The following is a 56,498-nucleotide window of genomic DNA, read 5'->3' as shown; positions in this document are numbered from 1 at the left end:
GCGCTCCCCTTCTACTGGCTCGATCTCGCCCTCGACAACCTGCTGCGTAACGCCAGCCAGCATGGCCGCGCCCCGGTTCGGATCTTTGCCAGTTGGCAGGCGGGGCGCTTGATCCTCGCGGTCAGCGATGGCGGCGAGCTGCCGAGTTACCGGATCGCCACCCTGCTGCGTCGTGGTGCCCGTGCCGAGGGTTTGGGGCTGGGGCTTGCCATTGTGCGCCATCTGCTGCGCCGTCTTGGCGGACGCCTCGCTCTATCCGGCCCGCCCACTACCTTTACCCTGACGCTGCCCTGCCAACTCTGGAGCGACCCCGAATCATGAAGACCATCCTGCTTGTCGAAGACGAGGCGCTGCTGGCGGAGAACCTGCAACGCTATCTGATCCGCGAGGGGTATCGCTGCCTCTGGTGCGACACCTTAGCCGCGGCGGAGCAGCAGTGGCTGGCTGCGGATCTGGTGCTGCTGGATCGCACCATGCCAGAGGGGGATGCTCTCGACTGGTTGCCCCAGTGGCTGGCGCGCAAGGCACTGCCGGTGATCGTGCTGACCGCAAGGGTGGAGGTGAGCGATCGGGTGGCCGGGCTCGATGCGGGGGCGCGCGATTACCTGACCAAGCCTTTCTCCCACGACGAGCTGCTGGCGCGGATCCGTGCTCAGTTGCGCCAGCTGGGGGATGGCACTCAGGCGATGGGCGGCTTGCAGCTTCATCCCGCCCGGATGCAGGCGAGCTGGCAGGATGCGGAGGTGAGCTTCACCCCCACCGAATTCGCCCTGCTCACCCTGCTGGTGCGGATGGCGGGGCGGGTGCTGAGCCGGGAGGAGATCCTCAACCGGGTGTGGGGCTATCAGGCGTTTCCCTCCACCCGCACGGTCGATACCCATATTCTGCAGCTGCGTCAGAAGCTGCCCGGGCTGACCATCGAAACGGTGCGTGGCATCGGCTACCGGCTGGAGGTGACTGCGTGAAGCGCGCAACGCTGGCTGGGTTGTTGTTGGCTCTAAGCGTCGGCCTTCTGAACCTGGGCCTTCTAAACGTAAGCTGCGTGATGGCAACCGAACGCCTCCAGGAAACCGAACGCCCCAACCCGCTGCAACCGGCCACCCTGGCGCTGTTGCAGGGGGATAACCGGCACGCCTGGCAATCTTTGCTGCAGGCATGGCCTGCCCTCAACAGCGATGCCGAGCGCCGCAGCTGGCAGGGGATGCTGGCTGCGCTAAGTGCCCTGCACTGCGGCAAGGATTTCCCGCTCACTCTGCCTGATGGCGTGAGCGAGCTGCGCCTTGAGCTGATCCAGCGCGATGCGCCGCTGCTGCGGGATTATCGGGTGCAGCTGACCGGGGAGGGACCCATCACAGCCGCTGAACTTATCGATCCCGCTGGCCGCAACCGCTTGGAAGGTGCTCAGTGGGAGGCGGAAGAGAATAAAGGGGTCAGGGTTGTCGGGGCCGATCTGCCGATGCCTTTGCCAGCCGGGCTCTATCAGCTGCGGCTGACGGTGGCGGGCCAGCGCTGGCAGGTGGCGTTGCCGCTGCCTGCGGTGCAGGATCTGGACTGGCTCTCCCGCTCGCCGCAGGCGGTAGCCAATCCTCCCGCCAATCCCGCTTCGTGCACTCCGCTCTGGCTTGAGCAGACTGTGCTGGCCCGCCCGCAATACTCACTGCTCTGGTGGCACCGGATTGCGCCTGATGAGCCGGTGAACTGGCCAACCGCCACGCCCGACAGCTGGCGCACCCTCTCGCTGGTGCAGACCAGCCAGCGTGGCCAGCTGGTGTTGCAGCTGAGTCACAGTCAGGCGGGGCCGGTTGATTAATGCGCATCGTGATAGGCAGTTGCACGCAATCCTGACATTGGCCTGACAATCGCAGGCCGCCGATCTGCTGAAATGGCGATTCCCGTTTTTATCAGGAATCACCGACCATGACTTCTTTCCCCGTGCTGGCGAGCCGGATCCGCCCGCTGCTGCTGTTGGCGCCGCTGTTCTCCCTGCTCTCACTGCCTGTGGAGGCGCTGACCCTTGCCAACGAGCAGTGGCGCATCGAGCTGGATCCCGCCACCCTGGCAGCCGAGGCTGTGCTGCCATCGGGCAAGCACCTTGTCATCTCTGCCCCCGGCCCGCGTCAGCCGGTCACTGCATTGCAGCAGGAGGGGGAGCGTGCCAGCTGGCTGACCCGTGCCGATGGTGAGGTGCGGGCGTTGGCTCGCCTCGAGGGCAATCGCCTGATCCTCACCCTGAGTCGCGCGAGTGCTGGCGAGCTGGTATGGCCGCGAGTGCCGGCAGGGGCACAGGCGCTGATGCTGCCGATCCACGAGGGTTTTCGCATCCCGGTTGAGCATCCCGCGTGGCGCAAGGCGCTGGCGCAGGAGTATCAGGGGATCAACACCACCGAGGATCTTACCCTGCCGCTGGTCGGGCTGGATCACAGCGATCAGCAGTTGGCGATCCTCTTTGCCAATCCCTTCAACAACCGCCTCACCTTTGCCCCGAAGCAAGATGGCATTGCCCTCACCGCGACCCATAGCGTCAATCGTCTCAATCTTACCGCCCCCTATGAGGTGGCGGTGTCGCTGCAACCGGGCAATGACTGGCTGGCGGCGGGCAAGGCCTATCGCAGCTGGTTGCAGGAGCGGGGCGAGCTGGTCTCGCTCGAGAGCAAGCTGGCGGCGGTGCCGGATGGCAAGCGACTGATCGGTGCCTCTCACCTCTATCTCTGGGGCGAGCGACTGTTGGCGCCACAGGATGTGAAGAGTTGGCCCGCGCTGCGCCGCCTGATCCCCGCTGACTGGCTCAAGGGGGAGAGCAAGCGTGCGCTGCAAGCGCCCGACCTTGAGCGCAACCGCTACCTGCAAAATCTGGTGCTGGCCGGTGTGGAGCAGGCGCTGGCGCAGCGCCATCCGGGTCAGCAACCGGCCGATTTAGCTGCCCGGCGTGCGCTGGCGGCCACGCAACTGGGGGCTGCGCTCAACGAGCCGCAGAGTTGGGGTGATGGCAGCTCGACCAAGATGATCGCCGCTCTCAAACAGGCTGGACTACCCAAACTCTGGCTGGGTCTGCCCCAGTGGACCGCCGGTTTTGCTGCGCCAGAGGGGATAGCGCTCGCCAAAGCGGCGGGTTATCTCATCGCTCCTTACGACTCCTACGATACCGCGCTGCCGGAGGGAAATCGGCAGCAGAGCTGGCTCACCGCCCAGATGGGGCAAGATAGCTATCTGCGCTGCGGCATCATGCAGGAGAACGGACGGCGCAAAAGTGGCTTTCAAAGCAGCGGCGTCTACACCAATCAGGCCTGCGTGCGCCCGGTGATGGAGCAGCGCGTGCCCTGGTTGCAGCAGGCGAGCCACTACAACAGCTGGTTCCTCGATGTGGCGGCGACCGGCATGGTGTTTGACGATTTCGACCCGGCCAAGCCAACCACTCAGGCGCAGGATGCGCAAAACCGGATGGCCGGGATGGCGTGGATTGCCAAAAGTCAGGGCATTCTGGTGGGCTCCGAGGAGGGCGGGGCGGTAGCCAACCGCACCGCAGCCTTTGCCCATGGCCCCCAGACCAGCGGCTTTGGCTGGCAGGATACCGATATGCGCCGCAACAAGCGCTCTCCCTACTATCTGGGAGCCTGGTATCCCGAGCATCAGCCTGATTACTTCTTTCGCCAGAGCCACCTCAAGCCCGGGTATCAGGGGCTCTACTTCGATCCGGCGCTGCGGTTGCCGCTGTTCCAGAGCGTCTTTCACGACAGCATAGTGACCACCCACCACTGGACGATGGACAGCCTCAAATTCAGGGAGAGCCGTCAGGTGACCGAACTGTTGCAACAGCTCTACAACGTGCCGCCGCTGCTCAATCTCAGTCTGGATAGTGCCAGCGTGCGCATTCCCTACCTCAAGGGGCTCGATGCCTTCTTCCGCCCGTTGCACGAACGGCTATACAACCAGCCGCTCACCGGTTTTCGCTGGTTGGATAAAAGAGGTGTGGTGCAGCAGAGCGAGTTTGCCGATGGCACTCGACTGATAGCCAACTTCGGCCCGGCCACCGAGCTGGCAGGGATAAAACTGGCCGCTCAAAGCGTGTTGGCGCTGTTGCCCGATGGCAGGAAGTTGCAGTTTTTATCGCAAGCTGATTGATTGGCGGATCACTCATCGGCTCTAGCAGAGACAACAAGGGCCCGCCTGAATTGCTTCAGGCGGGCCCATTTTCATTGCTGTCGGCGGGAATTACTCTCCCAGCAGCTGTTGCCAGACGTTCAGCACATGGCTGCGTTCACTCTGCAGCTGATCGTCGCTCACCTTGCGGGAGATCTCCGAGAGGTTGAGGCGATGGCCGAGGTTGCGGATCTCCAGATAGGCCTGTTTCAGCCCCTCTGCCTGCTCCAGGGTCAGTACCCCTGCCATCACGCACTCATCGAAGATGCGCACGTTATCGGACCAGCGGGTGAGGGCATCGGGTTCGCTACAGGCGTGGGCCAGCACCAGATACTGGGCGATAAACTCGATATCCACCATGCCACCGGGGGACTGCTTGAGGTCGAATTCGCCAGCCCCCGCTTTCAGCAGATGATCCCGCATCTTGTGGCGCATCTCGCGCACCTCGCGGGCCAGAGTCGGCAGCTCCCGCTCCCTGGCCAGCACATCGCGGCGGATACGGGCAAATTCGGCAACGATGGCATCATCGCCATAGATGGGGCGAGCCCGCACCAGCGCCTGATGTTCCCAGGTCCACGCCTCGTTTTGCTGGTATTGCTCGTAGGCCGACAGCGACGAGACCAGCAGGCCGGAGTCGCCGGAGGGGCGCAGTCGCATATCGATCTCGTAGAGAATGCCGGAGGGGGTACGGGTGCTGAACAGGTGCAGGATCCGCTGGGCGAGGCGCAGGTAGAACTGGCGGCTGTCGATGGGCTTGCGCCCGTCGGTGTAGCTGTTGGGGTCGCCGCCGTGCAGGAACACCAGATCGAGATCCGAGCCGTAGCCGAGCTCGATGCCGCCCAGCTTGCCGTAGGCCACCACCGCAAAGCCGCGCTGGCCGCTGGTTGCCACCTCGGGCGGCACCCCGTAGCGCTCGCTCATCTGGGCCCAGGCCTGATTGACCACCTCCTCGGTGATCGCCTCCGCCAGCCAGGTGAGGTGGTCGCTCACCTTCATCAGCGGCAGGGCGCCGGCGATGTCGGCCGCCACGATGCGCAGCAGCTGCACCTGCTTGAACTGGCGCAGCGCCTCCATCTGCTGCTCCACGTCCTCCTCCGGGATGCGCAGCAGGAACTGGCGCAACTGGGGCTTGTACTGATCGAGCGGGGTGGGGTGATAGAGGTGCTGGGGATCGAGCAGTTCGTCCAGCAGGATGGGGTAGCGGGCCAGCTGTTCGCTCACCAGATGGCTGGCGTCGCACAGCCGCACCAGCTGGCGCAGGGCGCCCGGGTTTTCCGCCAGCAGTTGCAGATAGGCGCTGCGGGTGAAGATGCGGGTCAGCAGCTCGCATACCCGCTCGAACAGGCGGGCGGGTTGCTCACTGGCGACCACCAGCCGCAGCAGCTCCGGCATCAGCCAGTCCAGAGCGATGCGCCCCTGCGGCCCCACCTGACGGCGCTTGTACTCCTCCTTGAAGCGCAGCAGGGCAGCGCAGAGCGGAGCGGGCTCGACGACCCCTTGAGCAGTCAGCAATTTTTCCAGCTCGGCGGCGTCGAGCTCGGTGCGCCAGAGATCGAGCCAGAGCTGCTCCAGATGGGCGGGAGCCTCCTTCTCTTCCCCCACCACGGCGGCAAACTCCTGATGGACGGCCGCCATCTCCGCGTCCAGATGAGCCATAAAGGCGTCCCAGTCAGCAAAACCCAGAGCCGCGATCAGCCGCTGGCGATCCCGCTCCTCGGTGGGCAGGGTCTGGGTCTGTTGATCGCCGATCTCCTGCAGAATGTTTTCGACCCGGCGCAGGGAGCGATAGGCCGTCAGCAAGCGGTCGCAATGGGCGGATTCGAGGGCGCCACATTGGGCGATGGCGGCCAGCGCCTGGGGCAGGTGACGCACCCGCAGTGCCGGTTCACGGCCGCCGCGAATAAGCTGCAGCGCCTGGGCGATAAACTCCACTTCACGAATGCCGCCAGCCCCCAGCTTGATGTTGCCCTCCAGTCCCTTGCGGCGCACCTCGGCGGCGATCATCGCCTTCATCTGGCGCAGGCCGTCGATAACGCCAAAGTCAATATAGCGGCGAAACACGAAGGGGCGCAGCATTTCAGCGAGCTCCACTGCGTGCTCGCATTGGGGGCCCAGTACCCGCGCCTTGACCATGGCGTAGCGCTCCCAGTTGCGGCCGTGGTGCTGGTAGTAATCCTCCATGGCGGCGAAGGAGATGGCGAGTGGCCCCGCATCGCCAAAGGGGCGCAGTCGCATATCGACCCGGAACACCTGACCATCCTGGGTGGGCTGGTGGAGGGCGTTGATGATGCGCTGGCCCAGCTTGATGAAGAATTGCTGGTTGGCGAGCTCGCGTCGCCCGCCAACCGTGTAGCCGTTCTCGGGGAAGGTGAAGATAAGGTCGATGTCCGAGGAGAAGTTGAGTTCGTCACCCCCCAGCTTGCCCATACCGAGGATAAGCAGCGGTTGCGGGTTGCCATTGCCGTCCATCGGGGTGCCCAGTTCGCCGCACTGTTTGGTGTAGAGCCAGTCGCGGGCAGAGCAGATCAGGGCATCCGCCAGTTTGGTGAGGTGGATAAAGCTCTCTTCTACTTCAGCGTGGCCCAGCAGCTCGCGCCAGGCGATCACCAGCATGCGGCTGCGGCGGAACTGGCGCAGGATGCGCTTGAGCGCCTCTTCATCGCTCACCTCGGCGAGCAGGGCGGTCAGATCGCGCTGGTAGGCGGGCCAGCGCTCGGCCTGATCCAGTTCTCCGGAGGCGAGCAGTTCGGTCAGCAACTCCGGCTGTTTGAAGAGGGAGTCGGCGACAAAATCGGAGAGGCCAAGCAGGGTCAGCAGGGTCTGGCGAACGGGCTCTGGCTGGTTGCCATAGTCGGGGGCCAGTTCGATCAGCCGTTGCCATTGGCGCTCGGCCTGTTCTTGCAGCAGGGGGGAGAGGGCGGAGAAAGAGGGAGAGTGCTGGGCCACGGTTGCCGTCCTTGTGGTTCACGACAGATGGTTAACGACACGAGGTTAACAACGCTGCCGGTTCAAAATGGTGGCTGCCAATCTAACACTGTCAGGCCCCCGCGTCACAGCGCAGGGGCGAGAAGCATGATCCGGTGGGAATTATTGGCCGCCAGTCAATCAGGTGCGCTGGTAGATGGCAGGGTTGTAGATCTCCATCAGGCTGTCTGGACTTGCTGGGGGCGCAAAGCCAAAACCGGCATAGAGGCCGTGAGCATCAGAGGTGGCGAGAGCGAGACGCCGTAATCCCTGCAACTCGGGATGGTCGACAATGGTTGCCACCAGTGCCTTGCTGTAACCCCAGCCGCGGTACTCAGGCAGCACGAAGACATCGGCCAGATAGCCAAAGGTGGCCTTGTCGGTGATGACCCGGGCGAAGGCAACCTGCTGACCATCGACATAGCCGCCAACGCAGAGGGAGTGGTTGATAGCCCGCACCACAGTGCTGTGGGGAATACCACGGCACCAGTAAGCCTCTTCGGAGAGAAAACGGTGGATCAGCGGCACATCGAGCCGCCCTTTGTCGTCACTGAGCTCGAGTGGTGAGTGCGTTGCATTCTGCTGGATATTGGCTCCTTGCCGTGCGCTGGAAATGAGAAAGGCCCCCTCAAGGGGCCTTCCAGTCTAACCGGATTGGGGCATGAAAACAGTCAGGCGAGCTTGAAGGACTGGATCTGGCTGTCGAGCTCCTTGCTGTGCTGCTCGACCAGCTCGGAGGCCTCTTGCAGTTCACGCAGTACCACGACGGAGCCTTCGGCGATCTGCTTGACCTGTTCCAGATTGCCGCGCATCTCTTCGGCGACCGAGCTCTGCTGCTCGGAGGCGGCGGCGATGTGGCGGTTCATGTCGGCGACGCCCTGTACCCGCTGCACTATGGTGGCGAGCTGGGTACCGGCCTGGGTCACCTGTTCCACCCCCTTGTCGGCCTGCTGTACGCTTTGGGCCATCAGCTCGCCAGCCTGATGGGCATTGCCCTGCAGCTGCTCGATCATCTTCTGGATCTCGACGGTGGCGGCCTGAGCCCGGTTGGCCAGCTCGCGCACTTCGGAGGCCACCACGGCAAAGCCACGACCCGCTTCACCGGCGCGAGCCGCTTCGATTGCCGCGTTCAGTGCCAGCAGGTTGGTCTGCTCCGAGATGCCGCGAATGGTGTCGACTACCGAGCCAATGCGCTCGACCCCCTGCTCCACCTCGTTGACCACGGTGGCGGAGCGCTGGATGTTGCCGGAGAGGGTGTCTATGGTGCTGACGGTATCGGCGACGCAGCGGCTCCCCTCTTCCGCCAGCTGGCTGGTTTCGGCGGTGGCGTGAGAGGCCTGATCCGCATGGGCGGCCACTTCGCGAATGGCGCCGACCATCTGGCTCATGGCGCTGGCCAGCTGTTCGATCTGGGTGAACTCTTCGTTGATCGCTTCGTTGGCCTCTTCCATGCAAAGGGTCACCTGTGAGGCGATGTCGTTGAGCTCCTTGCAGGCGGCGCGCTGGTTGCCAAACACCTCTTTGAGGTTCTCCTGGGAGTGGGAGACCGCCTTGGCGATGTCACCGAATTCGTCACGAGACTTGAGCAGTACCTTGTGGCTGAGGTCCCGCTTGGCGAAGCGTTCCAGCAGGCCCACCAGATAGTGCACCTGCTTGACCATCAGGCGGGAGCCGGTGAGCAGCAGGATCACGAACAGCAGCCCCATGATGGCGGTCTCCATCAGACCGGTCCAGAGCAGGCGATTGGAGATCGCATCCGCCTTGGCGGGATCGAGCCCTTCGCTGAGCAGGGTCGCTTCCAGATTGTTGGCGTCAAACCAGAGTTTTGTCAGTAGCAGGAGGGTACTGAACACCATCAGCAGCACCACTTTGGGTACCAACCGGATGTTGCTCATTCTTTTCTCCAGCAGGTTCAGCTGCATTGTCATTCTCCTTTTAAAAGCCGTTTTTTCCTTTGCCCTCAGGACTATCGGCATTATCTTCTCTTTTATTAATTTGCACTGTGCTTAAAGTTGGAAAATGTATGCGACATCACTTAACTCATCTGCGGGCGATGGATCTGCTGATGGCATTTCTGTCGATTATCTCGGTTGTACTGGTGACGGCCCGCTGGTGGGGCCATGAGAGCCTGACACCACAGACCCTGCAGCTCTTCTATGACCTCGACAGTCTGATCTGCTACTTCTTCCTCGCGCACTTTGCTTATGGCTGGATCCGGGCCTCCGATCGCAAGGCCTATTTCAAGGCCAACTGGATCTATCTGCCGGGTAGCCTGCCGATGGCGGAGCAGTTGCGCTGGGCGCGGTTGATCCAGCTTTGGCGGGTCTATCAGCTGTTCAAGGAGCACCCGGATCTCTGGGCCATGTTCCGTCGCGAGCGCAACGAGACCACCCTCTCCGGCATCCTGTTTCTGTTCTTTCTGCTGCTGGGGGTGGGCTCCGGCGTCATGTACTGGATTGAGTCAGGCCAGCCCGGCAGCCAGATTGAGACACCCTATGACGCGTTCTGGTGGACGCTGGTGACCCTCTCGACAGTGGGTTACGGCGATCTGGTGCCCAAGACCGAGGAGGGGCGGTTTGTCGCCAGCCTGCTGATCCTGTTCGGGGTCGGTCTGTTCGGTGCCATCAGCGGTTTCATGGCCAGCCTGTTCTTGCAGCCCAACAAGGGGGATGGCGAGACCGACAAGTGGCGTCATCACTACAACAACCAGCAAGAGGAGCTGCTGCGGGAGATCCGTGCGCTGCGCAGCGAGGTGCAGGAGCTGAAAAACAAGTGAGGCCGCAGACGGGCAAGTTGCGAGGTGACTCGCAACTCTGCGCGTATTATCCCGGGGGAGGTGCTTTTTCTTTGCTTGTCCTTTAACCTGCTGGCGGCTTAACATTCAACCTCTTGTCCAAACCTGAAAAAGAGAACCGATCGACCATGCGCGCCCTTCTCGGGATTTTGATCTGCTTGTGTGCCCAACAGGCACTGGCCGATACCCGTTATGTTTCAGACAACATCTTTACCTATATCCACAATGGCCCGGGTACCCAGTACCGGATCCTTGGCAGCGTCAAGGCTGGTGAACCGCTGGAGGTAAAGGCGGTGAACAGCGAGGCCGGTTTCACCCAGGTGGTGGACGGTCGTGGCCGCGAGGGGTGGATCAAAAACAGCGAACTGCAGAGCCAGATCAGCCTGCGCGAGCGTCTGCCCCAGGTGGAAAAAGAGCGCGATGAGCTTAAAGATCGCTTGCAGAACCTCAACGGTGACAACGAGAAACGCTTCACCGAGAAGGATGGCCAGATCGCCGCCCAGAGCAAGGAGATCGCCGCCCTCAAGGCCCAGCTGGTCAGTCAGGGTGAGGAGATGAGCAATCTCAAAGAGCAGAATGATGCCCTGACCCAGAGCTACGACAACCAGGAGCACGACATGCAGATGGACTGGTTTATCCGTGGTGGTGCCATGGTGGGGGCCGGTATTCTGCTTGGCATCCTGCTGCCCATGCTGCCCCGTCGTCGCAGCCGCGGCGATCGCTGGATGAACTGACAGCATCTGGCTGAATGAATTGCTGAGAAGGGTCGCCGTGGCGGCCCTTCTTTTTTGGGGCGCATTGGGCGGAATGCGTGACTGCTTTGCGATAGAGAGGCGGTGGTAGATCGTATACAAAATGAAGTCAGATGACCCTCACACTTGCTGGCGTATTAGCTTCAAAAGGGAATTCATGGGGGGAATGAGCGATCTTTGTTAAAGATTGGCAACAAATTCATTTCATATAGGGTGCAACATTGTATACATTATCGGCGTTTCGGCGGCGCGTCCGCCTTTGTCGATATCAGCCCTAGGGCGTACAGGAAGACCCCATATGTTCAAAGCTACTCAAGTGCTTGCCGCTGACTATATCCCCTCTGATCTGGCCGCCCTGCGCGAAGCCATCACCCAGAACTATGTGGTGGATGAAAATGCCTATCTGGCCGAACTGTCGGCCATGCTGCCGGGGGATGGCGCCTCGCTGGAGCAGGTGGCCCAGCGTGCCCGTACTCTGGTGACCAAGGTGCGCAAGGAGAGCGGCTCCGGTGACGGTATCGACGCCTTCCTGCAGGAGTACAGTCTGGATACCCAGGAGGGGATCATCCTGATGTGTCTGGCCGAGGCGCTGCTGCGCATTCCCGATGCCGAGACCGCCGATGCCCTGATCAAGGACAAGCTCTCCGGCGCCAACTGGTCATCCCATTTCCGCAAGAGCGACTCTACTCTGGTCAACGCCTCCACCTGGGGGCTGATGCTGACCGGCAAGATCATCAAGCTCGACAAAAAGCTGGACGGCAACCCGGCCAACCTGCTTGGGCGCATGGTCAACAAGCTGGGGGAGCCGGTGGTGCGCTCTGCCATGTATGCCGCCATGAAGATCATGGGCAAGCAGTTCGTGCTGGGGCGCGACATGAAGGAGGCGCTCAAGGCGAGCCGCAAATCCCGCGAGCTGGGCTACACCCACACCTACGACATGCTGGGAGAATCGGCGCTGACCATGCAGGATGCCGACAAGTATCTGACCGATTATCGCAACGCCATCGAGGCTGTCGGCAACGAGCGCATCAGCGACGGCGGCCCGGCCCCTTCCATCTCCATCAAGCTCTCGGCGCTCCATCCGCGCTATGACGTGGCCAACCGCGAGCGGGTGCTCGGCGAAATGTGCGAGCGGCTGGTGGGGTTGGTGCGTCTGGCCCGCGACAAGGATGTGGCCATCAGCATCGATGCCGAAGAGATGGACCGCCTCGAGCTCTCTCTCGATCTGTTCGAGCAGCTCTATCGCTCCGACGCCAACCGTGGCTGGGGCAAGCTCGGCATGGTGGTGCAGGCTTACTCCAAACGCGCCCTGCCGGTACTCTGCTGGCTCACCGCACTGGCCCGCGAGCAGGGTGATCTCATTCCGGTTCGCTTGGTAAAAGGCGCCTACTGGGACAGCGAACTGAAATATGCCCAGCAGGCGGGCCTGCCCGGCTACCCGCTCTTTACCCGCAAGGCGGGCACCGATATCTCCTACCTCGCCTGCGCCCGCTACCTGCTGAGCGAGCCGACTCGCGGCTTTATCGCTCCCCAGTTCGCCACCCACAATGCCAATACCGTGGTCAGCATTCTGGAGATGGCCGGTGATCGCCAGTTTGAATTCCAGCGTCTGCACGGCATGGGGGAGGAGCTGCACAACGCCGTGCTGAACGACAATCCCGGCCTGCACTGCCGCATCTATGCGCCGGTCGGCGCCCACAAGGATCTGCTGCCCTATCTGGTGCGCCGCCTGCTGGAGAACGGGGCCAACACCTCCTTCGTCCACAAGCTGGTGGACCCCAACACCCCGGTAGATTCACTGGCCGAGCATCCGCTGCGCACCCTCAAGCGCTACTCCGGCTTTGCCAACGACCGGATTCCGCAGCCGGTGAACCTGTTCACCGACCGCAAGAACTCCAGCGGCGTCAACATGAACATCCTCTCCATCCAGCGCCCCTTCTTCGCCCGCTTGAAAGAGCTGGAGAGCAAGCAGTGGCTGGCGGGCCCCATCGTCGATGGCGAGACCCTCAAGCGCAGCGAGGCACGTCCCGTGCTGAGCCCGCAGGATGTGAGCCTCACCGTCGGCAAGATCCACTGGGCCGACGAGCAGGCGGTGGAACAGGCTTTGGCATCCGCCCACGCAGCCTTCCCGCGCTGGCGCGAAACCCCGGTGAGCGAGCGTGCCGCCGCGCTGGAGAAGCTGGCGGATCTGCTGGAAGCGAACCGCGAGCAGTTTGTCTCCCTCTGTACCCGCGAGGCGGGCAAGCTGCTGCAAGATGGCATCGACGAAGTGCGTGAAGCGGTCGATTTCTGCCGCTACTACGCGGTGCAGGCGCGCAGCTTGATGGGGCAGGCGACCCTGCTGCCCGGTTACACCGGCGAGCAGAACGAGCTGTTCCTGCAGGGGCGCGGGGTGTTTGTCTGCATCAGCCCGTGGAACTTCCCGCTGGCGATTTTCCTCGGCCAAATCGCTGCGGCGCTGGCCACTGGCAACACCGTCATTGCCAAACCGGCGGAGCAGACCGGCCTTATCGCCCATCTGGCGGTGACTCTGGCCCATCAGGCTGGTATTCCGGGCGACGTGCTGCAACTGCTGCCCGGTGACGGTGCCACCGTCGGTGCCAAGTTGACAGCCGATCCGCGTATCGGCGGCGTCTGCTTCACCGGCTCCACCGAGACCGCCAAGCTGATCAACATGACTCTGGCCCAGCGCGATGGCGCCATCCTGCCGCTTATCGCCGAGACCGGCGGTCAGAATGCCATGATCGTCGACTCCACCGCCCTGCCGGAGCAGGTTGTGCGCGACGTGGTGAGCGCCGCCTTCCAGAGCGCCGGTCAGCGCTGCTCGGCCCTGCGGGTGCTCTACCTGCAGGAGGAGATCGCCGAGCGGGTGCTGGAGATCCTCACCGGCGCCATGCAGGAGCTGAAAGTGGGCAACCCGGCCGAGCACAACACCGACGTCGGCCCGGTGATCGATGCCGATGCCAAGGCGGGGCTGGATGCCCATTTGGCCCGGATGATCCCGCGAGCTCGCCTGATTGCCCAGGCGCCGATGCCCGCCGCGACCATGGAGGGACACTTCGTTCAGCCGACCGCGCTGGAGATCGGTTCCATCCGCGAGCTGGCCAAGGAGCAGTTCGGCCCCATCCTGCACGTGGTGCGCTACGCCACCCGGGATCTGGACAAGGTGATCAGCGACATCAACGGCACCGGCTACGGTCTGACGTTGGGGATCCACAGCCGCAACGAATCCCACGCCGAGGAGCTGGCGAGCCGTATCAACGTGGGCAACGTCTACATCAATCGTAACCAGATCGGCGCCATGGTCGGGGTGCAACCGTTCGGCGGCCAGGGGCTCTCCGGCACCGGCCCCAAGGCGGGTGGCCCCCACTATCTCGGGCGGTTTGTTACCGAGAAGACCCGCACCATCAACACCACGGCGGTGGGCGGCAACGCCTCCCTGCTGGCGATGGGCGATGCCTGATCCGCGTCGATAGAGGCGGATACGGGATGCCGGATAACAGCGGGCCGCCTTCGGGCGGCCCCTTTATTTGCGCCATCCGTTTTTTACGAATGGGACAATCGGCCACAGCGGGGTCGTCAGCGACCCGTGCTGGTCGTAAGATGGGAGCCATTCGCGCGGCGCTTGCCCCTTGGCGGGCCCGCCGTAGCCAGGGTTTTGTTTTAACGAGAGTGTTTATCTGATGTCATTAACCGAACAAGCCCGCTGGTTCGTGCTGGGGGGCGATCATCTGGTACTGCTCGATCAGCAGGGAGAGGTGCCACAAGGAAGTAAAGCGTGCCTGCCCGCAGCGCTGGCTGACGCCCCTTTCGAGCGTTTTGACGAGTGGCAGGGGCTGCCCTGCTATCTGCTGGATCTGGGGGATGAGGCCGACACGAGCGCCATGAGCCCGCTGCGCCATCTGATGGTGGTGGGGGACGATGAGGGCTTTCGCCTCGCAGGCCGCGCCTGGCAGCTGGTCACCTTCCGCCGTACCCACCGTTTCTGCGGCGAGTGCGGCGCCCCCATGACCCCGAAGGCGGGGGAGTGGGCGCAGGTGTGCCACCACGGCCACACGGCTTATCCGCGCATCTCCCCCTGCATTATCGTGGCGGTGCGCAAGGGGCCGGAGATCCTGCTGGCGGCCCATCGCCGTCACTATCAGGCCGACGATCCCATGTATACCGTGCTGGCCGGCTTTGTGGAGGCGGGGGAGAATCTCGAGCAGTGCGTGGCGCGGGAGGTGTTCGAGGAGAGCGGTATCCGGGTGCGCAATGTGCGCTACGCGGCGAGCCAGCCCTGGCCCTTCCCTCACAGCCTGATGATGGGTTTTACCGCCGACTACGAGAGCGGCGAAATCCGGGTGCAGGACGACGAACTGGTGGCCGCCGATTTCTTTGCCGCAGACCGGCTGCCGCGTTTGCCGCCCCACGGCACCATCGCCCGGCGCCTGATCGAGCGTTCGCTGGCGGGCGAGGGGTAACGAGGCGCTTATCTTTTCGCCAACCTTTTTGCACCTCTTTTTAAAAACGGGGCGGTCAGGTTTGCGCCCCTTCACATCTTTGCAACCGCGCGCCCATTTGCCACGTTTTGGGCAGTCCGCTCCGGTGGGCAAAGTGGTATTATGGCCGCCATTTTATGCGTGATACGAACTCAGGAACTGGGATGAAAGAGCTGAAGAACGATCGATACCTGCGCGCTTTGCTGCGTCAGGATGTGGACATGACCCCGGTATGGATGATGCGCCAGGCTGGCCGTTATCTGCCGGAATACAAGGCGACTCGCGCCCAGGCGGGGGATTTTATGTCCCTGTGCCGCAATGCCGAGCTGGCCTGTGAAGTCACCCTGCAGCCGCTGCGCCGCTACCCGCTCGATGCCGCCATCCTCTTCTCCGACATCCTGACCGTGCCCGATGCCATGGGGCTTGGTCTCTACTTCGAGCAGGGTGAAGGCCCGCGCTTCGAGCGTCCGATCACCTCCATGGCCGACGTGCAGGCGCTGCCCATTCCGGATCCGGAAGATGAGCTGGGCTACGTGATGAACGCGGTGCGCACCATTCGCCGCGAACTGAAGGGCGAAGTGCCGCTCATCGGCTTCTCCGGCAGCCCCTGGACCCTGGCCACCTACATGGTGGAGGGGGGCAGCTCCAAGGCGTTTACCAAGATCAAGCAGATGATGTACGCAGAGCCCATGACCCTGCATCTGCTGCTCGACAAGCTGGCCGACAGCGTAATCAGCTATCTCAACGCCCAGATCAAGGCGGGTGCTCAGGCGGTCATGGTGTTCGACACCTGGGGCGGCGTGCTCACCCCGCGCGATTACCGCGACTTCTCCCTGCAGTACATGCACAAGATTGTCGATGGCCTGATCCGCGAACACGACGGTCGCCGCGTGCCTGTCACCCTGTTCACCAAGAACGGTGGTCAGTGGCTGGAGCAGATCGCCGCCACCGGTTGCGATGCGCTGGGTCTGGACTGGACCACCGACATTGCCGACGCCAAGCGTCGGGTCGGTGACAAGGTGGCGCTGCAGGGCAACATGGATCCCTCCATGCTCTACGCCACTCCCGCTCGTATCCGTGAAGAGGTCGCCTCCATTCTGGCCGGTTTCGGTCAGGGCAACGGCCACGTCTTCAACCTAGGTCACGGCATCCATCAGGATGTGAACCCGGAGCACGCTGGCGTGTTCGTCAACGCGGTACACGAGCTCTCCGCCCAGTACCACGGCCGCTAAGGCCGGGGCGAGAGAAGAAGAGTTTGTTTGATATCCGGGGCCGCAAGGCCCCGTTTTACATTTAAAATGGCGCCGCGACGACGAGCGCGTGGCGCCAGCGCAGGAGGCAAGATGAGCAGCAAGTCACTGGATTGGGGTATCGATCTTGGCGGTACCAAGTGTGAATGTGTGGTGCTGGATGGCGACGAGGTGCTGCTGCGCCACCGCATCCCCACCGAGCGGGCTGGTGGTTATGAGCACATGATCGGCCAGATCGCCAAGCTGGTAGCAGAGTGCGCCGAGAAGATTGGCCAGCGCCCGACCGTCATCGGCATGGGCACGCCGGGGGCGCGGGATCCGCAGACAGGCCTGATGAAAAACTGCAACACCACCGAGCTCAACGGCAAGCCGTTCAAGGAAGATCTGGAGCGCAAACTGGGCGTGCCGGTACTGATCGCCAACGATGCCAACTGCTTCGCGCTGGCAGAAACCCATCTGGGGGCGGTGCGCCAGCACCATCCCGATGCGAAAGTGGTGTTCGGCATCATCATGGGCACCGGGGTCGGCTCCGGTATCGTCATCAACGGCCAGATCCTCAACGGTCACCACGGCATCGCCGGTGAGTGGGGCCATAACGTGCTCTCCCCCGATGGTCCCGAGTGCTACTGCGGCAAGCGCGGCTGCGTCGAGACCCTGATCAGCGGCCCGGCGCTGGAGGCCTGGTACGAGGCCAAAGCCAAGCGTCGCCTCTCGCTGGCCCAAATCGCGGCGGCCACCGCTTACGATCATGTGGCCAAGCTCACCATCGACCGGCTGCACCTGCTGTTTGGTCAGGCGCTGGCCAACGTGGTCAACATTCTCGACCCGGATGTGATCGTCATCGGCGGCGGGGTCGGCAATGTGCAGAGTCTTTACAGCGCCGGACGGCAGACAATTTTGCCCTTCCTCTTTAATCCCCGCTTCGCAACCCCCATTATTGCTCCTGCCCTTGGCGACAGTGCCGGGGTATTCGGGGCCGCACTGCTGGCCCGCGGTGAATTCAAGGAGGCCCTGCTGTCGTAGCCGGGGTTCCCGGGCGGCCGGTGTGCCGCCCTGTTGCTGGTTCAAGGAAACGGATTCTCGATGATCAAGATTGCCATCAATGGTTACGGGCGGATCGGTCGCAACGTGTTGCGAGCCCTCTATGAAAGCGGGCGCGACAAGACCATCAAGATCGTCGCCATCAACGAGCTGGCGGCCCCCGAGGCCATGGTGCACCTGACCCGTTACGATACCAGTCACGGTCGCTTCCACCATCCGGTGCAACTGGCGGGCAGCAGCATGCTGGTGGGGGAAGATCTCATCTCCCTGTTTGCCGAGCGGGATCCGTCAAAGCTGCCGTGGCGGGCGTTGGGGGTCGATGTGGTGCTCGATTGCACCGGGGTGTTCGGCTCGCGGGCCGATGCCGAGCTGCATCTGGCGGCGGGGGCGGGCAAGGTGCTCTTCTCTCACCCGGCCGATGCGGATGTGGATGCCACCGTGGTCTACGGGGTCAACCATCAGGTGCTGACCGGAGCGGAGCGGATCGTCTCCAACGCCTCCTGTACCACCAACTGCGTGGTGCCGGTGATTGAAACATTGCATCGAGAATTCGAGATAAATTGTGGTACTATTACGACAATTCATTCGGCCATGCATGATCAGCAAGTCATCGATGCCTACCACAGTGACTTGCGCCGAACCCGCGCTGCCAGTCAGTCCATCATTCCGGTGGATACCAAGCTGGCAAAGGGGCTGGAGCGTATCCTGCCCCACTTCGCCGGCAAGTTCGAGGCGATTGCGGTGCGGGTGCCGACCATCAATGTAACAGCGATGGATCTCAGTATTACTGTTCGTAAAAAAGTGACAGTTACTGACGTAAATCAAGCCCTGCAACGGGCATCCAGAGGTACATTACACGGTATTCTGGATTACACGGAAGAGCCTTTGGTCTCCGTAGACTTCAATCATGATGCACACTCCTGCATCATTGATGGTACCCAGACCCGGGTGAGCGATGCCAACCTCGTCAAGATGTTGATGTGGTGCGATAACGAATGGGGCTTCGCAAACCGGATGCTGGATACTACCCGGGCCATGATGGCCGCAGGCTGAGCCTGCCCCGGGCGAATAGGTTACTGTTTTTAACATTACCTGAAAATATAGAGGACTGAATATGTCTGTTATCAAGATGACTGACCTGGATCTGGCGGGTAAACGCGTTCTGATCCGTGCTGACCTGAACGTACCGGTAAAAGACGGCAAGGTCACCTCCGATGCACGTATCGTTGCGACTCTGCCGACCATCAAGCTGGCTCTGGAAAAAGGCGCCAAGCTGATGATCACCTCCCACCTGGGTCGTCCGACCGAGGGTGAATACAACGAAGAATTCTCCCTGGCTCCGGTTGTCAACTATCTGAAAGACGCTCTGTCCTGCCCGGTTCGCCTGGCCAAGGATTACCTGGATGGCGTAGAGGTCGCTGCCGGTGAGCTGGTTGTGCTGGAAAACTGCCGTTTCAACAAAGGCGAGAAGAAGAACACCGAAGAGCTGGCCAAAAAATACGCCGCCCTGTGTGACGTCTTTGTAATGGACGCGTTCGGTACTGCTCACCGCGCCGAAGGTTCTACCTACGGTGTGGCTCAGTTCGCGCCGGTTGCTTGTGCTGGTCCGCTGCTGGCGGGTGAACTGGAAGCGCTGGGTAAAGCCATGCTGAAGCCCGAGCGCCCGATGGTTGCCATCGTTGGCGGCTCCAAGGTCTCCACCAAGCTGACCGTTCTGGAATCCCTCTCCAAGATCGCTGACCAGCTGGTTGTCGGTGGTGGCATCGCCAACACCTTCATCGCTGCTGCCGGTCACAACGTCGGCAAGTCCCTGTGCGAGCACGACCTGATCGACACCGCCAAGAAACTGGCTGCCGAGACCAACATTCCTGTGACCACCGACGTGGTTGTCGGTGCCGAGTTCTCCGAGTCCACTCCGGCTACCATCAAGTCTGTTGCTGATGTGACCGACGGCGACATGATCTTCGACATCGGCCCTGACTCTGCCAAGGCCCTGGCTGACATCATCATGAACGCCAAGACCATCCTGTGGAACGGCCCGGTCGGTGTATTCGAGTTCGACCAGTTCGCTGAAGGCACCAAGATCATCGCCGAAGCCATCGCTGCTTCTCCGGCCTTCTCCATCGCTGGCGGTGGTGACACCCTGGCTGCCATCGACAAGTTCGGCATCGCTGACAAAGTCTCCTACATCTCCACTGGCGGCGGCGCCTTCCTGGAGTTCGTAGAAGGCAAGGTTCTGCCGGCTGTTGAGATTCTGGAACAGCGCGCCAAAGCCTAATTGACCCGAGACGGGGGGCAAAAGCCTCCCGTTTCGTTTATCATGTGCCCGCTGTGCCGGTTCATGATGAACCCCCCATTTTTTATTAACGGCATACGAGACAGGACGATTAAACATGTCTAAGAAAATTTTCGACTTCGTAAAACCCGGCGTGATCACTGGTGATGACGTTCAGAAAGTGTTCGCCATCGCTAAAGAGAACGGCTTTGCTCTGCCGGCCGTAAACTGCGTTGGTACCGACTCCGTTAACGCCGTACTGGAAGCTGCCGCCAAGGTTAAAGCGCCGGTTATCGTTCAGTTCTCCAACGGTGGTGCCGTGTTCACCGCCGGTAAGGGCCTGAAGCTGGAAGGCCAGAAAGCCGCCATCCTGGGTGCTATCTCCGGTGCCAAGCACGTTCACGCCGTTGCCGAAGCCTACGGTGTTCCGGTTATCCTGCACACCGACCATGCTGCCAAGAAGCTGCTGCCGTGGATCGACGGTCTGCTGGACGCGGGCGAGAAGCACTTTGCTGAAACCGGCAAGCCGCTGTTCTCCTCCCACATGCTGGACCTGTCCGAAGAGTCTCTGGAAGAGAACATCGACATCTGCTGCGAGTACCTGACCCGCATGGCCAAGATGAACATGACTCTGGAGCTGGAACTGGGTTGCACCGGTGGCGAAGAAGACGGCGTCGACAACAGCCACATGGATCAATCTGCTCTGTACACCCAGCCGGAAGATGTGGCTTACGCTTACGAGCGTCTGTCCAAGATCAGTCCGCGTTTCACCATCGCTGCCTCCTTCGGCAACGTACACGGTGTCTACAAGCCGGGTAACGTCAAGCTGACCCCGTCCATCCTGGACGCTTCCCAGAAGTACGTTTCCGAGAAGTTTGGCATCCCTGCCAAGTCTCTGGACTTCGTATTCCACGGTGGTTCAGGTTCCACTCTGGAAGAGATCCGCGAGTCCATCTCCTACGGCGTAGTGAAGATGAACATCGACACCGACACCCAGTGGGCAACTTGGGAAGGTCTGCTGAACTTCTACAAGAAGAACGAAGCTTACCTGCAAGGCCAGCTGGGCAACCCGGAAGGCGCCGACAAGCCGAACAAGAAGTTCTACGATCCGCGCGTATGGCTGCGTGAAGGTCAGACTTCTATGATCGCTCGTCTGGAGAAAGCATTCTCCGACCTGAACGCCATCGACGTACTGTAATTCGTTACCGTACCTTGATTGCATGAAAAGGCGCCCTTCGGGGCGCCTTTTGCATTTCTGTGATCCGCGCAGGTTGGCGAGTGGGTGAAGAGGTGGGTATTATCGAAACAACTTTGCTTATTTTATTAAACAATTTGCCACCAAAGCAGGATGCTGAGTATGCAGGCAGGAAAGCACAACGGATATCAGGAGCACGTCGCCTCCTACTACGCGGCCACCCGCAACGACTCGCAACAGTGGCCCGAGCTGGAGGGGGAGTACAAGGCTGACGTCTGCATCATCGGTGGCGGCTTTACCGGTCTCAATACCGCCATCAATCTGGCGGATGCCGGTTACAAGGTCGCCTTGCTGGAGGCCAATCGCATCGGCTGGGGCGCTTCCGGGCGCAACGGCGGCCAGCTTATTCGCGGTATCGGCCACGACACCAGCCAGTTTGCCCGCTGGATTGGCGAGCAAGGAGTGCGCGAGCTGGATCTGATGGGGCTGGAGGCGGTGCAACTGGTGCGCGAGCGGGTCGAGCGCTTCAATATCGACTGCGATCTCACCTGGGGCTACTGCGACCTCGCGACTCGTCAGCGTCATCTGGCCAGCTTCGAGGAGGATCTCGCGCATCTGGCGAGCCTCGGCTATGAACACGAGCTGAGACTGGTCCCGCGCGAAGATATCCATAGCGTGGTGGGATCGGATCGCTATATCGGCGGCCTCATCGACATGGGCTCCGGCCATCTGCATCCCCTCAATCTGGCGCTGGGCGAGGCGCGCGCCGCCGCCAGCCTCGGGGTTTCCCTGTTTGAACACTCCAGAGTGACTCATATCGACTACGGCAAGCAGGTCGAGGTGACCACCGCCCACGGCCGGGTCACTGCCGATTATCTGGTGATTGGCTGCAACGCTTATCTCAATGATCTTAATCCGGAGCTGGGAGGACGGGTGCTGCCCGCCGGTTCTTACATCCTCGCCACCGAGGTGCTCGATCGCCGCTTGCGCCAGCGACTGCTGCCGCAAAACATGGCAGTGTGCGACCAGAACGTGGCGCTCGACTACTACCGCCTCTCCGCCGATGGCCGCCTGCTGTTTGGCGGCGCCTGCAACTATTCGGGGCGAGACCCGAAGGATATCAAGGCCTTTATGTTGCCCAAGCTGCTGCGGGTCTTCCCCGAGCTGGCCGAGACTGCCATCGAGTTCCAGTGGGGCGGGATGATCGGGATCGGCGCCAATCGGTTGCCGCAGATTGGCCGCTTGAAGGAACACCCCAACGTGCTCTACGCCCAGGCCTACTCCGGTCATGGCCTCAATGCGACTCACATGGCGGGCAAGCTGGTGGCCGAGGCGATCCGTGGTGAGAGCCGGGGTTTCGATCTCTTTGCCAGCGTGCCCCATATCACCTTCCCCGGTGGCCCGGCACTGCGCTCCCCGCTGTTGGCACTGGGAATGTTGTGGCACCGGATGAAGGATATCTTCTGATGCCGATTGTCAGCCTGCACAGTGATGGCTGAACGCGGCCCCCTTGCCAGCCCCTTGTTTATAGCGGGTAGGCTCTATCATCCCGCCTGATAGACCAAAAGATGCATTCGCGCCAATCCCTGCCGGTTGGCGCTATCTTTTAGGTGTGAGAGCGGTTATCTGCCAAGGGGACGAGGGTGTGTCTGCTTGTCGGAATACTTGCCGAAAAAGGGCCGAGGACGGAGAGATAGGAGGGCCGAGATGGAGATGAATGTGGTCGCGTCAGGCGGGCTCAGCCCGCTGGCGCAACGGCAGGGATCTCTCGCTGCGCAGGCACCGGAGAGGGCCACGCCGTCGTCATCGACAGGCAGCGACAGCCGGATGGTGCGCGACCTTGGTGCTGTGCTGGACGAGCTGGGGCTGTCGCCGAAAGGGGCGGATGGCGGCGGGAGCAGTGCTTCAATCAGGGATTCGCTGGAAGCGTTCATCAACACCATGATGGGCTCCTTGCAACAGCAGCAAGAGCAACAGCTGGCATTGCAGCAACAACAGCGGCAAGAGCAGGAACAGCGCAAACTCGCCATCGATGACAGTAGCGAGAACCCGCTCAAGCGGGATCTGGATCGCCTGCTGGAGACGCTGGATCAACAGGGCGGACAGGGAAAAGAGAGCGAGCAAGGAGCCGAGATCGAAGCGGTGAACCCCTTGCAGAGCCAGCTGACCAAGCTGCTGGAGAGCAGCGGTGCGGCAGAGCGCGGGGTCACCCTCAAGGAGGTGCTGTCGGGGTTGGCCAGCAAGCTGCCGAGTGAACCCGCCGAGCGAAAAGGGTATCGGGTCGATACCCAGGTCTGAGCTGGTTGGCAACGGCAGGAGAGTCGTTGCAGAGCATAAGGGGCGGGAAGCGCTTTATTGGGCCGGTTCCGCCAGCCGCCAGCCCTGTTCGTCCTTCATCATCCACACCTCTGCCTCTTGCGGCAGCACCTGACCTGCCTCGAACTCGCCATATTTGCGCTCGAGCTCCATCAGTCCCATCTCCTGCTGGAAGGGGCCAACCCGGTCGTATACCAGATCCTCGTCGTGCAACACCTGCAACTGATCGAGCCCCTGCTTGAAGTGAAGCTGGTAACTCACCTTGACCAGATAGACCCCCTCCATCCGCTCCTCCTTGCCGAGGATGGTGAAGTCGCTGATTTCGAACAGGTTGGCATCTGTCTCGGCCAGCAACCTGGCGGTAACTTGGCTCCGGATATCCTCTTCACCGGGCCCTGCACTGCAGCCATAAAGCCAGAGGGCTAGCAGGGGGATGAACCACTTTTTCATCAAAACTCCGGACGGGCGAGACAATCGAAGGGCAAATTTTGCCATGCTGCCGGTCATATACAAGGGATTGCCAGAAAAATCAGCACGTAACGCATAAGGTGGCCCCTGTCTGCTGACAAGGGCGCCACTGGTCAGCGTAGCTGATCAAGCTTGCCTAGAAACTCGGTCGGCCCCATAAAACCGGTGACCCGCTGGCCTGTCAGCTCCTTGCCCTCGCGGTCGAAGAAGATGAGGGTCGGTAACCCCAGCACGTTGAGGCTGTTGAGCAGTTCGATATCGGCATCGTCATTGGCGGTGACATCTGCCTGCAGTAGCACCATCTGGCTGAAGCGCTCCCGCACCGCGGGGTCGCTGAAGGTCTTGTGTTCGAACTCCTTGCAGGCGACGCACCAGTCGGCGTAGAGGTCGAGCAGCACCGGCTTGCCGCGGGCGGCGGCCAGCTGCACCTTGAGATCATCCAGGGTCTTGATGCGGACAAACTGCGGCGCCGTTTGACTGGCATCCGCCGTGACGGCAGCAGGGGCGGCCGGTTGCAGCAGATCCTTGCCCACCACCACGGCACTGATCATCGCCAGCAACAGCACGAAACCGCGCACACTTTTGGCTACCGAGTGGGGCTGGTGCTGGTTGTGGTGATAGAGGTAGCCGCACAGCAGCAGCCCCCAGCCGAGCCAGGCGAGAGTAGCAATCTGATCGCTCCAGAGCCGTGACAGCAGCAGGATGGGCACCGCCAGCAGGGCAAAGCCAAACAACTGCTTGATCACGTCCATCCAGGCGCCTGCCTTGGGCAGCAGCTTGCCCCCCGAGGTGCCGAGCAGCAGCAGCGGCAGCCCCATGCCGAGCGACAGCGCATAGAGCGCCGCGCCGCCGAGCCAGAGATCGCCGCTCTGGGCCACGTAGATCAGCGCCCCCGAGAGCGGCGCCGTGGTGCAGGGGGAGCAGACCAGCCCGGAGATCATCCCCATGATGGCGACCCCTGCTACCGAGCCGCCCTGCTGGCGGTTGGATAGACCGGAGAGGCGGGTTTGCAAACTGCTCGGCAGTTGCAGGGTGTAGAGCCCGAACATGGAGAGGGCCAGCAGCACGAACATCACCGATAGGCCGATCAGCACATAGGGGTGTTGTAGCGCCGCCTGGAATTTCAAGCCCGCCGAGGCCACTACCAACCCCAGCAAGGTGTAGGTGACCGCCATCCCCTGCACATAGACCAGGGAGAGCAGAAAGGCGCGGCCGGTGGAGAGGTGATGACCGGCGCCGGCGATGATGCCGGTCAGGATCGGGTACATGGGGAAGACGCAGGGGGTAAATGCGAGCCCCAGCCCCAGCGCGAAGAAGGCGACGATGCTGAGCCAGAACCCCTGATGGCCAAGGGCTGCCGCCAGCTGATCCTGCTGACTCACAGGTGCGACGCTTTGTGCCGTTTCGGTAGTGGAGGCTGTGGTTGCCGTGACCAGCGGGGTCACATCGATCAGCTTGTCGGTCGGCGGGTAGCAGAGGCCGTCGGTGCAGCCCTGATAGCGCACCCGCAGGGTGGCGCCGTCGCCCACTTCTTTTAGCGGTACCGCGATGCTTACCTGCTGGTAGTAGACCCGGGTCTTGCCGAAGAAGTCATCCTCGTGCTCGGTGCCTTCCGGCAGGGTCGGCTCGCTGAAGGTGAGGTTGTTCCCCTTGAAGCGCAGGCTGTGGCGATAGAGATAGTAATCGTCGGCGATGTGGAGGGTCAGCAGCAGCTGATCCCCGCGCTGTTCGCTCTCGATCTGAAAGGCCTCATCGACCTGCAAAAATTTGGGTTTGGCATTGGCCTCAATGCCCAGCGAGCTGAGCAGGTCGGCGCCGCTGGCGTAGGCCGAGGGGCTGCCTGCCGCTGTCATCAGCAGGGCACAGAGCAGCAACAGGGGAGAGAGCAAGCGGGCGAATGTCATGCGGTCTCCCCATTCAGCCAGTCGAGATAGGCGGGCAGTCCGGCACTCACCGGCAGGGCCAGCAGCTCGGGCACCTCATAGGGGTGATGGGCTTGAATGCATGCCTGCAGCTCGGTAAAGCGCGACTGGCGGGATTTGATGATGAGCTGAATTTCGGTGGCGCGCTCCACCTTGCCTTGCCAGCGATAGACGGAGGTGACGCCCGGCAGCTGATTGATGCAGGCGGCCAACCGCTGGTTCAGCAGCTGTTCGCAGAGAAGGTCGGCACTGGTTTGATCTGGGCAGGTGCAGAGCACCACAATGGCGTCGGTCATAAAGCGGATCTTCACCTCGTTGGGGTAAACCGGGAGGCGCCCTTGCCGTGTCATCCCTGTCTTGCGGATGAAGGTGAAAAAGCGCCCGAAAATCAGCGGCTACTATACCCCAGAGCCGCTTCAAATAGCATCTGTAGCCATTTGTGAGCCAGCGCCAAAAATTAGTGGGGGGCATGAGATAGACGCTGTCATGGGGACAGGGCAGAATGAGCGGGCTTGTTCCCAATTGACGTAAGGAAATGTATGACCCAACAGAATGAGCAGCAGAGAAACCGCATGTTGAGCCTGCTGCGCGAAGGTGAGCGCCGCATGTTGGTTCAATTGGCCGGGCTGCTGCGCACGACCGCCGATGAAATCAATGCCGAGCTGGAGAAAGAGGAGCTGATGGCCACCTTGGAGCAGCCTATCACGGTGGAGTATCTCAACGGCGTGGTGCAGCACCATCTGTTCGAGCGTAAACACAAGGGCGATATGGCGGTTGCCCAGCAGATCCTGAGCGATTATCAGAGCGAACTGGAAGCGCTGCAGGCCGCCCAGGCGCAGCCTGAAGAGGCTGCCGTTGCCGACGAGAGCGGCGAAGAGTTCAAGGCCCAGGCATGAGTGACGGGCAGGTCTGAATCCTTACTTCTGAATCAGCCGGCCTGCCCCCGCTAATCCCTCTCTCGGCCCCATCATGTCTGCCATGATGGGGCCGTGTCGTTTCTTCTGTTGCCTGCCCTTGTTGGCTTTCACTTTCCGGTTCCGGCCCACCCGATTCGCGCCTTAGCGGGCACCTTGCGGCATGCCGTGCGGCACTTCGCGGGGAATGGGGAAGATCTTGTCGTAGCTCAGGTTGTAGACGAAGGCATAAATCAGATAGAAGATCGCAAAGCCGAGATCCAGGAAGAAAGCCTCCAGCAGTGTAATGCCAAGCCACAAAGACATGATTGGCATGGCGGCCAGCAATAACCCCCCCTCGAAACCAATCGCATGGATCACCCGTTGCCACATGCTCTTGTGGGTATGGCCCTGCAACTTCAGCAGCAGCTTGTCGACGCCGACGTTGTAGATGTAGTTCCAGACCGTGGCAAGGAGCGAGAAAAAGATCGCCAGCGGTCCCATGTGGCTGAGATGAATGCCGGTCGCCCAGCTGGCCAGTGGGGCGGCGATGAACAGGCCGATCAATTCAAAGCCGATAGCATGGCGCAGTCGATCGTTACGGGTACGCATAAGTCACTCTCTCAATCAGGTTCATTCACGAATTGCAGGTTAATCTATAGAACTTTCGCGATAGATTCATGTTGGTATCCATCGCTAAAATAGATGGATTAGACGACTTGCCGGAGGGCCATAGGATGATGCCATCACTGGAACAACTGAGGATCTTGCTGGCCTCTGCCGAAACCGGCTCTTTTTCCGCCGCCGCCCGCAAACTGGGCAAGGCGCAGTCGGTGGTGAGCAGCGCCATCGCCAATCTGGAGATCGACTTGGCGCTCACCCTGTTTGACCGCAGCGGCCGCTATCCGCAGCTGACGGAGGCGGGCGCTCGCATGGTGCAGGAGGCGGGGATCCTGCTGGCGCAGAGTGAACGGTTGCAATCCATTGCCGGAGAGCTGGCGGCAGGTGTGGAGACGCGCCTCACCCTGGCCATCGATGATGACTCCCACCTTCCCTGGCTTGGCACCCTGCTGGAGGAGTTTGCCACCCGCTACCCGAGCGTAGAGCTGGAGCTGCTCTTCCCGTTGATGGAGGATGTGACCGAGATGCTGGTGACCGGCCGGGCCCAGCTCGGTATCAGCTACCAGAAGGTGCACCCCCAGCGGGAGATCGTCGCCCGTTCGCTGGGGGAGGTGACCATGCCGCTGGTGGTATCACCGGATCATCCGCTGGCCCGCAAGCAGCCGCTGCGGGAGGTCGACCTGCAGGGGGCACGCCAGCTGATGGTGACCGGCCGACGGGAAGGGAGCGAGCGTCAGCGTTTTCGCATCTCGGCTCAGGTGTGGTGGGTCGAGGGGGATCTCGGGGTGCTGGAGCTGGTCAAGCGGGGCCTCGGCTGGTCCGCCATTCCGGCATTTCTGCTGCATCAGCCGCTGAAGCGGTGCGAAGTGGTGGTTCTGGAGCCGGACTTTATCGCCAGCCACGCGCTGGCGCTGGAGCTGCAGTGGCATCGCGCCCGCCCGCTGGGGCAGGCGGGGCGCTGGCTGAAGGAGGCACTGCTGGCGCGTGTGCCTCGCTAGCCGACCTTACTCGGTCAAGGCATAAGGCAGGGGTTGCAGGGTGAGGCGGGAGCCTTCGTCCTGCTTGAGGCGGAATTGGGCGTCAGCCTCGGTATCTTTCGGCAGCACGGCGGTGAGCCACACCTGCCCAGCCTGTTGCCAGGCGTTGAGCACCATGCCGCTGCGGCGCCAGTTGTCACCCAATTTCAGCTCAAGGGTATCGCCGCTGGCGACCGGCTCGCCGGTGGTGCCCGCCAGCAAGAACAGGGCGCGATTGTTGGCGCCGCGATACTTGGCGCGGGCCACCGTCTCCTGCCCCATGTAGCAACCCTTGTTGAAGCAGATGCCATCCAGCGCCTGCAGGTTAAGCATCTGCGGGATGAACTCCCCCTGATGCACTGCTTCCATGTGCGGCAGACCCGCCTTGATCTCGAGCCCCCACCAGAGTGACTCGTCACCCTGTGGCAGGGAATCGGCTTGTTGGTTGCTCACCAGCAGCCAGCGATCCTGTTCGATTTTCACCGCCATGCCGCCGTCGATAAGGCCGCTCTGCTCAAGGCCAAACTGCGCGGCGATCCACGCATCGCTGCCCGTACCGGCAATTCCGGTGGCGTGGCGTTCATCGGCGGCGATCTCGACCTTGGAGAAGACGGCAAATTTCTTCAGCTCCGGCAGCTGGCGCTCCAGCACCGACGGGCTGGTCAGCAGCAGCAGGCTGTCCTCGAGGCAGAGCAGGCGGAAATTGCTCCACAGCTTGCCCTTGGGATCACAGTGGCCACCCGGGGTCTGTTGCCCCGGTTGCAGGGCGTTGACATCACAGGTGACCTGACCTTGCAGATATTTGACGCGATCCTGGCCGCTGATACGGGTGATGGCCAGCTTGGTCAGGGGGAAGCGGGTCGGCTCGGCAGGAAAAACAGGTGGTTGCAGGCTCACGATGGTATTCCAGAGAGAAAGTATGTGAGCTGCATGGTAAAGACGTAACTAATGTTTGTCAGCCGGAAAATCCAGCTGGTACCATCCCCCGGTCTTTGTAAGGAGAGTGCCATGTTGAGCCCAGTTGAAAAATCCCGCCTGAAGTGGGCCTGCCGTCGCGGCATGCTCGAGCTGGATGTGATCTTTATGCCCTTTTTCGAACACGAGTTCGACTCCCTGAGTGACGCCGATCAGCAGACCTTTATCCGCCTGCTGGCGAGCGACGATCCGGATCTGTTCAAATGGTGCATGGGTCATGGTGTCCCTGCCGATCCCGCATTTGCCGCCATGATCCCGATGATCCTGGAGCGCAATCAGGCGCGCCACGACCGCCAGGAGTAATACCGTGGAGCGGGTGATCATGACGGTTCACCCCTCCCGCCATCAGCAATGTTTGCTGGTGGCCCTCTTTCTGTTGCTGCTCTGGCCGGTGGCGGGCCTGATTGCCGGTTGGCAGTGGGCGCTGTTGCTACCCGTCTGGTTGGCGGCGCTCTGGCTGAGCTGGCGCTCCCTCGCCGAGCCCCCGTTCGAGCTTATCTGGGATGGCCAGTGGCTGCAGTGGCAAGGTCGCCGCTATCAGCTCGGCAAGAAAAGCCGTATTCTGCCCGGCGTGCTCAGGCTGGCGCTTTGCCCCGAGCCGCAAGAGAGTGAATCAGTGTCGCCACGGCAACTGTGGCTCTTCTCCGATGCCCTTCCCCCTGAACATTACCGCCTGCTGGCGCGAGCCATCCACTTTCTGCCGTCCCGGCGCTGACGCCTGCTTCCCGTGATGACCATGCGCTGATTTATCGTGATAAGCCGCTGCCATGTGGCTGGCTACACTCTTTTTGTTGCTGAAAAGCGGTTGAAAACAAGTGACCCCGCCGGGGCGGGGTCACTGATAGCTGCAATGCTTGGCGGGAAGGGGGTTAATCCCGCTCCGGGGTCAGCACGGTCGGTTTGGAGTCCGGCAACATATCCGGATGATCCAGGTTGTAGTGCAGGCCGCGGGACTCCTTGCGCTGCAGGGCGCAGTTGACGATAAGCTCGGCCACCTGCAGCAGGTTGCGCAGCTCCAGCAGGTTGTTGGAGACGCGGAAGTTGGCGTAGTACTCCTGCACCTCCTGCTTGAGCAGGTCGATGCGGCGCTTGGCGCGGGCCAGGCGTTTGTTGGTACGCACGATTCCCACATAGTCCCACATCATCAACCGCAGCTCGTGCCAGTTGTGCTGGATCACCACCAGTTCGTCAGAATCTTCCACCTTGCTCTCGTCCCATACCGGCAGGTGCGGCGGCTCCACGCTCATCGGCAGCTTGGCCAGAATGTCAGCCCCCGCCTGATGGGCATAGACCACGCATTCCAGCAGGGAGTTGGAGGCCATCCGGTTGGCACCATGCAGACCGGTATAGGTCACTTCGCCGATGGCGTAGAGGCCGGGGATATCGGTCTGGCCGTTGTTATCGATCATCACGCCGCCGCAGGTGTAGTGAGCGGCAGGGACGATGGGCATCGGCTCTTTGGTGATGTCGATACCGACCGCGAGGCAACGCTCGTAGATGGTCGGGAAGTGCTTGATGATGAAATCGGCCGGTTTGTGGCTGATATCCAGATACATGCAATCCGCCCCGAGCCGCTTCATCTCGTGGTCGATGGCGCGGGCGACGATATCGCGCGGTGCCAGCTCGGCCCGCTCGTCAAACTCCGGCATAAAGCGGCTGCCGTCGGGGCGGCGCAGATAGGCCCCCTCGCCACGCAGCGCTTCGGTCAGCAGGAAGTTGGGATCATCCGGGTGGAACAGGCTGGTGGGGTGGAACTGGTTGAACTCCAGGTTCGCCACTCGGCAGCCAGCCCGCCATGCCATGGCGATACCATCGCCAGAGCTCACATCCGGGTTGGAGGTGTACTGGTAGACCTTGGAGGCGCCACCGGTGGCCAGTGCCACGAAACGGGCACGGATCACCTCGACCTGCTCGGCGTTGCGGTTCCAGACGTAGGCGCCCAACACCTTGTTGCCTGGCAGGTTGAGCTTGCGGGTGGTGATGAGGTCGACCGCGTTGAAGCGCTCCATCAGCTGGATATTGGGGTGGGCACGGACCTGATCGATCAGGGTGAGCTGCACCGCCTTGCCGGTGGCGTCGGCCGCGTGGAAGATGCGGCGATGGCTGTGGCCCCCTTCGCGGGTCAGGTGATAGTGGGATTCACCGTCGGCGTTCTCCTCCTGATCGAAGGGGACCCCTTGCTGAATGAGCCACTGGATCGATTCGCGGGCGTGGCGAGCGGTGAACTCCACCACTGCCGGGTCACACAACCCGGCGCCCGCGTTGAGCGTGTCGCTCACGTGGGATTCGATGCTGTCGGTTTCGTCGAAAACGGCAGCGATGCCTCCTTGCGCATAGAAAGTGGCCCCTTCACTGATGGGCCCCTTGCTCAGAACCAGGACTTTGGCGTGGTCTGCCAATCGCAACGCGAGGGACAGACCAGCGGCACCGCTGCCAATGATCAGTACATCGCAAAGGTATTCAACACTTGCTTTCATAAGTATCATTGGCCTGGATTAAGAACTGGCACCATGGTAGCCCAAGCGAGGGCGAGGATGCAGCCTGCATCACATTTTTTTCAATTGAAGCGAACTTTCTCTGATTCTCCCTGTCTGAACTTGTGCGCTTAGGAAGGGCCGGAAAAGAAGAACGATAACCTGATGGGGGTTTTACGGCTCTGATGAGCGACCAGAATCTACTGGACGAACAGCTGGTTGAACGGGTCCAGCGCGGCGATAAAGCAGCTTTCAACCTGTTGGTAAAAAAATACCAGCAAAAGGTGGTCAACCTGGTTGCCAGGTATGTCAACAATCCCGGTGATGTGCCCGATGTGGCGCAAGAGGCCTTCATAAAAGCCTACCGTGCATTGCCGACATTCCGTGGCGAAAGTGCTTTTTATACCTGGTTGTACCGAATTGCCGTGAACACGGCGAAGAATTATCTGACCTCCCAGGGGCGCAGGCCGCCCAGCAGTGATGTGGAGGCTGACGAAGCGGAGTCTTATGGTGGTGGTGAAGCCTTGCAAGAGGTCTCAACCCCCGAAAACCTGGCGTTGACCGACGAGATCAAGCGCACGGTGTTTTCAGCCATAGAGGCATTGCCGGAAGACCTGAGGACAGCTATCACCCTTCGCGAACTGGAAGGGCTGAGCTACGAAGAGATTGCCGAAATCATGGATTGCCCAGTGGGTACGGTCAGATCCCGTATCTTCCGGGCGAGGGAAGCAATCGATAAAAAGCTGCAACCTCTGATCGAGAATTAACTGGGGAAAGACGGGTTAACTTATGGCAAATAAAGAGCAAATCTCTGCCCTGATGGATGGTGACCTGATTGACGCAGAGGTACTGAACGAGCTGGAGATGGACTCCGACTTGCAAGATACCTGGGGTCGTTACCACCTGATCGGCGATGCCATGCGGGGTGACCTGCCGGTCAATCTGCAACTGGATCTCAGTGACAGCATCATGGCTGCGCTGGAGGATGAGCCCACCATACTGGCACCCAAGCCGGTTGAGGTTCCGCCCGTACTGCAACCTGTCGTTGCACCGGTCAAGAGCGATTCCAATGTGGTTCCGTTGTTCCGCCGGGTCGGTCAGCAACTGGGTCAATATGCGATCGCCGCTTCCGTTGCTGCTGCCGTCATCTTCGGGGTGCAGCAGTATCAGGGACAGGATGGCGTACCGGCCAATCCGGTGCTCAATACCATTCCTATCGGTGGCAGTGCGGCGCCGGTGAGTGTTCACTATCCGCAACAGGATGGCGCCCGTGCCCGTCAGCAAGGGCTGACCGAACAGCAGATGCAGGAGCAGCGGGAGCGGATCAACGCCTTCCTGCGTGACCACCAGTTGCAGCAGCGCCTGTTGCAAGACAGACAGATCCAACAATAACGAATTGTCAGGGATACAAACGTGCGCCAGTCCAGCCGTATTTTGCTGGCCTCTCTCCTGCTGATCAGTGCCAAGGCCTCGGCCGACGATAAGTCGGCCGAGGCCTTGTTGCAGCAGATGCAGAGTGCCGTGCAGCAACAGAATTTCGAGTTGTCCATGGTCAAGGCCCGTCAGGGGCGTCTTGAACCGATCCGGATCAGCCATGCCGTGATCAACGGCAAGGAAGTGGCCCACCTCAGTTACCTCGATGGCAAGGCGATCGAGTATCTCCAGCGCCAGAACGAATACACCTTCTTTGAAAACAGCCACGATCCCTACACCCTGAAGGATGCCCGCTTCCCCGGCATCTGGTCGACCCTGGTGAAGATGCCGCTGGCGCAGGTGCTGGAGAGCTATGATCCGGTGCTGGCCGGTCGCAGCCGGGTCGCCGGTGTGGTGGCGCAGGTGGTTAGGCTGGTGCCTAAAGAGGCCGACAAATATGGTTTCGTGCTCTGGATTGACGAGCAGAGCCACCTGCTGCTGCGGATCGACATGGTCGAGCGGGAAGGCAATCTGGTGGAGCAGGTGCTCGGCGTCGAGCTGGATCTGCAGAGCAAACCGGCCCCCTGGCTGGTGAAGCTGGCCAACAGCAAGCAGCCTCCTGCGTTGGCGCTGGAGGATGCCTATCCGGCGCCGCAGCAGGCGCTGAACTGGCAGATCACCTGGCTGCCCGATGGCTTCAAGGTGCTGTCGCAAGACCGGCACCAGCTGGTGACCACCAGTATGCCGGTGGATTACATGATGCTCTCCGACGGGCTGGTGGATCTCTCTGTCTATGTCTCCCGGGTGGATCCCAAGCAGGCGGTGCGCCAGCAGCTGATCCGCCAGGGCGCGACCTCGCTGGTGAGCTATGTCAACGAGGTTGGCGTCGAGATCACTGTGGTGGGCGAGGTGCCTGCCGAAACCGCCAAGCGCATCGCCGAGTCGGTCCAGCCGCTGGCCCGCAACGAGGCCGTGCAGTGAGTCCATGTTCTGGGCTGACAGTGGTGCCCAGCTTGCCGCAGACTGCAAGTCGTGTTCAGATCCTGCCAATGCATGAGCACGAGGTGTTGCCGTGAACGAGATGAGTGAAGAGCTGGCGACCGTGGTGGCCATTGAGGGTGACCATGCCTGGGTGGAGTGTGAACGGCGCTCCGCCTGCAGTGGCTGCCAGCAGCAATCCGGTTGCGGTACCGGCACAGTGGCCAAGGCATTTCCCCTGAAGGCCCCCCGCTTGCGGGTCAGGCTGACCGCAGAGGTGCGGATTGGTCAACAAGTGAGGCTCGGCATCCCGCAGGCGAGTCTGCTGCGCGGCGCGGCGCTGGTCTATGTGCTGCCGCTGTTCTGCTTGCTGGTGGGCGCCCTGTTGGGGCAGCTCTGGCTGGTGCCGCTGCTCTCGGGCGGAGAGGGGATCACCATTCTCTGCTGTCTGCTGGGGGGCGTGCTGGGCTTTTTACTGGTTCGTTACTTTTCCAACCGCCTGGATCAGGGGCGCTACGGCCCGCAGATGCTTGGCGTGGTAGTTCCTGTCCGCATCCTCCCCTGACCGAACAGGCGCTATTTCACTGGCGCTGGCGACTAAAGAATGGCCGTCAGCCGGGTTATCCAGTAAAATCGCGCCTCCATAACTGACCTTAACCAATTTTGAGTGACTCTTGCTCGATGAAACACATTCGTAACTTTTCGATTATTGCGCACATCGACCACGGTAAATCGACCCTGTCGGACCGTCTGATCCAGACTTGCGGTGGCTTGTCCGACCGCGAGATGCAGGCTCAGGTGCTTGACTCCATGGATCTGGAGCGCGAGCGCGGCATTACCATCAAAGCACAGAGTGTGACCCTGAACTACCAGGCACAAGACGGTAACACCTACCAGCTGAACTTTATCGACACCCCGGGCCATGTGGATTTCTCCTACGAGGTCTCCCGCTCTTTGGCGGCCTGTGAAGGGGCGCTGCTGGTGGTGGATGCCGGCCAGGGGGTTGAGGCACAGACTCTGGCCAACTGCTACACCGCCATGGAAATGGAGCTGGAAGTGGTGCCGGTGCTGAACAAGATTGACCTGCCGGCCGCAGAACCCGAGCGGGTTGCCGAGGAGATCGAAGATATCGTCGGCATCGATGCGATGGACGCGGTACGCTGCTCCGCCAAGACCGGCCTCGGTGTCGATCTGGTGCTGGAAGAGATCGTTGCCCGCATCCCGGCACCGGAAGGTGATCCGGATGCCCCGCTGCAGGCGTTGATCATCGACTCCTGGTTCGACTCCTATCTGGGCGTCGTTTCGCTGGTGCGGGTCAAGAACGGTTCGCTGAAGAAGAACGACAAGATCAAGGTGATGAGTACCGGCCAGGTATGGGGTGTCGATCGTATCGGTATCTTCACGCCCAAGCAGGTGGATACCCAGGGTCTGGGTTGCGGCGAGGTAGGTTGGGTTGTCTGCGGTATCAAGGACATCCACGGCGCGCCGGTGGGCGATACCCTGACTCAGGCCAAGAACGGTGCCGACAAGGCGCTGGCCGGTTTCAAGAAGGTGAAGCCGCAGGTCTATGCCGGTCTGTTCCCCATCTCCAGCGATGACTACGAGTCGTTCCGTGACGCCCTCGACAAGCTGTCGCTCAACGATGCCTCCCTGTTCTTCGAACCGGAGAGCTCCACTGCGCTGGGCTTCGGCTTCCGTTGCGGCTTCCTCGGCATGCTGCACATGGAGATCATTCAGGAGCGTCTGGAGCGGGAATACGATCTGGATCTGATCACCACGGCGCCGACCGTGGTCTATGAAATCGAGCTGAACAACGGCGAGACCATCCACATCGACAGCCCGGCGGCGATGCCTGCGGTCAACAATATCAAAGAGATGCGTGAGCCGATCGCCGAGTGCCATATTCTGCTGCCGCAGGAGTACATGGGCAACGTGATCACCCTCTGTATCGAGAAGCGTGGCGTGCAGACCAACATGGTCTATCACGGCAAGCAGGTGGCACTGACCTATGAAATCCCGATGGCAGAAGTGGTGCTGGACTTCTTCGACCGCCTGAAATCCACCAGTCGCGGTTACGCCTCGCTGGATTACGGCTTCAAGCGCTTCGAAACCTCTGACATGGTCCGTCTGGACATCATGATCAACGGTGAGCGCGTCGATGCGCTGGCCATCATCACCCACAAGGAGAACGCCCAGTATCGCGGTCGCCAGGTGGTAGAGAAGATGCGCGAGCTGATCCCGCGCCAGATGTTCGATATCGCTATTCAGGCCTCCATCGGCAACCAGATCATCGCCCGCAGTACCGTCAAGGCGCTGCGTAAAGACGTGACCGCCAAGTGCTACGGTGGTGACGTGAGCCGGAAGAAAAAGCTGCTGAACAAGCAGAAAGAAGGTAAGAAGCGGATGAAGTCTGTCGGCCGTGTAGACGTGCCGCAGGAAGCCTTCCTCGCGATTCTCCACGTCGGAAAGGACTAATAATAGATGGCAAGCACGTTTTCCCTGATCCTGGTGGTGGTCTGCGCGATCACCGGTATTATCTGGTGTCTGGACAAGATGATTTGGTCCAAGCAGCGCGCCGCCAAGATTGCCGTGGCTCGTGCCCATGGCGGTGCCCACCTGGATGAGAAGACCCTGGCCAAGGTTGCTCCCGTGCCGGTCTGGATTGAACAGACCGCCGGGGTCTTCCCGGTCATCACCTTTGTGCTGATCCTGCGTTCGTTCATCTTTGAACCGTTCCAGATCCCGTCAGGTTCCATGATGCCCACCCTGCTGGTGGGCGACTTCATCCTGGTGGAAAAATTTGCCTACGGTCTGCGGGACCCGGTGACCAACACCAAGTTTCTCGAGACCGGCGAGCCCCAGCGTGGCGACGTGGTGGTGTTCAAGTATCCCCTTGAACCGCGCGTTGACTACATCAAGCGGGTGGTCGGCATGCCGGGTGATCGGGTTATCTATCGCAACAAGGAGCTGATGATCCGGCCCAAGTGCGAGGAGCAGGAAGGGAAAACGTGCCCGGGCTTCAAGAAGCTCGACGTCAAGTTTGAACAAAGAGGCGAATTTACCCAGATGGGGATCCCCCTTGACCGCTATACCGAGCAGTTGGGTGATGTCTCCCATGAGACCCTGCGCAATCCGCTGATGCCCGACATGGTTGGCCGTTACTATCGCCAGCCCGGCACCTACCCCGACGAGTGGGTGGTACCGGAAGGCCAGTATTTCGTGATGGGCGATAACCGCGACAACAGCACCGACAGCCGTTTCTGGGGCTTTGTGCCCGAGCAGAATCTGGTCGGCAAGGCGGTCGCTATCTGGATAAGTTTTGAATTCGAGCGCGAAGAAGGCTCCCTGCTACCAAGTTGGGTACCGACAGGTGTGCGCTTCAACCGCATTGGCGGAATCAAGTAAATGAATATCAAGATGAACAGACTGCAGTCCCGTCTCGGGCATGTCTTTCAGGATCAGGAACTGCTGACCCGGGCGCTGACTCACCGCAGCGCTGGTTCCCGTCACAATGAGCGACTGGAATTTCTGGGTGACTCCATTTTGAGTCTGGTGATTGCCGATGATCTGTTCCACCGCTTCCCGCAAGCGGCGGAAGGGGATCTCAGCCGGATGCGCGCCACTCTGGTGCGCGAGAAGACCCTGGCCGAACTGGGCCGGGAGTTTGACCTTGGGGATCACCTGATCCTCGGCCCCGGCGAGCTCAAGAGCGGCGGTTTTCGCCGCGAATCCATTCTGGCCGACACGGTCGAGGCGGTGATCGGTGCCGTCTATCTGGATACCAATCTTGAGACGGTGCGGACGCTGCTGCTGAGCTGGTACGCCAGCCGCCTGGATGAGATCAAGCCAGGCATCGAGCAGAAAGATCCCAAGACCCGTCTGCAAGAAATTTTGCAGGGAAGCCGCAAATCCCTGCCGACCTACACCGTGACCAACGTCAAGGGTGAGGCCCACAACCAGGAGTTCACCGTCCAGTGTGACGTGGAAGGTCTGGATGGTCCGATCAAAGGGGTCGGCACCAGCCGCCGCAAGGCCGAACAGGCCGCAGCGCAGCAAGCATTGGAAAAACTGTCATGACAGATACTACCTACTGCGGCTTTGTCGCCATCGTGGGCCGCCCGAATGTGGGCAAGTCCACCCTGCTCAACAAGCTGCTTGGCCAGAAGGTCAGCATCACCTCGAAGAAGCCCCAGACTACCCGTCACCGGATTTTGGGGATCGACACCGAGGAGAACCATCAGACCATCTATGTGGATACCCCGGGTCTGCACATCGAAGAGAAACGGGCCATCAACCGCCTGATGAACCGTGCCGCCACCAGTTCGCTGGGTGATGTGGCCATGGTGGTGTTCATGGTCGATGGTACCCACTGGACCAAAGATGACGAGATGGTGCTCGGCAAGCTGCGCCATCTCAAGTGCCCTGTGGTGCTGGCGGTCAACAAGATCGACAACGTCAAAGAGAAAGAAGATCTGCTGCCACACCTCGAGTGGCTGGGCCAGCAGATGAACTTTGCCCATATCCTGCCCATCAGTGCCGAGAAGGGCACCAATGTGGAGAAGATCCGCGAGTGGGCCAAGGATCTGCTGCCAGAGAACAACTTCTTCTTCCCGGAAGATTACGTGACCGACCGTTCCTCCCGCTTTATGGCCTCCGAGATCATCCGCGAGAAGCTGATGCGCTTCACCGGTGAGGAGCTGCCCTACTCGGTGACGGTGGAGATCGAACGCTTCAAGGTGGAAGAGAACGGCCTCTACCACATCCACGGCCTGATCCTGGTGGAGCGCGATGGTCAGAAGAAGATGGTCATCGGCAACAAGGGCGAGAAGATCAAGACCATCGGCACCGAAGCGCGCCTCGACATGGAACGGCTGTTCCAGAACAAGGTGCACCTCGAGCTGTGGGTCAAGGTCAAATCCGGCTGGGCTGATGACGAGCGCGCCCTGCGCAGTCTCGGGTATGGTGATGACTGATTGCTGAGCCCGGCTTTCGTCATCCACAGTCGGCCCTATCGGGAGACCAGCCAGCTGGTCGAGGTCTTCACCCAGGATAGTGGCCGCTTTACCCTGGTGGCTCGCGGTTCTCGCGGGCCACGCTCCCCCCTCAAGGGGCTGCTGCAACCCTTTACCCTGCTCACCATCGCCTGGCGCGGCAAGGGCGATCTCAAGAACCTCACCCAGGTCGAATGTCCCGACCACTCCCTGCGTCTCGGCGGCGATCGCCTCTTCTACGGCCTCTATCTCAACGAGCTGGTCTACTACCTGCTGGAAGCCCACACCCCGTTCCCCGAAGTGTTCGACGCCTATGCCCGTGCCATCATGGCGCTGGCCGACGGCGAGACGCCGGAGCTGCCGTTGCGTCGCTTCGAGTTCCTGCTGCTGCAGGCGCTGGGCTATGCGGTGGATTTCGAATACACGGCGGACGATGAGTCGCCCATCGAGCCGACCCTGCTCTATGGCTTCGAGCGTGAATTGGGCTTTGTCGCTTGCGAGCGGGCGCCGGATCCCCGTACCCTGTTTCTCGGTGCCCACCTGCTCGCCTTTGCCGAGGGACGTTTCGATACCCCTCCCTTGCTGCAGGCGGCCAAACGTTTCAGCCGACTGGCGCTGCAACCCTATCTGGGCAAGCGCCAGTTAAAGAGCCGGGAGCTGTTTTTAAAACGCCGCAATAGCTTGGGTTAACCGTCCTGCGGCGTTACCCGGCACGGTAAGAATGTTACCTACGTCCGATTACGCTGCGCTAATCGAACCTACGAGCTGATATATGGATATCCGCGTGGTAGCCGCGCAGTCAACAGATGAAGAGTTTCAAGGAGTTCTCAATGAGTGAAATCTATCTGGGTGTGAACATCGACCATATCGCCACCCTGCGCAACGCTCGGGGCACCCAGTATCCCGATCCGGTGCAGGCCGCTTTTGTTGCCGAGCAGGCCGGGGCCGATGGCATCACCGTGCATCTGCGTGAAGATCGCCGCCACATCACCGACCGCGATGTGGAGATCCTGCGCCAGACCATCCAGACCAGAATGAACCTGGAGATGGCGGTGACTGAAGAGATGATCGGCATCGCCTGCCGCATCAAGCCCCACTTCGTCTGTCTGGTGCCGGAGAAGCGCACCGAAGTGACCACCGAGGGCGGTCTGGACGTGGCCGGTCAGCTGGCCAAGGTGACCGACGCCGTGACCCGCCTTTCTGCTGTGGGTGCCCAGGTTTCGCTCTTTATCGATGCCGATCCCATCCAGATTGATGCGGCTGCCGAGAGTGGCGCTCCCTTTATCGAGATCCACACCGGCCGTTACGCCGATGCTACCACGGATGCCGAGCGCAACGCCGAGTTCAAGCGCATCGCCGCTGGCGCTTCCTATGCCGCTGGCAAGGGTTTGAAGGTCAATGCCGGCCACGGCCTGCATTATCACAACGTCAAGGCCATCGCCGCCATCCCCGAGCTCTATGAGCTCAACATCGGCCACGCCATCATCGGCCGTGCCGCTTTCGACGGTCTGGCCAAGGCCGTGAGCGACATGCGCCTGTTGATGCAGGAAGCCCGTCAGGGGATCTGATCCGCTGGATAGGTCAGGGGCCTGATAAAGGTCGCCAAAACAACAAGGGACGCCACGGCGTCCTTTGTTGTTTTTAGCTGAACCAAGTCAATCACAGCATGGCGAGTCGACTCTCGTGATCACAGCTTTCCATCGCTCATACACATGCGGATTTTCGCTTCGACCACCTCTTCCATGGCGGCCATGGCGGGCACCAGATACTGGCGTGGGTCGCTGGCATCGGGGTGACTACCAAGGAAGGCTTTCATCGCATCGGCGAAGGCGATCTTCAGTTCGGTCGCAACGTTGACTTTGCAGATCCCGAGTTCGATGCAGCGGCGCACATCGGCTTCCGGCACACCGGAGGCACCGTGCAGAACCAGCGGAATATCCACCTGCTCGCGGATCGCAGCGAGGCGGGCGAAGTCGAGGCGGGGCTCCTCCTTATAGAGGCCGTGGGCGGTACCGATGGCAACGGCCAGCGAGTCGATACCGGTGCGGCGGACAAACTCGGCCGCCTTGAGCGGATCGGTAAATTTGGCATTTGCGGCATCGACAATGAGGTCATCTTCCTGGCCGCCCAGCTGGCCCAGTTCGGCTTCAACGCTGGCGCCCATGCGATGGCAGAAAGTGACCACGCTGTGCACCTTTTCAATGTTCTCTTCAAACGGAAAGTGCGAGGCATCGATCATGGCCGAGCGAATACCCGCTTCGACCTTGCTGTGGATGTCCTGCTCGTCTTCGTGGTGATCCAGATGCAGCACCAGCGGGATGCGGTACTCATGGGCGGCGGCCTGACAGATGGAGACCAGATATTCGACCCCGGCATGGCGATAGGTACCCGGAGTGCCAGCCAAAATCACCGGAGAGCGCATGCGAGCGGCGGTGCGGGCTACCACCTGGACGGTTTCCAGGTTGTGGATGTTGAAAGCCGGTACAGCGTAGCCGCGGCGCTGAGCATCTTTGAGCATTTCATGGGAAGAGATCAGATACATAGTGACTCCTGAGCGTCCTGATTGACGCGAGATCCTGAGAAAAGGGAGGAGAGCTGGGTCGGGTTTATCTCCCGGCCTGCCATCCAGATGTGTTGTTGATTGAGTTCAGTCGTGAGGGCGAGCAGGTTGGCCTGTTTGCCAACTGCCAGCGAGCCGAGGCGATCGGCAATGCCGAGTATCTTTGCCGGGGCCAGTGAGGCCATCCGGATGGCATCGGCAAGAGGGATACCTGCCAAATTGACCATGTTGCGCACGGCATCTAGCAACGTAAGGGTGCTACCGGCCAGGCCACCGGCCTCGGTGCGAACCACCCCCTCTTTCATTTCGACCCGATAGTTGCCGAGCAGATAGTGACCATCTGGCATACCGGCGGCACGCATCGCATCCGTAATAAGGAGCAGGCGCTCACCGGCGCAGCAGTGGCAGAGTTTGAGCACGCTCGGGTGGACATGATGACCATCGGCGATCAGCTCCAACCAGGCATCGGGATGGACCAGACCCGCACCCACCATGCCGGGCTCGCGGTGGTGCAGACCTCGCATGCCGTTGAAGCAGTGCACCAGCCCGGAAGCGCCCGCTGCCAGCGCAGCCATAGTAGTGTCGTGATCCGCCGCCGAGTGGCCCAGCATCACCCGCACGCCGTTTGCGGCGAGATGGCGAATAGCCGTGATGGCATTGGGCTTTTCTGGTGCCAGCGCGACCACTTTCAGGGTGCCTCGAGCCAGCTGTTGCAGATGGTTCAACTCGGACACATCCAGCTCCCGAAACAGCGCTTGATCGTGGGCGCCCTTGTTGTCCGGAGTGAAGTAGGGTCCTTCCAGATAGCAGCCGAGCAGCTCGGCGCCCGGCATGCCGCGGGCAACGCCATCGGCAATGCGAGCAAGGGCTTGTTCTATCTCGGGGAGCGGTGCGGTGACCGTGGTGGCGAGAAATGCGCCGACCCCTTCTGCTGCCTTGGCCATCGACAAGGTTGCCAATGCGTTACCATCGCTATCCATGACATCGACGCCAGCTCCGCCGTGGACATGACCATCGATCAGGGCTGGTACCAGCAGATCGACATCCCGCACCGGATCGCCATCAATGATGGGTGCGATGGCGGTGATGATGCCCCCTTCATGGGTCAGCTCCTGATGTTCCAGCCAACCCTGTTCGGTCAGCAGGCGACGGGCACGGATCCGTGAGGCCATTTAAATGCCCTCCTCGACGAGAGCGGTATCAGCATGGCGCTCTTTGCTCATCTCATCCGCCAGCGAGGTGAGACCCCGATGGCCGCAATCAAGTGCTTGCCGGCGGAATTCATGGGCGTTGAGGCCATCGCGCTCCAGTACCATTTCCAGCAGTAACTGCAGGTTGGTACCGGTAACGACTTCCCGATTGGTTTGGCGTAATGCCAGAGTCGAGGCGACCCGAAACGGGGTGCCACCGAGCAGGTCGGTCAGGAAGACCACGCCATCCCCCTTGTCGATCTCTGCCAGCGCCGCTTCGCACTGCGCCTGCAGCAGGGCGGTGGTGGAGCTCTCGGGAAAGTCGATGGCGATAACCGCTTCCTGCTCGCCGAGGATCTGCAGCATGGCGCGCTCCAGACCGCTGGCGAAACCGCCGTGACCACAAATGATGATGCCCAACATAGTCTGTTCCTTTACTGCAAAGGGGGCCGGCTTGCTACCGGCTCCGGATTAGAGGAAACCGGCGAACTTGCCGACGATACCGAGTACTACCGTGATGACGATGAGGCGCAGCGGGCTCCAGCCTTTGCGGATCAGGGCGTACATCGCCAGGGTGTAGAGCAGCGGCAGGAACGCGGGCATCAGCTTGTCGAGCACATCAGCCTGCAGTTTGACGACTGCATCACCGGCGGTGATCTCCAGCGTGGTGCCAAGGCGCACATAGGTGGCAACCAGAGCGCCAATGACCGTCATACCGACAATGGAGGCGGCATGCCCCACCTTGCGGGTATTGGCCTTGATGACCGGAATGGCCGCCACCCCCATGCGGTAGGCGTAGTGAGCCAGACCAAAGCGCAGGCCGAAGTGCACCACGTTGAACAGCAGGAAGAAGACCACGGCACCCATGATGGAGCCTTGCAGCGCCAGATCTGCCCCGATGCCGCCACAGATGGGGAGCAAGGTGAGCCAGAACATGGCATCACCAATCCCGCCGAGCGGTGCGCCGACGGCAATCTTGGTGCTCTGGATGCTGTTGACGTTCTGCTTGGAGCGCTCCATCGCCAGCACGATCCCCATCACGAAGGTGACCAGGAAGGGGTGGGTGTTGAAGAAGCCCATGTGTCCTTTCATGGCCCGGGAGAGATCCCGCGGATTGGTGTGGATCTTCTGCAGTGCTGGCAGCAATCCATAGAGCCAGCCCGAGGCCTGCATCCGCTCATAGTTGAAGGAGGCCTGCAGTAGCAGGGAGCGCCAGGCAAAGCGGTTGATATCCTGCTTGGTCAGTTCGGCGCCAAGTTGCTGATCTTCATAGGTGTCGTCAGAAGGCGCATGAGACAGTTGTGGTTCGACTGCCGAGATGACCCGGGCTGCGGTGTTGTTAGATGCCATCTTCAGTTTCCTCCTGGACAGGACGAGCTTGCGGGGTGGTGGTGCGCATGAAGTCGATCAGGGCCATGGCCAGTGCGGCGGCAGCGATAGCCAGTACCGGTAGCTGGAGCCAGGCAGCAGCAACGAAGCCGAGAATGAAGTAGGGGATGTAGACGTTCTTCATCATGATTTTGAGCAGTACGGCAAAGCCGATGGCGGGCATGATGCCGCCAGCGACGCCGAGACCGTCGATGAGGCGGGCAGGCAGCACGTCGATGGCCGCCTTGGCATGCTCTGCCCCGAAGTAGGTGGGGAGGAAGGCACAGAGGAAGTAGAAGGTGCCCAGTGTCAGCAGCGCCAGATAGTTGACCCGCTCTATCCCTTTGGTATCACCCGCTTCAGCCATGCGATCACAGCGAGACATGACCCCGGACATGACCGAGAAGAGGAAGGTGATCCCCATCTGGACGGCAACGGCGAAGGGAACGGCAACCCCGACCGCCACATCCGGTTTGACCCCGGTGGTGATGGCGAAGGTGGCACCGACTATGGTGCCGATGATGACGTTGGGTGGCTGCGCGCCCGCCAGCGGCGCCAGCCCCATCCAGACCAGCTCCAGAGTACCGCCCACCAGAATACCGGTGGGCAGGTCGCCGAGGATCAGGCCAACCAGCGGCCCCAGTACGACGGGCCGGTGGAAGTGGGTCAGACCATTGAACAGGTCTAGTCCGGCAAAAAATGCCAAAACCCCCAGTAGAAGTCCTTGTAATAAACTGATTTCCATCACAATTGTCCTTAATCAGAGCAAATTGAATATGTCCTGTGCCGGTTCGGTCGGCACGCCCTGGACATAGCACTCGACACGTGCGTCCCGCAGGGCGCGAAATGCGGTGATGTCCTGTTCGTCCACGGAGACGGTCTTGTGGATTTGACGCTTGCCGTCGGCGTAGTGCATGTTGCCGACGTTGATCCGGGAGATGGGGACACCTCCCTGAACTAGGGTGTTGAAGTCGCTAGGATTTTTGCAGACCAGCAGGATCTTCTGACGATCCGCCGCCTTGTGGATGTTGTCGATCACCTTCTGGAGCGGCCAGAACCGCACCGCAATCCCTTCAGCCAGCACCATCTCCATCAGGTTCTGCTGGATGGGGTCTTCTGCCACTTCGTCGTTGGCAACCAGCACCAGATTGGCGCCGGCAAAGCCGACCCACTGGACACCGACTTGGCCGTGGATAAGGCGCTCATCGATCCGGCTCAATACGATATTGGGCATCACAGCACTCCTTCTTGGTGGAACGGATAGATATTGACCCCTTGTACGACCCGGTTGACTTGTCCTGTCGGGCAGGGATTGTCCGGGCTGATACCCAGTCCCAGCGAGGTATGGAAGGCGTAGAACTGGGCATAGAGCAGGTAACAGAAGGCCAGCTGTGCGTCATCACCTTGCAGGGGGTGGGGTAGATAGATGTGCTCACCCTCCTCGATACGACGGTCATGCTGATCAGCAATGGCGACCACCCGGGCGGCCTGGCCGTCAGCCCGCAGTTCGCGCAGCAGGTCCAGATCGTATTGACGGGTATAGGGGTCGTTGGATATGAGCTGGACGATCAGAGTCTGTGCATTGACGACGGATTTGGGGCCATGGCGAAAACCGGTGGGAGAGTCAAACATGGCGACAAGTCGGCCACCGGTCAGTTCCAATAACTTGAGCGCCGACTCCTGAGCAACGCCTTGCAGGCTGCCGCTGCCAAGATAGATGACCCGTTGTGGCAACGGCTCATTCCATGCCGGCACCTGCTGAATAACCTGCTCAAGGATCGCTTCACTGACGCTAGTCAGCGGCGTGCAAGCCTGCTGGTTGAACTGTGTCGGCAGGAAGACGGCAAGACAGCTCAGCATCATGCTGGTCAGGCTGCTGGTCATGGCGAAGCTGCGATCATTGGTCTGGGGCGGCATCAACAGTGCCAGAGAGCGGGCATCTTGCTGGCAGCGGCGATAGAGAGCCCCTTCACCGTTGCAGGTAAGCACCAGATGATGGCAGTTGCCGAGCAACTGGCTGGCCAGTTCGACCGCCGCCACGCTCTCCGGGCTATTGCCGGAGCGGGCAAAGGAAATGAGCAGGGTCGGGCAATCCTCGGCCAGATATTCGGCCGGATCGGTGACGATATCAGTGGAGGCAATCGCCTCGAACCTGGCTTTCAAGTGGGCTGAAAGGTAGGGAGCCAGTGCTCGTCCGGCAAAAGCGGAGGTACCGGCACCTGTCAGGATCACCCGCAGATTGCCATGGGCGAGCAGGGGGGCGAGAAAGCGGTCCAGTGTATGACGGCACTCCTCCACCATGGCAAGGGTCTCTCGCCAAGTGGCGGGTTGTTGCTGAATTTCGCGGGCTGTCGCCAGGCCGTTGGCCGTGCGCAGCATCTCTTCTGAATAACCAAGAATCATGTCTACAACTCCTTAAACAACAGGGTCGAGCTGGGAAGGACAGGGGCTGGCTGTGCCGCAGGCGTTGGCATAGCTGCGCAACACTTCCTGCACCTGATCGAGAATGAGCTCATGGGGATTGGCCGACAGGGTGCCCTGACGAACCTTGCGGTACTGCAGGGGCAGGTGCTGGCTGAGCAGTGGCAATGGAATAGGCTCTGCGGCCAGGTTGGTGAGCAATCTGGCATAGCACTCATCAACGCGCGCATCGGGCCAGTAGTAGCGAATGCGGTCTGAGTAGCTGTAACCACGCGCGAGTCGGCATTCGTTGGCACTGCCCTGATAGTGGCTGCGCCAGAAGTCGGGGCGATCCAGCATGGTCTCTTCCATCACCTGGCGCAGGCCCGAGCACGCCTTGGCGACAACCAGCTCCTCTTCGATAGCGGCAAGGGCAAACAGCGCTTCACGCAGGGCGAAGGTGAGGGCCGGGCCGACCTTGAGAATGGCAAAGTGGTCGCGAACCAGCTGGCGGTAGGCCTCGGGGGTCTGATAATCGGTGGAGTGAGCTTCGAACACCAGATGAGGGTAGGCTTCGATCATCCGGCTCAGTGGTGCCGCTTTCGCGGGTTGATAATCGATGATGTGGGTGTGGTCAAACTCGACCCCTGGCTGGACAACGAGACCAATGACTCGTGGCCAGATATGGGCCAGGCCAACCTGAGCGAAGGCTTGCTGATGGGCCTCCAGGGTATGGCGAGCGGCTTCCTGTGTGGTGACGGCCAGTTCGGCCAGATCTTCATGGGCACCGCCCGGCACCGGCACCTCGGTGCCAATCACATAGACCAGATCGCTCTGGCCAAAGGTGGCCAGACAGGTTTGCTCGGCGATCTGCGCCAGACGGGCGGCCCGCTCTGCGACCAGCTCATCGGTCAGCGGCACCGGATCACCCTGACAAGACATGCTGCAGTCGAGATGGATCTTCTTGAACCCGGCAGCGACATAGCTGGCGATGAGATCCTCGGCATGGGCCATGGCTTGCTCGGCAGGCTCACCTTGCCAGCGGTTGGGCCCCAGGTGATCACCCCCAAGAATGAGTCGGTGCGCTGGAAAGTGACACTGTGCTGCCAGTTCGTAGAGACGATCGCGAAAGTCGGCTGGGGTCATGCCGGTATAGCCGCCAAACTGATCCACCTGATTGGAGGTGGCCTCTACCAGCAGCAGTTGATCCCCTTCGGCGGCCAAGCGTAAGGCGGCCTCCAGCACCAGCGGGTGAGCGGAGCAGACGGCATAGATCCCGATCGGTTCTCCCTGTTTATGTCTTTCGACCAGTGCCAGCATGGATTTCATTTTGATCTTCCTTCGTTGCTATAGATGGAAACTTGCTTTCGATTTCTTTTCTTTACGGTAGCTACAAGCAAAGGAAAGCGAAACAAAAGAGTCATCGGTTCTTGATGATGATCACAAAAAGAAAGGAATCGAAACTTTAATTGGCGAGGGGGAAAGCAGATATTACTGTCTTAAAGCTTAATGAAGGCTTGATTTGGCTCTGGTACTGCGCGTTAATATGAAACCGTAACGAAGTGAAAGCAGTTTTTCACCACAGCACTCCGGCAGAAGAGACTATGCAGACAACAGAAAAGAGCGTGCTCGGTACCAGCGAGCGGCGAGAGCGGATCATTCAGCAGCTGCGCAGCAATGGCAGCGTTCAGGTCAACGAACTGGCGACCCATTATCAGGTGTCGACCGTCACCATTCGCAACGATCTGGCTTTCCTCGAAAAACAGGGGGTCGCGGTACGCGCCTATGGTGGCGCTCTGTTGTGTGAACCCAATCAGGCCGTGCCCGAGCGAACCATTGCCGACAAAAGCGTGCTCAACACGCCGGTCAAACAACGGATCGGCGCACTGGCGGCCACACTGGTGCTGCCCGGCTGTCGTCTTATCCTCGATTCGGGCACAACCACCCTGGAGGTGGCCCGTCATCTGCGCGAGCACCAGGAGATCCTGGTGATGACTAACGGCATGAACGTGGCCAATGCACTGCTGGAGGCGGAGGGGGTCGAGCTGCTAATGACCGGCGGTCATCTGCGCCGCAAGTCGCTCTCGTTCTACGGTGCACAAGCGGAACAGTCCCTGCAAAACTACCACTTTGACATGCTGTTTCTCGGGGTGGATGGCATCGATCTGGAGCGCGGCGTCAGTACCCATCATGAGGATGAGGCGCGCCTCAACCGCTGCATGTGTCAGGTCGCAGAGCGGATCATCGTGGTCACCGACTCCAGCAAATTTGGCCGACGCAGCTTGCACAAGATTATCGATACACCGCGTATTCATACCCTGATCACCGATGATGCCGTGCCTGCCGATATCCTTTCCGGTCTGCACAATGCCGGTATCGAGGTGATGCTGGTACCCGCAGGTTGAGTATGGAGAGTCTGAGAGCGAGATATAACCCAGCACAATCGGCTATAAGCAGTTGATGTAAAAAGGGTTACACTGGTTGGCCTTGTGAGCTGGACGAGATTGTTATGGAGCCCCCCCTGTACCACCCCGATATCACCGACCTGGAACCTGTCGCCCGAGCGGCGGGGGCGGCCATCATGGCGATCTACCGCGAGCCCTTTGCGGTGGAGTACAAGAGTGACGAGAGTCCGCTCACCGCTGCCGACAAGGGGGCGCATGAGGTGATCGTGCAGGCGTTGGCGCGGCTGACCCCCGATATCCCTGTGCTGTCGGAGGAGTCTGGCCCCGAGGTGATAGCCGCGCGCCACGGCTGGTCACGCTACTGGCTGGTGGACCCCCTCGATGGCACCAAGGAGTTTGTCTCCCGCAATGGCGAGTTCACCGTCAATATCGCGCTGATTGAAGAGGGGGCGCCGCGTTGGGGGCTGGTCTATGCCCCTGTGCTGGACAAGCTCTGGTATGGCGGCAAGGGTCTCGGTGCCAGGCGCATCGCCGATGGCAAGCGCGAGCCTATCCAGACCCGGCCTCATCGTGAAGGCGAGGTGTGGCGAGTGGTGGGCAGTCGCAACCACCTGTCGCAGGAGACGCTCGATTTTCTGGCTCCTTTTGGTGAAATCGAGCTGGTCTCGATGGGCAGTTCGCTCAAATTCTGCATTATTGCCGAGGGAGGCGCCGAGCTCTATCCACGCCTCGCACCGACCTGCGAGTGGGATACCGGCGCTGCGCAGGCGGTGCTGGAGGGGGCGGGGGGCAGCGTTACCCAACTCGATGGCTCACCCCTTGCCTACAACAAGCCAGACATCCTCAACCCCTGGTTTGTCGCCAGAGCGTGACCTTGTTGGTGCGCTGAGCATCGCGCATATCGCGCAATAAAAAGAGGCCGGAGCGGGTTGCATACCCGTTCCGGCCTCTTTGCATCTAACGCGGGTTTAAAAGACTTTCTTGAACGGTTTGATGGTGACCTTGGCATAGACGCCAGCTGCTACATAGGGATCGGCATCGGCCCAGGCTTTGGCGTCAGCCAGCGAGGTAAACTCGGCGATGACGGTGCTGCCGGTAAAGCCCGCATCGGCCGGATCCTCGGCATCGATAGCGGGGTTGGGGCCGGCAGTCAGCAGGCGACCTTCATCCTGCAGCGCTTGCAGCCGGGCCAGATGGGCAGGGCGAACCTGCTTGCGCAGTGGCAGGCTATCGGGGACATCTTCGGAGTAGATGAGATACCACATGAGAGGATCCTTTTCTGATGAGGGTTATTTTTTCAGCTGTTCTTTTTGTTCAGCCGGAATGTGGCGGTAGAGATAGACGCCGCTCAGCAGGGTAAAGACCAGCGTCATCCCCAGCAGGCCGAACACCTTGAAGTTGACCCACATCTCTTGCGGCAGGTTGAACGCCACGTAGAGGTTGAGCAGGCCACAGACGGTAAAGAAACCGACCCAGCCGAGATTGACCTTGTCCCAGACTGCATCGGGTGCTTGCAGCTCCTTGGCCAACATCTGTTTGATCAGATTCTTGCCAAAGCCGTAGCGGCTGATGAGCAGACCCAGTGCGAACAGCACATTGATGACAGTCACTTTCCACTTGATGAAGGTGTCATCGTGGAAGAAGACGGTGAGGCCGCCGAAGAAGCCGACCAGCAGGAAGGTAAAGAGCTGCATCTTCTCGACCTTGCGGTAGCGGATCCAGCTATAGGCGAGCTGCAGACCGGTGACCACCACCAGTGCGCCGGTAGCCATGTAGATGTCGTAAAACTTGTAGACCGCGAAAAAAACGATAAGTGGAATAAATTCAATAAATTGCTTCATGTCTGGCGCGTAGCCCTCAAGAATGGATCTCAAAACTGTGTCCAGTTTACCTGCCCGATGGGCAACGGCAAATGAATAAGACCGCCCAATTTACGTCCAGTTCCCTGGCGTGGCGCTAGCCAAATAGCTGGCGGGCAAGGGGCTCGCCCAGCCGTTTTTGATCCGCCAGCAGCTCGCGGATGTGGCGCTCTTCGATAAGCGGGTTGAGCAGCACGGCGCGCAGCAGGGTGAGCGGTTGGGCACCGTAGCGCACCACCGCCCGCTGGGTGCGGGAGACAAAGCTGTGCCCCTCGGCTCGCTGGGCTTTTTGCAGCGCCACGTTGAAGTCGTTGATCTGCGCGTTGGCCGCTTCGTCCAGCGCCTTGCCCTGCAGGTGGGGCGGAATGCAGCGGTAGGAGAGCAGGTTCATCACCGGTGCCGACATCAGCTCGAAGGCAGGGTCGCTTTCGATGAGCTCTGCCATCAGCCGGGCACGGTCGTAGTTGGCCTCGATGAGATGGGCGTAACCCTGCTGGCCAAACAGCTGGAAGGCGGCATCCAGATAGAGGGCATTGGCCGGGCGGGTGCCCTCCAGCGTAAAGCGCCCCTGATCGAACGAGGTGGCACGAATGGCGTAGGGGGCTTCGCGCTTGACCGCCATCATCAGGTCGGGCTGGCGACAGAGCAGCATGCCGGTACCAAGCGGCACTAGCAGTTGCTTGTGGCCATCCAGGGTGACGGTATCGGCCCGCTCAATGCCGGTCAGCAGGTTTTGATAGCGGGGGGAGAAGAGGGTCGGGCCACCCCAGGCAGCATCCACGTGGAAGTGGATCTGCTCGCGCTCGGCGATGGCAGCCAGCTCCGGCAGCGGATCGATGGAGCCAAAGTCGGTACTACCTGCCACGCCGACCAGCGCCAGCACCTTCAATTTCTGCTCTTTGCACTGGATCAGCGCCTGCTCCAGCGCAGCCAGACAGAGCCGGTTCTGCTCGTCGGTCTCAAGGCGCCAGACGCTGCGGGCGCCCAGTCCCAGCAGATCCATCCCCTTGTCGAAGGAGTAGTGCATCAGCCGGGAGCCCAGAATGACGGCGCCGCGATAGCCCTGCTCATAGGGGGCAAACAGGTTGTCGCCGCAGGCGCGGTTGCGGGCCAGCCACAGCGCCGTGACGTTGGCGATGGTGCCACCGCTGGTCATGACGCCGAGGGCTGCATCCTTGGCATGCATCTGCTCGCCGTAGAAGGCATCGTCCCTGCCATACATGAGGCGGTGCAGCTTGGCCAGCACCTCTCGCTCCAGAAAGCTGAGCTGGCGGGAGGACTCCATCTTCATCGGATTCTGGTTGAGCATTACCAGCAGGCGCGACAGCTCGGCGGTATAGGCCGGCAGGGGCGCCGTCATGTGGCCCATGTAGCGTGGCGAGGTGAGGTGAGAAGCGCCGGGCACCAGAGTGGCCAGCCGCGCCAGATAGTCCTCGATGGAGAGGCCAACCGCAGGCATGCGGGATTGATCGAGCTGATGGGTGAACTGGTCGCGCTGGTAAGGGGCCTGACTGTCATCCGAGTGGTGAAAATGTGCCAGCATGGCGCTCATTGCGTCGCCAAAGGCTGCATCCGGTTGTGTAAACAGCTCAGTCAACTTCATCAGGTTCTCCAGACCAGGTCACCGGGGTAGGTGTTTATGCCGCTTGTCTCGGGCATCGGCGGCAGAGCATACACCAAAGGTTGGCAGGTGGCAGCCACTCCATTTTTTAAGCGAACACTTGTACTCTGAAATGGTGCTGGGTAGAGTGAGCCACAGTTATTGTGGAGTCGATGTTATGAGTGGTGTGATGGATTATTCCCCCCGGGAGGAGCTGGCAAACCGGCTGAGTCACGGTGCGGGATTGTTGCTGGGGATTGTCGGGCTGGTGCTGTTGCTCATCAAGGGATGGGGACAGGGTACGCAGGCGCTGGTGAGCTACAGCCTCTATGGCGGTAGTCTGGTGCTGCTCTATCTCGCCTCGACCCTCTATCACAGCATGGCGGAAGGGCGGGCCAGACGTTGGTGCAAGGTGTTTGATCACTGTGCCATCTATCTGCTGATTGCCGGCACCTATACCCCCTTCCTGCTGGTGGCGCTCGATACGCCGCTGGCGAAGGGGTTGATGGTGGTGATCTGGGCCCTGGCGCTGGCTGGCGTGGTGTTCAAGCTGGTGTTTATCAACCGCTTCAAGAAGTTGTCGCTCTTTACCTATCTGATGCTGGGCTGGTTGTCGCTGGTGGTCATCTACCAGCTCTACATCCATCTGGCCGGTGAGGGGCTGCTGCTGCTCGGGCTTGGCGGCCTTATCTACAGTCTCGGGGTCATTTTCTATGTGGCCAAGCAGATCCCCTACAACCACGCCATCTGGCATCTCTTTGTGCTGGGTGGCAGCGTTTGTCACTTTATGGCTATTTACGGCTACGTCGCCTAACGTCGTGCAACTAGCCCTTAATTGGTATTTTTAGCGCGTAAAAGGATAAATTCGTGCGGTATCACACAGTTGGCAGCTGCTTTTGCTGACAAGCTAGGGCCAGTTCAATTCGCAAAGGATGCACGAAATGAGTGAAATCGCGCTTTCCATCAGCATGTTGTCGCTGGTGGCAGTGCTAGGACTCTGGCTGGGAAACTGGCGAGTCTATGGCGTTGGGTTAGGGATAGGGGGGGTGCTGTTCGGCGGCATCATAGTGGGTCACTTTGCCGGGGTGTCGGATCTCGCTCTGGATGAGCACACTCTTCACTTTATTCAAGAATTTGGCCTGATCCTGTTTGTCTATACCATCGGCATCCAGGTCGGTCCGGGTTTCTTCTCGTCACTGCGCAGTTCGGGTCTCAAGCTCAATGCGTTTGCCGCCTTGCTGGTCATCCTTGGTTGCGTGGTAGCGGCTGCGCTGCACCAACTGTTTGATGTGCCGCTGCCGGTCATTCTGGGGGTCTTCTCGGGTGCCGTCACTAATACACCGTCACTCGGTGCGGGCCAGCAGATCCTGGCAGAGCTGGGCGCCGCGCCCGGTTCGACCGGTTTGATGGGGATGGGCTATGCAGTTGCCTATCCGTTTGGCATCTGTGGCATTTTGCTCACCATGTGGTTGGTTCGGGTGTTCTTTCGCATCAAGATCGACGATGAAGCCGCCCAATTCGAGCTGCAGACCGGTAAGACCAAGGAGAGCTTGCAGACCATCAACATCGCGGTGCGCAACCCCAATATGCACGGCCTGATGCTGAGCGAGATCCCGAGCCTCGACGAGTCGGATGTGATCTGTTCACGGCTCAAGCGTGGCGACGAGCTGATGGTGCCGCGCCCGGAGTCCCGTATCGAACTGGGTGACTTGCTGCACCTGGTCGGTGAGCGTCACGCGCTGCACAAGGTGTTGCTGGTGCTGGGGGAGGAGGTGGAGACCTCGCTCTCGACCCGGGGCACCGATCTGCGCGTCGAGCGGGTGGTGGTAACCAACGAGCAGGTTCTTGGCAAGAAGATCCGCGATCTGGATATCAAACAGCGCTATGACGTGGTGATCTCCCGTCTCAACCGTGCCGGTATCGAACTGGTGCCGACCAGTCAGACCAGCCTGCAGTTTGGCGACATTCTCAACCTGGTGGGGCGCCTCGACGCCATCGAAGCGGTCACCAATGTGGTCGGTAACGTGCAGCAAAAACTGCAACAGGTGCAGATGTTGCCGGTATTTATCGGGATCGGTCTCGGTGTGTTGCTCGGCTCCATCCCCTTCTATCTGCCCGGATTCCCGGCTGCCCTCAAATTGGGTCTGGCGGGCGGGCCGCTGGTGGTGGCGCTGATCCTGTCGCGGATTGGCAGCATCGGCAAGCTCTACTGGTTCATGCCCCCCAGTGCCAACCTGGCGCTGCGCGAAATCGGCATCGTGCTGTTTCTGGCGGTAGTTGGCTTCAAGTCGGGGGCGGGTTTCATCGATACCTTGATCAACGGTGATGGCCCGGCCTGGATGCTCTACGGCATGGCGATCACCCTGATCCCGCTGCTGGTGGTCGGTGTGCTGGCGCGCCTCTACGGCAAGATGAACTATCTGACCCTGTGCGGTTTGCTGGCTGGCTCCATGACGGATCCTCCCGCGCTGGCCTTTGCCAACGCCATGCACCCGACCAGTGGTGCCAGTGCGCTCTCATACGCCACTGTCTACCCGTTGGTGATGTTCCTGCGGATCATCTCGCCACAGCTGCTGGCTATCATCCTCTGGGCGGGAGCCTAGGGTTAATCCTGACGGGAGCATGCCTTGTCATGCTCCCGTCATCATTCTGTAATTTATTGATAATTTTGGTTTTTACTATTCTCGCAACCTCGTTTTACACACTTCTGTCTGGCTGAACAGTTCAGCCTCAAATCGGTCTATCCTTTCGAATTTTCGAGCTGGTTATTTTTCCCCTCAGTCTGCAAAGTAGGCTGTGGCTTATTGCATTCAAATCAGGATTCAGGAGAGAACATGATCACCAATGCCGTTACCTTGGAACAGGGCGTAACCGTAACCCAACTCAAAGGACAAATTTATCTGGTTGCCGCAGATGGCAGCCGGAAGCTGTTGGCTGAAGGGGATGTGCTGCCGAAAGGGGCTGTGATCATGTCGCCGGATGGCGCCAGTTTCATGGGCGGCGGACAGTCGTTCAATGTGCAACCGGCCAGCGAGCAGAGTGAGCCTGCCGAAGAGGGGGATGCCCCCCAGTTGGCGCAAAACGGCGCTGCAGGCACTCCTGATGATATCAATGCCCTGCAACAGGCCATTTTGGGTGGGGCTGACCCGACCCAGGCCTTTGAAGCCTCTGCAGCTGGCGGTGCGCCTGCCGCCGGCGGTGGCGGAATTGGTGGTGTTGCCGGTGCCAGTGGTAACGGCGGTTTTGTTACCATCGATCGTACCGGTGATGCAACCATTGCCGAAGCCACTTTCGATACCACCTACAACGCCAATGGTGAGCCACCGCTTGAAGCCGTTGGTGAAGATGATCCTCTTTTTACCTCCGCCAACCTTGTCTTGAGTGCAGATGCACAGGTGAATGAAGGTGGGTTTATCACCTTTACTGCGACATTAGATGAACCTGTTTTTGGTTCTGACTTGGTTATTCAGCTGTCAAATGGTGCAGTGATCACCATTCCCGTTGGCCAGAGTTCCGGTTCAGTCACTGTTGCTGCTCCAGCAGACAGCCCTTATGTCGACCCGTCAACGATCACCGTTTCGATTACCGGTACTCAGGGTGGTGGTTTCAACCAGATTATCACTGGACCTTCAACGACTACCCAGATTAACGACACTGTCGACACCACCACCGTGACCCTGAGCGCCCCGGCGCAAGTCAACGAAGGGGGCCAAATCACCTACAGCGCCAGCGTCAATAACGCCCCGCAAAGCGATCTGGTGCTGACCCTATCCAACGGCGCCAGCATCACCATCAAGGCGGGCGAGCTGAACGGTAGCGTGACGGTCGATGCCCCGATCGACGATGTGTACCAGGATGGCAGCAGCCTGACGGTGAGCATCACCGGCAGCCAGGGTGGCAACTACGAACAGTTGGATACCAGTAGCACGGTGACCACTGCGGTGGCTGACACCGTTGATGTGACCAAGGTCAGCCTGAGTGCGACCGGTTCGCTGACCGAAGCGGGCGGCATCATCACCTACACCGCGACCCTGACCAGCAAGGCGCAGGGTGAGGTGAAGGTGATGCTGAGCAATGGCGAAACCATCACCATCAAGGACGGCGAAACCACGGGCCGCGTGGAGGTGACGGTTGCGGAGCGCGATGACGTCTATAACGAA

54 protein-coding genes (1 of these 54 running past the window's edge) are annotated in these 56,498 nt (G+C 60.6%); 34 read left to right on the top strand and 20 right to left on the bottom strand.

The genetic code is table 11. The features are described 5' to 3' along the window. The 4 genes from PG888_RS12970 to PG888_RS12955 all read left to right on the top strand — a co-directional run. Positions 1–321: the 3' end of an ATP-binding protein gene (locus PG888_RS12970; RefSeq protein ID WP_270693505.1), read on the top strand. The gene continues 1,062 nt to the left of window position 1, outside the view; only the last 321 of its 1,383 coding nucleotides appear in the window; its start codon lies beyond the left edge, outside the window; its stop codon occupies positions 319–321. Next, a complete protein-coding gene (locus PG888_RS12965; RefSeq protein WP_197927651.1) occupies positions 318–965 on the top strand; it encodes a response regulator transcription factor in 648 nt (215 codons plus the stop codon). Before PG888_RS12970 ends, PG888_RS12965 begins: the two co-directional genes overlap by 4 nt. An 80-nt stretch (positions 966–1,045) precedes the next feature. Next, a complete protein-coding gene (locus PG888_RS12960) occupies positions 1,046–1,810 on the top strand; it encodes a DUF2861 family protein (RefSeq protein WP_232254356.1) in 765 nt (254 codons plus the stop codon). Between the two features lie 107 nt (positions 1,811–1,917). After that, on the top strand, positions 1,918–4,119 hold the full coding sequence (locus PG888_RS12955; RefSeq protein ID WP_270693504.1) for a glycoside hydrolase: 2,202 nt from the start codon (positions 1,918–1,920) through the stop codon (positions 4,117–4,119). A gap of 90 nt (positions 4,120–4,209) precedes the next feature. On the opposite strand, the gene glnE is transcribed toward PG888_RS12955, so the two are convergent. The 3 genes from glnE to PG888_RS12940 form a co-directional block, all read right to left on the bottom strand. Next, positions 4,210–7,083 (bottom strand): bifunctional [glutamate--ammonia ligase]-adenylyl-L-tyrosine phosphorylase/[glutamate--ammonia-ligase] adenylyltransferase, encoded by a 2,874-nt coding sequence (glnE, locus tag PG888_RS12950; protein WP_270693503.1) that lies wholly within the window; start codon positions 7,081–7,083, stop codon positions 4,210–4,212. A gap of 159 nt (positions 7,084–7,242) precedes the next feature. Then, entirely contained in the window at positions 7,243–7,689 is a 447-nt protein-coding gene (locus PG888_RS12945; RefSeq protein WP_270693510.1) for a GNAT family N-acetyltransferase, read from the bottom strand. Between the two features lie 83 nt (positions 7,690–7,772). Continuing rightward, positions 7,773–9,023, bottom strand: coding sequence for a methyl-accepting chemotaxis protein (locus tag PG888_RS12940; RefSeq protein WP_005362726.1), 1,251 nt, complete (start codon positions 9,021–9,023; stop codon positions 7,773–7,775). Positions 9,024–9,124: 101 nt separating this feature from the next. On the opposite strand from PG888_RS12940, the gene PG888_RS12935 reads away from it, so the two are divergent. The 11 genes from PG888_RS12935 to PG888_RS12885 all read left to right on the top strand — a co-directional run bounded on the left by PG888_RS12935 (position 9,125) and on the right by PG888_RS12885 (position 23,187). Beyond that, positions 9,125–9,877, top strand: a complete 753-nt coding sequence (locus PG888_RS12935) for a potassium channel family protein (protein WP_005354446.1) — start codon at positions 9,125–9,127, stop codon at positions 9,875–9,877. A gap of 146 nt (positions 9,878–10,023) precedes the next feature. Then, complete coding sequence (locus PG888_RS12930) at positions 10,024–10,629, top strand: TIGR04211 family SH3 domain-containing protein (protein WP_005335443.1); 606 nt, start codon at positions 10,024–10,026, stop codon at positions 10,627–10,629. A 316-nt stretch (positions 10,630–10,945) separates the two neighbouring features. After that, positions 10,946–14,110: a bifunctional proline dehydrogenase/L-glutamate gamma-semialdehyde dehydrogenase PutA gene (gene putA / locus PG888_RS12925; protein ID WP_270693501.1), complete on the top strand. Its 3,165-nt coding sequence runs from the start codon at positions 10,946–10,948 to the stop codon at positions 14,108–14,110. A 220-nt stretch (positions 14,111–14,330) separates the two neighbouring features. Further along, positions 14,331–15,110, top strand: a complete 780-nt coding sequence (nudC, locus tag PG888_RS12920) for an NAD(+) diphosphatase (RefSeq protein ID WP_270693500.1) — start codon at positions 14,331–14,333, stop codon at positions 15,108–15,110. A gap of 182 nt (positions 15,111–15,292) precedes the next feature. Then, the gene (hemE, locus tag PG888_RS12915; protein ID WP_270693499.1) at positions 15,293–16,360 is read left to right on the top strand and encodes a uroporphyrinogen decarboxylase; all 1,068 of its coding nucleotides are present in this window, start codon (positions 15,293–15,295) and stop codon (positions 16,358–16,360) included. Positions 16,361–16,471: 111 nt separating this feature from the next. Then, positions 16,472–17,401, top strand: coding sequence for an ROK family protein (locus PG888_RS12910; RefSeq protein WP_042062074.1), 930 nt, complete (start codon positions 16,472–16,474; stop codon positions 17,399–17,401). Positions 17,402–17,461: 60 nt separating this feature from the next. Continuing rightward, the gene (epd, locus tag PG888_RS12905) at positions 17,462–18,472 is read left to right on the top strand and encodes an erythrose-4-phosphate dehydrogenase (protein ID WP_270693498.1); all 1,011 of its coding nucleotides are present in this window, start codon (positions 17,462–17,464) and stop codon (positions 18,470–18,472) included. A 61-nt stretch (positions 18,473–18,533) separates the two neighbouring features. After that, positions 18,534–19,697 (top strand): phosphoglycerate kinase, encoded by a 1,164-nt coding sequence (locus PG888_RS12900; RefSeq protein WP_075113155.1) that lies wholly within the window; start codon positions 18,534–18,536, stop codon positions 19,695–19,697. Between the two features lie 115 nt (positions 19,698–19,812). Continuing rightward, positions 19,813–20,892 (top strand): class II fructose-bisphosphate aldolase, encoded by a 1,080-nt coding sequence (gene fbaA, locus PG888_RS12895; protein WP_042062080.1) that lies wholly within the window; start codon positions 19,813–19,815, stop codon positions 20,890–20,892. Positions 20,893–21,051: 159 nt separating this feature from the next. Then, positions 21,052–22,356 (top strand): NAD(P)/FAD-dependent oxidoreductase, encoded by a 1,305-nt coding sequence (locus PG888_RS12890; protein ID WP_148140687.1) that lies wholly within the window; start codon positions 21,052–21,054, stop codon positions 22,354–22,356. A gap of 240 nt (positions 22,357–22,596) precedes the next feature. Beyond that, positions 22,597–23,187 carry a hypothetical protein gene (locus tag PG888_RS12885; RefSeq protein ID WP_075113157.1) on the top strand — a complete coding sequence of 197 codons (591 nt, stop codon included), beginning with the start codon at positions 22,597–22,599 and terminating at the stop codon, positions 23,185–23,187. Between the two features lie 54 nt (positions 23,188–23,241). Here PG888_RS12885 and PG888_RS12880 read toward each other — a convergent pair whose 3' ends face one another. From PG888_RS12880 to cutA, 3 genes are all read right to left on the bottom strand, one after another. Beyond that, positions 23,242–23,655 carry a hypothetical protein gene (locus tag PG888_RS12880; protein WP_040068021.1) on the bottom strand — a complete coding sequence of 138 codons (414 nt, stop codon included), beginning with the start codon at positions 23,653–23,655 and terminating at the stop codon, positions 23,242–23,244. Between the two features lie 131 nt (positions 23,656–23,786). Beyond that, a complete protein-coding gene (locus PG888_RS12875) occupies positions 23,787–25,577 on the bottom strand; it encodes a protein-disulfide reductase DsbD (RefSeq protein ID WP_075113158.1) in 1,791 nt (596 codons plus the stop codon). Continuing rightward, positions 25,574–25,891, bottom strand: a complete 318-nt coding sequence (gene cutA, locus PG888_RS12870) for a divalent-cation tolerance protein CutA (RefSeq protein ID WP_075113159.1) — start codon at positions 25,889–25,891, stop codon at positions 25,574–25,576. The genes PG888_RS12875 and cutA overlap by 4 nt, the downstream gene beginning before the upstream one ends. Positions 25,892–26,134: 243 nt before the next feature. On the opposite strand from cutA, the gene PG888_RS12865 reads away from it, so the two are divergent. Further along, positions 26,135–26,491: a hypothetical protein gene (locus PG888_RS12865; protein ID WP_075113160.1), complete on the top strand. Its 357-nt coding sequence runs from the start codon at positions 26,135–26,137 to the stop codon at positions 26,489–26,491. Between the two features lie 162 nt (positions 26,492–26,653). Here the strand turns inward: PG888_RS12865 and PG888_RS12860 are convergent, their stop codons facing one another. Continuing rightward, positions 26,654–27,100, bottom strand: a complete 447-nt coding sequence (locus tag PG888_RS12860) for a PACE efflux transporter (protein WP_075113161.1) — start codon at positions 27,098–27,100, stop codon at positions 26,654–26,656. 125 nt (positions 27,101–27,225) lie between these two features. On the opposite strand from PG888_RS12860, the gene PG888_RS12855 reads away from it, so the two are divergent. Beyond that, positions 27,226–28,107, top strand: coding sequence for a LysR family transcriptional regulator (locus PG888_RS12855; RefSeq protein ID WP_270693496.1), 882 nt, complete (start codon positions 27,226–27,228; stop codon positions 28,105–28,107). Positions 28,108–28,113: 6 nt separating this feature from the next. Here the strand turns inward: PG888_RS12855 and ygfZ are convergent, their stop codons facing one another. After that, a complete protein-coding gene (gene ygfZ / locus PG888_RS12850; protein WP_075113163.1) occupies positions 28,114–29,022 on the bottom strand; it encodes a tRNA-modifying protein YgfZ in 909 nt (302 codons plus the stop codon). Positions 29,023–29,133: 111 nt separating this feature from the next. On the opposite strand from ygfZ, the gene PG888_RS12845 reads away from it, so the two are divergent. Beyond that, positions 29,134–29,403, top strand: a complete 270-nt coding sequence (locus PG888_RS12845) for an FAD assembly factor SdhE (RefSeq protein ID WP_270693495.1) — start codon at positions 29,134–29,136, stop codon at positions 29,401–29,403. 19 nt (positions 29,404–29,422) lie between these two features. After that, the gene (locus tag PG888_RS12840) at positions 29,423–29,815 is read left to right on the top strand and encodes a protein YgfX (protein ID WP_075113174.1); all 393 of its coding nucleotides are present in this window, start codon (positions 29,423–29,425) and stop codon (positions 29,813–29,815) included. Positions 29,816–29,969: 154 nt separating this feature from the next. Here the strand turns inward: PG888_RS12840 and nadB are convergent, their stop codons facing one another. Next, positions 29,970–31,577: an L-aspartate oxidase gene (gene nadB, locus PG888_RS12835; RefSeq protein WP_042062095.1), complete on the bottom strand. Its 1,608-nt coding sequence runs from the start codon at positions 31,575–31,577 to the stop codon at positions 29,970–29,972. A gap of 182 nt (positions 31,578–31,759) precedes the next feature. Between nadB and rpoE the strand changes: the two genes are divergently transcribed. From rpoE to pdxJ, 10 genes are all read left to right on the top strand, one after another. After that, positions 31,760–32,341, top strand: a complete 582-nt coding sequence (gene rpoE, locus PG888_RS12830) for an RNA polymerase sigma factor RpoE (RefSeq protein WP_042062096.1) — start codon at positions 31,760–31,762, stop codon at positions 32,339–32,341. 22 nt (positions 32,342–32,363) lie between these two features. Beyond that, positions 32,364–32,966 (top strand): RseA family anti-sigma factor, encoded by a 603-nt coding sequence (locus PG888_RS12825; protein ID WP_270693494.1) that lies wholly within the window; start codon positions 32,364–32,366, stop codon positions 32,964–32,966. A 21-nt stretch (positions 32,967–32,987) separates the two neighbouring features. Then, a complete protein-coding gene (locus PG888_RS12820; protein WP_042657248.1) occupies positions 32,988–33,968 on the top strand; it encodes a MucB/RseB C-terminal domain-containing protein in 981 nt (326 codons plus the stop codon). 100 nt (positions 33,969–34,068) lie between these two features. Next, positions 34,069–34,530, top strand: coding sequence for a SoxR reducing system RseC family protein (locus PG888_RS12815; protein ID WP_270693509.1), 462 nt, complete (start codon positions 34,069–34,071; stop codon positions 34,528–34,530). Between the two features lie 116 nt (positions 34,531–34,646). Beyond that, a complete protein-coding gene (lepA, locus tag PG888_RS12810; protein ID WP_042062101.1) occupies positions 34,647–36,440 on the top strand; it encodes a translation elongation factor 4 in 1,794 nt (597 codons plus the stop codon). A 6-nt stretch (positions 36,441–36,446) separates the two neighbouring features. Continuing rightward, positions 36,447–37,370, top strand: coding sequence for a signal peptidase I (gene lepB, locus PG888_RS12805; RefSeq protein ID WP_042062102.1), 924 nt, complete (start codon positions 36,447–36,449; stop codon positions 37,368–37,370). Further along, positions 37,371–38,042, top strand: a complete 672-nt coding sequence (gene rnc, locus PG888_RS12800; RefSeq protein WP_042062103.1) for a ribonuclease III — start codon at positions 37,371–37,373, stop codon at positions 38,040–38,042. Further along, on the top strand, positions 38,039–38,938 hold the full coding sequence (gene era, locus PG888_RS12795) for a GTPase Era (RefSeq protein ID WP_075113165.1): 900 nt from the start codon (positions 38,039–38,041) through the stop codon (positions 38,936–38,938). Before rnc ends, era begins: the two co-directional genes overlap by 4 nt. Continuing rightward, positions 38,939–39,646 (top strand): DNA repair protein RecO, encoded by a 708-nt coding sequence (gene recO, locus PG888_RS12790; protein WP_033136291.1) that lies wholly within the window; start codon positions 38,939–38,941, stop codon positions 39,644–39,646. A gap of 140 nt (positions 39,647–39,786) precedes the next feature. After that, entirely contained in the window at positions 39,787–40,524 is a 738-nt protein-coding gene (pdxJ, locus tag PG888_RS12785) for a pyridoxine 5'-phosphate synthase (protein WP_075113166.1), read from the top strand. Between the two features lie 119 nt (positions 40,525–40,643). On the opposite strand, the gene PG888_RS12780 is transcribed toward pdxJ, so the two are convergent. The 8 genes from PG888_RS12780 to kbaZ are packed head-to-tail and all read right to left on the bottom strand — an operon-like array spanning position 40,644 to position 47,803. Beyond that, positions 40,644–41,498, bottom strand: a complete 855-nt coding sequence (locus PG888_RS12780) for a tagatose bisphosphate family class II aldolase (RefSeq protein WP_058053246.1) — start codon at positions 41,496–41,498, stop codon at positions 40,644–40,646. Then, positions 41,489–42,688, bottom strand: a complete 1,200-nt coding sequence (nagA, locus tag PG888_RS12775; RefSeq protein WP_075113167.1) for an N-acetylglucosamine-6-phosphate deacetylase — start codon at positions 42,686–42,688, stop codon at positions 41,489–41,491. Before nagA ends, PG888_RS12780 begins: the two co-directional genes overlap by 10 nt. Then, on the bottom strand, positions 42,689–43,129 hold the full coding sequence (agaF, locus tag PG888_RS12770) for a PTS galactosamine/N-acetylgalactosamine transporter subunit IIA (RefSeq protein ID WP_075113168.1): 441 nt from the start codon (positions 43,127–43,129) through the stop codon (positions 42,689–42,691). 48 nt (positions 43,130–43,177) lie between these two features. Beyond that, the gene (agaE, locus tag PG888_RS12765) at positions 43,178–44,056 is read right to left on the bottom strand and encodes a PTS N-acetylgalactosamine transporter subunit IID (protein ID WP_075113169.1); all 879 of its coding nucleotides are present in this window, start codon (positions 44,054–44,056) and stop codon (positions 43,178–43,180) included. Next, entirely contained in the window at positions 44,046–44,819 is a 774-nt protein-coding gene (gene agaW, locus PG888_RS12760; RefSeq protein WP_075113170.1) for a PTS N-acetylgalactosamine transporter subunit IIC, read from the bottom strand. Before agaW ends, agaE begins: the two co-directional genes overlap by 11 nt. A 15-nt stretch (positions 44,820–44,834) precedes the next feature. Further along, complete coding sequence (gene agaV, locus PG888_RS12755; protein WP_075113171.1) at positions 44,835–45,308, bottom strand: PTS N-acetylgalactosamine transporter subunit IIB; 474 nt, start codon at positions 45,306–45,308, stop codon at positions 44,835–44,837. Next, complete coding sequence (locus PG888_RS12750; protein ID WP_270693490.1) at positions 45,308–46,477, bottom strand: SIS domain-containing protein; 1,170 nt, start codon at positions 46,475–46,477, stop codon at positions 45,308–45,310. Before PG888_RS12750 ends, agaV begins: the two co-directional genes overlap by 1 nt. A 12-nt stretch (positions 46,478–46,489) precedes the next feature. Further along, positions 46,490–47,803 carry a tagatose-bisphosphate aldolase subunit KbaZ gene (kbaZ, locus tag PG888_RS12745; RefSeq protein WP_270693489.1) on the bottom strand — a complete coding sequence of 438 codons (1,314 nt, stop codon included), beginning with the start codon at positions 47,801–47,803 and terminating at the stop codon, positions 46,490–46,492. Between the two features lie 275 nt (positions 47,804–48,078). Here kbaZ and PG888_RS12740 point away from each other — a divergent pair, with 275 nt between their 5' ends. Together PG888_RS12740 and cysQ are read left to right on the top strand one after the other, a co-directional pair. Beyond that, the gene (locus tag PG888_RS12740) at positions 48,079–48,879 is read left to right on the top strand and encodes a DeoR family transcriptional regulator (protein WP_270693488.1); all 801 of its coding nucleotides are present in this window, start codon (positions 48,079–48,081) and stop codon (positions 48,877–48,879) included. A 104-nt stretch (positions 48,880–48,983) separates the two neighbouring features. Next, entirely contained in the window at positions 48,984–49,751 is a 768-nt protein-coding gene (cysQ, locus tag PG888_RS12735; protein ID WP_442866246.1) for a 3'(2'),5'-bisphosphate nucleotidase CysQ, read from the top strand. A gap of 96 nt (positions 49,752–49,847) precedes the next feature. Here the strand turns inward: cysQ and PG888_RS12730 are convergent, their stop codons facing one another. The 3 genes from PG888_RS12730 to PG888_RS12720 form a co-directional block, all read right to left on the bottom strand. After that, complete coding sequence (locus PG888_RS12730) at positions 49,848–50,144, bottom strand: YciI family protein (protein ID WP_270693487.1); 297 nt, start codon at positions 50,142–50,144, stop codon at positions 49,848–49,850. A 24-nt stretch (positions 50,145–50,168) separates the two neighbouring features. Beyond that, entirely contained in the window at positions 50,169–50,720 is a 552-nt protein-coding gene (locus PG888_RS12725) for a septation protein A (protein WP_270693485.1), read from the bottom strand. Between the two features lie 115 nt (positions 50,721–50,835). Continuing rightward, the gene (locus PG888_RS12720; protein WP_270693484.1) at positions 50,836–52,341 is read right to left on the bottom strand and encodes an aminotransferase class V-fold PLP-dependent enzyme; all 1,506 of its coding nucleotides are present in this window, start codon (positions 52,339–52,341) and stop codon (positions 50,836–50,838) included. Positions 52,342–52,516: 175 nt separating this feature from the next. Between PG888_RS12720 and trhA the strand changes: the two genes are divergently transcribed. From trhA to PG888_RS12705, 3 genes are all read left to right on the top strand, one after another. Then, a complete protein-coding gene (trhA, locus tag PG888_RS12715) occupies positions 52,517–53,152 on the top strand; it encodes a PAQR family membrane homeostasis protein TrhA (RefSeq protein ID WP_005335337.1) in 636 nt (211 codons plus the stop codon). 127 nt (positions 53,153–53,279) lie between these two features. Next, positions 53,280–54,941, top strand: a complete 1,662-nt coding sequence (locus tag PG888_RS12710) for a putative transporter (protein WP_042062119.1) — start codon at positions 53,280–53,282, stop codon at positions 54,939–54,941. Positions 54,942–55,172: 231 nt separating this feature from the next. Further along, positions 55,173–56,498, top strand: a 1,326-nt coding sequence (locus PG888_RS12705) for a retention module-containing protein (protein ID WP_270815778.1), incomplete at its 3' end; no start/stop codon positions are given.

Origin of the sequence: Aeromonas sp. QDB23, from assembly GCF_027707745.1 — a bacterium.
Lineage (GTDB): Bacteria > Pseudomonadota > Gammaproteobacteria > Enterobacterales > Aeromonadaceae > Aeromonas > Aeromonas allosaccharophila.
This window is presented reverse-complemented; position numbering and strand designations above follow the sequence as displayed.

Excerpts from the sequence above, each read along its gene's own strand:
- PG888_RS12965 (WP_197927651.1), top strand. The coding sequence starts at position 318 with ATGAAGACCATCCTGCTTGTCGAAGACGAGGCGCTGCTGGCGGAGAAC.
- PG888_RS12960 (WP_232254356.1), top strand. The coding sequence starts at position 1,046 with ATGGCAACCGAACGCCTCCAGGAAACCGAACGCCCCAACCCGCTGCAA.
- PG888_RS12955 (WP_270693504.1), top strand. The coding sequence starts at position 1,918 with ATGACTTCTTTCCCCGTGCTGGCGAGCCGGATCCGCCCGCTGCTGCTG.
- PG888_RS12940 (WP_005362726.1), bottom strand. The coding sequence starts at position 9,023 with ATGCAGCTGAACCTGCTGGAGAAAAGAATGAGCAACATCCGGTTGGTA.
- PG888_RS12935 (WP_005354446.1), top strand. The coding sequence starts at position 9,125 with ATGCGACATCACTTAACTCATCTGCGGGCGATGGATCTGCTGATGGCA.
- PG888_RS12930 (WP_005335443.1), top strand. The coding sequence starts at position 10,024 with ATGCGCGCCCTTCTCGGGATTTTGATCTGCTTGTGTGCCCAACAGGCA.
- putA (WP_270693501.1), top strand. The coding sequence starts at position 10,946 with ATGTTCAAAGCTACTCAAGTGCTTGCCGCTGACTATATCCCCTCTGAT.
- nudC (WP_270693500.1), top strand. The coding sequence starts at position 14,331 with ATGTCATTAACCGAACAAGCCCGCTGGTTCGTGCTGGGGGGCGATCAT.
- hemE (WP_270693499.1), top strand. The coding sequence starts at position 15,293 with ATGAAAGAGCTGAAGAACGATCGATACCTGCGCGCTTTGCTGCGTCAG.
- PG888_RS12910 (WP_042062074.1), top strand. The coding sequence starts at position 16,472 with ATGAGCAGCAAGTCACTGGATTGGGGTATCGATCTTGGCGGTACCAAG.
- epd (WP_270693498.1), top strand. The coding sequence starts at position 17,462 with ATGATCAAGATTGCCATCAATGGTTACGGGCGGATCGGTCGCAACGTG.
- PG888_RS12900 (WP_075113155.1), top strand. The coding sequence starts at position 18,534 with ATGTCTGTTATCAAGATGACTGACCTGGATCTGGCGGGTAAACGCGTT.
- fbaA (WP_042062080.1), top strand. The coding sequence starts at position 19,813 with ATGTCTAAGAAAATTTTCGACTTCGTAAAACCCGGCGTGATCACTGGT.
- PG888_RS12890 (WP_148140687.1), top strand. The coding sequence starts at position 21,052 with ATGCAGGCAGGAAAGCACAACGGATATCAGGAGCACGTCGCCTCCTAC.
- PG888_RS12885 (WP_075113157.1), top strand. The coding sequence starts at position 22,597 with ATGGAGATGAATGTGGTCGCGTCAGGCGGGCTCAGCCCGCTGGCGCAA.
- PG888_RS12880 (WP_040068021.1), bottom strand. The coding sequence starts at position 23,655 with ATGAAAAAGTGGTTCATCCCCCTGCTAGCCCTCTGGCTTTATGGCTGC.
- PG888_RS12875 (WP_075113158.1), bottom strand. The coding sequence starts at position 25,577 with ATGACATTCGCCCGCTTGCTCTCTCCCCTGTTGCTGCTCTGTGCCCTG.
- cutA (WP_075113159.1), bottom strand. The coding sequence starts at position 25,891 with ATGACCGACGCCATTGTGGTGCTCTGCACCTGCCCAGATCAAACCAGT.
- PG888_RS12865 (WP_075113160.1), top strand. The coding sequence starts at position 26,135 with ATGACCCAACAGAATGAGCAGCAGAGAAACCGCATGTTGAGCCTGCTG.
- PG888_RS12860 (WP_075113161.1), bottom strand. The coding sequence starts at position 27,100 with ATGCGTACCCGTAACGATCGACTGCGCCATGCTATCGGCTTTGAATTG.
- PG888_RS12855 (WP_270693496.1), top strand. The coding sequence starts at position 27,226 with ATGATGCCATCACTGGAACAACTGAGGATCTTGCTGGCCTCTGCCGAA.
- PG888_RS12845 (WP_270693495.1), top strand. The coding sequence starts at position 29,134 with ATGTTGAGCCCAGTTGAAAAATCCCGCCTGAAGTGGGCCTGCCGTCGC.
- PG888_RS12840 (WP_075113174.1), top strand. The coding sequence starts at position 29,423 with ATGACGGTTCACCCCTCCCGCCATCAGCAATGTTTGCTGGTGGCCCTC.
- nadB (WP_042062095.1), bottom strand. The coding sequence starts at position 31,577 with ATGAAAGCAAGTGTTGAATACCTTTGCGATGTACTGATCATTGGCAGC.
- rpoE (WP_042062096.1), top strand. The coding sequence starts at position 31,760 with ATGAGCGACCAGAATCTACTGGACGAACAGCTGGTTGAACGGGTCCAG.
- PG888_RS12825 (WP_270693494.1), top strand. The coding sequence starts at position 32,364 with ATGGCAAATAAAGAGCAAATCTCTGCCCTGATGGATGGTGACCTGATT.
- PG888_RS12815 (WP_270693509.1), top strand. The coding sequence starts at position 34,069 with ATGAGTGAAGAGCTGGCGACCGTGGTGGCCATTGAGGGTGACCATGCC.
- lepA (WP_042062101.1), top strand. The coding sequence starts at position 34,647 with ATGAAACACATTCGTAACTTTTCGATTATTGCGCACATCGACCACGGT.
- lepB (WP_042062102.1), top strand. The coding sequence starts at position 36,447 with ATGGCAAGCACGTTTTCCCTGATCCTGGTGGTGGTCTGCGCGATCACC.
- rnc (WP_042062103.1), top strand. The coding sequence starts at position 37,371 with ATGAATATCAAGATGAACAGACTGCAGTCCCGTCTCGGGCATGTCTTT.
- era (WP_075113165.1), top strand. The coding sequence starts at position 38,039 with ATGACAGATACTACCTACTGCGGCTTTGTCGCCATCGTGGGCCGCCCG.
- pdxJ (WP_075113166.1), top strand. The coding sequence starts at position 39,787 with ATGAGTGAAATCTATCTGGGTGTGAACATCGACCATATCGCCACCCTG.
- PG888_RS12780 (WP_058053246.1), bottom strand. The coding sequence starts at position 41,498 with ATGTATCTGATCTCTTCCCATGAAATGCTCAAAGATGCTCAGCGCCGC.
- nagA (WP_075113167.1), bottom strand. The coding sequence starts at position 42,688 with ATGGCCTCACGGATCCGTGCCCGTCGCCTGCTGACCGAACAGGGTTGG.
- agaF (WP_075113168.1), bottom strand. The coding sequence starts at position 43,129 with ATGTTGGGCATCATCATTTGTGGTCACGGCGGTTTCGCCAGCGGTCTG.
- agaE (WP_075113169.1), bottom strand. The coding sequence starts at position 44,056 with ATGGCATCTAACAACACCGCAGCCCGGGTCATCTCGGCAGTCGAACCA.
- agaW (WP_075113170.1), bottom strand. The coding sequence starts at position 44,819 with ATGGAAATCAGTTTATTACAAGGACTTCTACTGGGGGTTTTGGCATTT.
- agaV (WP_075113171.1), bottom strand. The coding sequence starts at position 45,308 with ATGCCCAATATCGTATTGAGCCGGATCGATGAGCGCCTTATCCACGGC.
- PG888_RS12750 (WP_270693490.1), bottom strand. The coding sequence starts at position 46,477 with ATGATTCTTGGTTATTCAGAAGAGATGCTGCGCACGGCCAACGGCCTG.
- kbaZ (WP_270693489.1), bottom strand. The coding sequence starts at position 47,803 with ATGAAATCCATGCTGGCACTGGTCGAAAGACATAAACAGGGAGAACCG.
- PG888_RS12740 (WP_270693488.1), top strand. The coding sequence starts at position 48,079 with ATGCAGACAACAGAAAAGAGCGTGCTCGGTACCAGCGAGCGGCGAGAG.
- cysQ (WP_442866246.1), top strand. The coding sequence starts at position 48,984 with ATGGAGCCCCCCCTGTACCACCCCGATATCACCGACCTGGAACCTGTC.
- PG888_RS12730 (WP_270693487.1), bottom strand. The coding sequence starts at position 50,144 with ATGTGGTATCTCATCTACTCCGAAGATGTCCCCGATAGCCTGCCACTG.
- PG888_RS12725 (WP_270693485.1), bottom strand. The coding sequence starts at position 50,720 with ATGAAGCAATTTATTGAATTTATTCCACTTATCGTTTTTTTCGCGGTC.
- PG888_RS12720 (WP_270693484.1), bottom strand. The coding sequence starts at position 52,341 with ATGAAGTTGACTGAGCTGTTTACACAACCGGATGCAGCCTTTGGCGAC.
- trhA (WP_005335337.1), top strand. The coding sequence starts at position 52,517 with ATGAGTGGTGTGATGGATTATTCCCCCCGGGAGGAGCTGGCAAACCGG.
- PG888_RS12710 (WP_042062119.1), top strand. The coding sequence starts at position 53,280 with ATGAGTGAAATCGCGCTTTCCATCAGCATGTTGTCGCTGGTGGCAGTG.